The sequence below is a fragment of the Collinsella sp. wc0583 genome (assembly GCF_046116915.1).
Classification (GTDB): domain Bacteria; phylum Actinomycetota; class Coriobacteriia; order Coriobacteriales; family Coriobacteriaceae; genus Collinsella.
Genome location: NZ_JBJXBN010000009.1, coordinates 1 through 57671 on the forward strand (window position 1 = coordinate 1; position 57671 = coordinate 57671).

The 57671-nt window shown below is 61.2% G+C and carries 52 protein-coding genes (1 of these 52 running past the window's edge); 13 read left to right on the plus strand and 39 right to left on the minus strand.

Annotated elements, in window-relative coordinates; genetic code table 11:
• Positions 1–152 precede the first annotated feature (152 nt).
• The 3 genes from ACKUUJ_RS08740 to ACKUUJ_RS08750 all read right to left on the minus strand — a co-directional run bounded on the left by ACKUUJ_RS08740 (position 153) and on the right by ACKUUJ_RS08750 (position 3055).
• Complete coding sequence (locus ACKUUJ_RS08740) at positions 153–1553, minus strand: phosphoglucomutase/phosphomannomutase family protein (protein WP_390399160.1); 1401 nt, start codon at positions 1551–1553, stop codon at positions 153–155.
• Positions 1554–1728: 175 nt separating this feature from the next.
• Entirely contained in the window at positions 1729–2622 is an 894-nt protein-coding gene (locus tag ACKUUJ_RS08745; RefSeq protein ID WP_373204965.1) for a homocysteine S-methyltransferase family protein, read from the minus strand.
• Positions 2623–2632: 10 nt separating this feature from the next.
• The gene (locus ACKUUJ_RS08750) at positions 2633–3055 is read right to left on the minus strand and encodes a metal-dependent transcriptional regulator (protein ID WP_118081609.1); all 423 of its coding nucleotides are present in this window, start codon (positions 3053–3055) and stop codon (positions 2633–2635) included.
• Between the two features lie 120 nt (positions 3056–3175).
• Between ACKUUJ_RS08750 and pepT the strand changes: the two genes are divergently transcribed.
• Positions 3176–4423, plus strand: a complete 1248-nt coding sequence (pepT, locus tag ACKUUJ_RS08755) for a peptidase T (RefSeq protein ID WP_409065315.1) — start codon at positions 3176–3178, stop codon at positions 4421–4423.
• A 252-nt stretch (positions 4424–4675) separates the two neighbouring features.
• Here the strand turns inward: pepT and ACKUUJ_RS08760 are convergent, their stop codons facing one another.
• From ACKUUJ_RS08760 to ACKUUJ_RS08875, 24 genes are all read right to left on the minus strand, one after another.
• Entirely contained in the window at positions 4676–5902 is a 1227-nt protein-coding gene (locus tag ACKUUJ_RS08760; RefSeq protein ID WP_390399166.1) for an LCP family protein, read from the minus strand.
• A 12-nt stretch (positions 5903–5914) separates the two neighbouring features.
• Positions 5915–7198, minus strand: a complete 1284-nt coding sequence (murA, locus tag ACKUUJ_RS08765) for a UDP-N-acetylglucosamine 1-carboxyvinyltransferase (protein WP_271743179.1) — start codon at positions 7196–7198, stop codon at positions 5915–5917.
• Between the two features lie 88 nt (positions 7199–7286).
• Positions 7287–7679 (minus strand): ATP synthase F1 subunit epsilon, encoded by a 393-nt coding sequence (atpC, locus tag ACKUUJ_RS08770; protein ID WP_055286336.1) that lies wholly within the window; start codon positions 7677–7679, stop codon positions 7287–7289.
• Between the two features lie 3 nt (positions 7680–7682).
• A complete protein-coding gene (gene atpD, locus ACKUUJ_RS08775) occupies positions 7683–9137 on the minus strand; it encodes a F0F1 ATP synthase subunit beta (RefSeq protein ID WP_118081617.1) in 1455 nt (484 codons plus the stop codon).
• Positions 9137–10045, minus strand: coding sequence for an ATP synthase F1 subunit gamma (gene atpG, locus ACKUUJ_RS08780; protein ID WP_195363616.1), 909 nt, complete (start codon positions 10043–10045; stop codon positions 9137–9139). Before atpG ends, atpD begins: the two co-directional genes overlap by 1 nt.
• 5 nt (positions 10046–10050) lie before the next feature.
• The gene (gene atpA / locus ACKUUJ_RS08785; RefSeq protein ID WP_195919133.1) at positions 10051–11649 is read right to left on the minus strand and encodes a F0F1 ATP synthase subunit alpha; all 1599 of its coding nucleotides are present in this window, start codon (positions 11647–11649) and stop codon (positions 10051–10053) included.
• Positions 11649–12125: a FoF1 ATP synthase subunit delta gene (locus ACKUUJ_RS08790; protein WP_099432315.1), complete on the minus strand. Its 477-nt coding sequence runs from the start codon at positions 12123–12125 to the stop codon at positions 11649–11651. The genes atpA and ACKUUJ_RS08790 overlap by 1 nt, the downstream gene beginning before the upstream one ends.
• Positions 12115–12717, minus strand: coding sequence for a F0F1 ATP synthase subunit B (atpF, locus tag ACKUUJ_RS08795; protein ID WP_118081621.1), 603 nt, complete (start codon positions 12715–12717; stop codon positions 12115–12117). The genes ACKUUJ_RS08790 and atpF overlap by 11 nt, the downstream gene beginning before the upstream one ends.
• A 15-nt stretch (positions 12718–12732) precedes the next feature.
• A complete protein-coding gene (locus ACKUUJ_RS08800) occupies positions 12733–12927 on the minus strand; it encodes an ATP synthase subunit C (protein WP_022094262.1) in 195 nt (64 codons plus the stop codon).
• A gap of 124 nt (positions 12928–13051) precedes the next feature.
• A complete protein-coding gene (gene atpB / locus ACKUUJ_RS08805) occupies positions 13052–13855 on the minus strand; it encodes a F0F1 ATP synthase subunit A (RefSeq protein ID WP_195363618.1) in 804 nt (267 codons plus the stop codon).
• Between the two features lie 3 nt (positions 13856–13858).
• The gene (locus tag ACKUUJ_RS08810) at positions 13859–14170 is read right to left on the minus strand and encodes a hypothetical protein (protein WP_117770551.1); all 312 of its coding nucleotides are present in this window, start codon (positions 14168–14170) and stop codon (positions 13859–13861) included.
• 283 nt (positions 14171–14453) lie between these two features.
• Entirely contained in the window at positions 14454–15101 is a 648-nt protein-coding gene (gene upp, locus ACKUUJ_RS08815) for a uracil phosphoribosyltransferase (protein WP_409065316.1), read from the minus strand.
• A 122-nt stretch (positions 15102–15223) separates the two neighbouring features.
• Positions 15224–16765: a glycerol kinase GlpK gene (gene glpK, locus ACKUUJ_RS08820; RefSeq protein WP_409065317.1), complete on the minus strand. Its 1542-nt coding sequence runs from the start codon at positions 16763–16765 to the stop codon at positions 15224–15226.
• A 13-nt stretch (positions 16766–16778) separates the two neighbouring features.
• Positions 16779–17522 (minus strand): L-threonylcarbamoyladenylate synthase, encoded by a 744-nt coding sequence (locus ACKUUJ_RS08825; protein ID WP_409065318.1) that lies wholly within the window; start codon positions 17520–17522, stop codon positions 16779–16781.
• A gap of 134 nt (positions 17523–17656) precedes the next feature.
• Positions 17657–18148 carry a type II toxin-antitoxin system HicB family antitoxin gene (locus ACKUUJ_RS08830; RefSeq protein ID WP_349125221.1) on the minus strand — a complete coding sequence of 164 codons (492 nt, stop codon included), beginning with the start codon at positions 18146–18148 and terminating at the stop codon, positions 17657–17659.
• On the minus strand, positions 18115–18300 hold the full coding sequence (locus ACKUUJ_RS08835; protein WP_089573106.1) for a type II toxin-antitoxin system HicA family toxin: 186 nt from the start codon (positions 18298–18300) through the stop codon (positions 18115–18117). Before ACKUUJ_RS08835 ends, ACKUUJ_RS08830 begins: the two co-directional genes overlap by 34 nt.
• 68 nt (positions 18301–18368) lie before the next feature.
• Positions 18369–19619, minus strand: a complete 1251-nt coding sequence (locus tag ACKUUJ_RS08840) for a N5-glutamine methyltransferase family protein (protein WP_409065319.1) — start codon at positions 19617–19619, stop codon at positions 18369–18371.
• A gap of 689 nt (positions 19620–20308) precedes the next feature.
• The gene (gene prfA, locus ACKUUJ_RS08845) at positions 20309–21376 is read right to left on the minus strand and encodes a peptide chain release factor 1 (RefSeq protein ID WP_055252487.1); all 1068 of its coding nucleotides are present in this window, start codon (positions 21374–21376) and stop codon (positions 20309–20311) included.
• A 249-nt stretch (positions 21377–21625) separates the two neighbouring features.
• Complete coding sequence (locus ACKUUJ_RS08850) at positions 21626–23053, minus strand: M20/M25/M40 family metallo-hydrolase (protein ID WP_409065320.1); 1428 nt, start codon at positions 23051–23053, stop codon at positions 21626–21628.
• 72 nt (positions 23054–23125) lie between these two features.
• A complete protein-coding gene (locus tag ACKUUJ_RS08855; RefSeq protein WP_409065321.1) occupies positions 23126–23911 on the minus strand; it encodes an amino acid ABC transporter ATP-binding protein in 786 nt (261 codons plus the stop codon).
• 22 nt (positions 23912–23933) lie between these two features.
• Positions 23934–25082 carry an amino acid ABC transporter permease gene (locus ACKUUJ_RS08860; RefSeq protein WP_409065322.1) on the minus strand — a complete coding sequence of 383 codons (1149 nt, stop codon included), beginning with the start codon at positions 25080–25082 and terminating at the stop codon, positions 23934–23936.
• A gap of 9 nt (positions 25083–25091) precedes the next feature.
• Complete coding sequence (locus tag ACKUUJ_RS08865; RefSeq protein WP_409065323.1) at positions 25092–26018, minus strand: transporter substrate-binding domain-containing protein; 927 nt, start codon at positions 26016–26018, stop codon at positions 25092–25094.
• A 208-nt stretch (positions 26019–26226) separates the two neighbouring features.
• Positions 26227–27120, minus strand: coding sequence for an aldose 1-epimerase family protein (locus ACKUUJ_RS08870; RefSeq protein ID WP_409065324.1), 894 nt, complete (start codon positions 27118–27120; stop codon positions 26227–26229).
• Between the two features lie 113 nt (positions 27121–27233).
• Positions 27234–28103 (minus strand): hypothetical protein, encoded by an 870-nt coding sequence (locus tag ACKUUJ_RS08875; RefSeq protein WP_409065325.1) that lies wholly within the window; start codon positions 28101–28103, stop codon positions 27234–27236.
• A 260-nt stretch (positions 28104–28363) separates the two neighbouring features.
• On the opposite strand from ACKUUJ_RS08875, the gene ACKUUJ_RS08880 reads away from it, so the two are divergent.
• The 3 genes from ACKUUJ_RS08880 to ACKUUJ_RS08890 are packed head-to-tail and all read left to right on the plus strand — an operon-like array spanning position 28364 to position 30096.
• Entirely contained in the window at positions 28364–29092 is a 729-nt protein-coding gene (locus ACKUUJ_RS08880) for an MFS transporter (RefSeq protein WP_409065326.1), read from the plus strand.
• Positions 29093–29118: 26 nt separating this feature from the next.
• The gene (locus tag ACKUUJ_RS08885) at positions 29119–29604 is read left to right on the plus strand and encodes a hypothetical protein (RefSeq protein WP_409065327.1); all 486 of its coding nucleotides are present in this window, start codon (positions 29119–29121) and stop codon (positions 29602–29604) included.
• 45 nt (positions 29605–29649) lie between these two features.
• Positions 29650–30096 (plus strand): low molecular weight protein-tyrosine-phosphatase, encoded by a 447-nt coding sequence (locus ACKUUJ_RS08890; RefSeq protein ID WP_035138777.1) that lies wholly within the window; start codon positions 29650–29652, stop codon positions 30094–30096.
• A 186-nt stretch (positions 30097–30282) separates the two neighbouring features.
• On the opposite strand, the gene ACKUUJ_RS08895 is transcribed toward ACKUUJ_RS08890, so the two are convergent.
• From ACKUUJ_RS08895 to ACKUUJ_RS08905, 3 genes are all read right to left on the minus strand, one after another.
• Complete coding sequence (locus ACKUUJ_RS08895) at positions 30283–31644, minus strand: ATP-binding protein (RefSeq protein WP_409065328.1); 1362 nt, start codon at positions 31642–31644, stop codon at positions 30283–30285.
• Positions 31645–31828: 184 nt separating this feature from the next.
• The gene (locus tag ACKUUJ_RS08900; protein ID WP_409065329.1) at positions 31829–32158 is read right to left on the minus strand and encodes a TIGR04076 family protein; all 330 of its coding nucleotides are present in this window, start codon (positions 32156–32158) and stop codon (positions 31829–31831) included.
• The gene (locus ACKUUJ_RS08905; RefSeq protein ID WP_035138774.1) at positions 32151–32975 is read right to left on the minus strand and encodes a PfkB family carbohydrate kinase; all 825 of its coding nucleotides are present in this window, start codon (positions 32973–32975) and stop codon (positions 32151–32153) included. The genes ACKUUJ_RS08900 and ACKUUJ_RS08905 overlap by 8 nt, the downstream gene beginning before the upstream one ends.
• A gap of 532 nt (positions 32976–33507) precedes the next feature.
• On the opposite strand from ACKUUJ_RS08905, the gene ACKUUJ_RS08910 reads away from it, so the two are divergent.
• From ACKUUJ_RS08910 to ACKUUJ_RS08920, 3 genes are read left to right on the plus strand one after another with little or no spacing between them, the layout of a single operon-like run.
• A complete protein-coding gene (locus ACKUUJ_RS08910) occupies positions 33508–34014 on the plus strand; it encodes a MarR family winged helix-turn-helix transcriptional regulator (protein WP_409065330.1) in 507 nt (168 codons plus the stop codon).
• Complete coding sequence (locus ACKUUJ_RS08915; RefSeq protein WP_409065331.1) at positions 34007–35821, plus strand: ABC transporter ATP-binding protein; 1815 nt, start codon at positions 34007–34009, stop codon at positions 35819–35821. Before ACKUUJ_RS08910 ends, ACKUUJ_RS08915 begins: the two co-directional genes overlap by 8 nt.
• The gene (locus ACKUUJ_RS08920; protein WP_409065332.1) at positions 35814–37733 is read left to right on the plus strand and encodes an ABC transporter ATP-binding protein; all 1920 of its coding nucleotides are present in this window, start codon (positions 35814–35816) and stop codon (positions 37731–37733) included. The genes ACKUUJ_RS08915 and ACKUUJ_RS08920 overlap by 8 nt, the downstream gene beginning before the upstream one ends.
• Positions 37734–37914: 181 nt before the next feature.
• Here ACKUUJ_RS08920 and ACKUUJ_RS08925 read toward each other — a convergent pair whose 3' ends face one another.
• The gene (locus ACKUUJ_RS08925) at positions 37915–39006 is read right to left on the minus strand and encodes a GGDEF domain-containing protein (RefSeq protein WP_409065333.1); all 1092 of its coding nucleotides are present in this window, start codon (positions 39004–39006) and stop codon (positions 37915–37917) included.
• A gap of 120 nt (positions 39007–39126) precedes the next feature.
• Positions 39127–40005, minus strand: a complete 879-nt coding sequence (locus tag ACKUUJ_RS08930; protein ID WP_409065334.1) for a LysR family transcriptional regulator — start codon at positions 40003–40005, stop codon at positions 39127–39129.
• A 233-nt stretch (positions 40006–40238) separates the two neighbouring features.
• Here ACKUUJ_RS08930 and ACKUUJ_RS08935 point away from each other — a divergent pair, with 233 nt between their 5' ends.
• The 4 genes from ACKUUJ_RS08935 (at position 40239) to ACKUUJ_RS08950 (ending at position 46118) form a co-directional block, all read left to right on the plus strand.
• Positions 40239–41120: an SDR family NAD(P)-dependent oxidoreductase gene (locus tag ACKUUJ_RS08935; RefSeq protein ID WP_409065335.1), complete on the plus strand. Its 882-nt coding sequence runs from the start codon at positions 40239–40241 to the stop codon at positions 41118–41120.
• A 65-nt stretch (positions 41121–41185) separates the two neighbouring features.
• A complete protein-coding gene (locus ACKUUJ_RS08940; protein ID WP_117770400.1) occupies positions 41186–42442 on the plus strand; it encodes an MFS transporter in 1257 nt (418 codons plus the stop codon).
• 74 nt (positions 42443–42516) lie between these two features.
• Complete coding sequence (locus tag ACKUUJ_RS08945) at positions 42517–43557, plus strand: Gfo/Idh/MocA family protein (RefSeq protein WP_409065336.1); 1041 nt, start codon at positions 42517–42519, stop codon at positions 43555–43557.
• A 413-nt stretch (positions 43558–43970) separates the two neighbouring features.
• Positions 43971–46118 carry a Tex family protein gene (locus ACKUUJ_RS08950; protein ID WP_409065337.1) on the plus strand — a complete coding sequence of 716 codons (2148 nt, stop codon included), beginning with the start codon at positions 43971–43973 and terminating at the stop codon, positions 46116–46118.
• A 380-nt stretch (positions 46119–46498) separates the two neighbouring features.
• Here ACKUUJ_RS08950 and ACKUUJ_RS08955 read toward each other — a convergent pair whose 3' ends face one another.
• Both ACKUUJ_RS08955 and ACKUUJ_RS08960 read right to left on the minus strand, forming a co-directional pair.
• On the minus strand, positions 46499–47203 hold the full coding sequence (locus tag ACKUUJ_RS08955; protein ID WP_409065338.1) for a transaldolase: 705 nt from the start codon (positions 47201–47203) through the stop codon (positions 46499–46501).
• A gap of 211 nt (positions 47204–47414) precedes the next feature.
• The gene (locus ACKUUJ_RS08960) at positions 47415–48242 is read right to left on the minus strand and encodes an HAD-IIB family hydrolase (RefSeq protein ID WP_409065339.1); all 828 of its coding nucleotides are present in this window, start codon (positions 48240–48242) and stop codon (positions 47415–47417) included.
• Positions 48243–48317: 75 nt separating this feature from the next.
• On the opposite strand from ACKUUJ_RS08960, the gene rlmKL reads away from it, so the two are divergent.
• A complete protein-coding gene (rlmKL, locus tag ACKUUJ_RS08965) occupies positions 48318–50876 on the plus strand; it encodes a bifunctional 23S rRNA (guanine(2069)-N(7))-methyltransferase RlmK/23S rRNA (guanine(2445)-N(2))-methyltransferase RlmL (protein WP_409065340.1) in 2559 nt (852 codons plus the stop codon).
• Between the two features lie 95 nt (positions 50877–50971).
• Here rlmKL and ACKUUJ_RS08970 read toward each other — a convergent pair whose 3' ends face one another.
• From ACKUUJ_RS08970 to ACKUUJ_RS08990, 5 genes are all read right to left on the minus strand, one after another.
• On the minus strand, positions 50972–51685 hold the full coding sequence (locus ACKUUJ_RS08970) for a response regulator (RefSeq protein WP_368135192.1): 714 nt from the start codon (positions 51683–51685) through the stop codon (positions 50972–50974).
• A 4-nt stretch (positions 51686–51689) separates the two neighbouring features.
• Entirely contained in the window at positions 51690–53315 is a 1626-nt protein-coding gene (locus ACKUUJ_RS08975) for an ATP-binding protein (RefSeq protein ID WP_409065341.1), read from the minus strand.
• Between the two features lie 113 nt (positions 53316–53428).
• Complete coding sequence (locus ACKUUJ_RS08980) at positions 53429–53623, minus strand: hypothetical protein (protein ID WP_409065342.1); 195 nt, start codon at positions 53621–53623, stop codon at positions 53429–53431.
• Positions 53624–53682: 59 nt separating this feature from the next.
• Positions 53683–55710 (minus strand): KUP/HAK/KT family potassium transporter, encoded by a 2028-nt coding sequence (locus ACKUUJ_RS08985; RefSeq protein ID WP_373204993.1) that lies wholly within the window; start codon positions 55708–55710, stop codon positions 53683–53685.
• A gap of 158 nt (positions 55711–55868) precedes the next feature.
• The gene (locus ACKUUJ_RS08990; protein ID WP_409065343.1) at positions 55869–56717 is read right to left on the minus strand and encodes a nitroreductase family protein; all 849 of its coding nucleotides are present in this window, start codon (positions 56715–56717) and stop codon (positions 55869–55871) included.
• A 214-nt stretch (positions 56718–56931) separates the two neighbouring features.
• On the opposite strand from ACKUUJ_RS08990, the gene ACKUUJ_RS08995 reads away from it, so the two are divergent.
• Positions 56932–57671, plus strand: partial view of an LTA synthase family protein gene (locus tag ACKUUJ_RS08995; protein ID WP_409065344.1) — the start only. It continues 1561 nt past the right edge of the window; only the first 740 of its 2301 coding nucleotides appear in the window; it begins with the start codon at positions 56932–56934; the stop codon falls past the right edge of the window.

Below are 57671 nucleotides of genomic sequence, written 5' to 3' on the forward strand. Positions count from 1 at the left end.
GCGCGGCAAGGAGATATATTGCCAGACCGGAGGGGCCCCGGGGGCGGGAATCTGGGCGCACACATTTCCTACACAACTGTGCCCTCAACTGACGCTTGCCAGTTGATAGCTACCGCTCGCCGAGCACATCTTTATATAGAGTGGCCCCTTGGCTAGAGCCGATATGCGCCCCTGGCCAAAGCGCAGCCGGCATCTAGCAGTTCATCGCGCTCCTCCACCGAAAAGCCCTCGGCGTACACGCGCACCACCGGTTCGGTCCCGCTGGGACGGATCAGCAGCCAGGTGTCATCCTCAAATGCCAGACGTAAGCCGTCCATATGGCTTACGCTCTGCGGCGCCTTGCCGCATATCGACTTGGGATTCACGCCGGGAAGCAGCGTGCGCAACGTCTCGGCATCCTCGGCCTCAAGGCGCAAATCTCGACGTCCGTAACTCGTCTTGCCAAAGCTCGCCTCGAGCTGATCGATAAGCACGCCCAAGGGCGCGCCGGTCTTGGCCATGAGCTCGCACAAAATCAGGCAGGCAAGGATGCCGTCGCGCTCGGGCATGTGCGCGGCGATACCGATACCACCGGCCTCTTCACCGCCCACGAGAACGCCGCCCTTCTTCATCTCGGCGGCTATATATTTAAAACCGACGGGCTTGATGACCACGCGGCAACCGAGCGCCTCGGCAATGCGACGCACAAGCGTGGAGCATGAAAGGTTGACGACGACGCGTCCCTTTAGATTGCGATACTGGACCAAATCGCCCAAAACGAGCGCCATGATCTGATGTGGATGTATATATCTGCCGCGCTCATCAACCGCGCCGATACGATCGGCGTCGCCATCAGTCACCAGACCGGCGCACGCCCCGTCTTCGACAACTGCGCGCTCACAAGCATCCACCCACGGCTCGACCGGGTCGGGGCAGATATCTCCCCTATCGGTCGTCTCGTCGGCGTGAATCTCATGGACTTCGACGCCAAGCTCTCGAAGCAAGTCGGCAAGATATCCCTGCGCAGCTCCGCCCATGGGGTCAACCACCACACGCATATGCGCGGCGCGAATGGCATCCGCGTCGACAAACGATGCCACCGCTCGCATATAGTCGGGAATGATATCTGCCGTGCGGTATTGCCCCTCAAGCCCCAGCGGCTCGGCGGCCATCGTCTCCTCGAGCTCTTCGATGACATCCTGGTTGGCCGTCGAGCCATCACCCATCCGCAGCTTGAGGCATAGATAGCCCTGCGGATGATGTGAGCCCGTCACCATAAGCGCGCCGCATGCCTCGCCGTCATACGCAGCCGCCCACGTAAGAGCGGGAGTCGGCACCGGTCGAGACACGAGCACGGCATCGAGCCCGTGGGCGGCAATCACGCCCGCCGCGAGCTCGGCGAACTCGCGCGCTTGCGGCCGAGTATCAAATCCTACATATACCGTTTTACCGGGATTCGTCTTTTGCCATAGCCTGCCGATAGCATCAGTGACACGAGCGACGTTGTTGATAGTAAAGTCTCCGTCGACGCGAGCTCGCCAACCGTCAGTTCCAAAGTGAATTATCGCGCACACGCGCAGACACCTCGCAGTGTTTGGATCATGGTACGCATGAGGTATACCCGCAACGGGCATCCGGCAAGCCGCCGGCACGCTCGTTCACCGTTTAGGCAAAAGCGTCGAGGTGCGCACCGCCAACAAAAAAACCGCCCCAGCGGGGGCGGTGATTCGATACTCCCATTTTCGGGTTCTATATATTGAGCGCATCTGCCATAGCGGCTGTCGTAACCGCCGTGGTTCCGCAGCAGCTGCCTACCATTGCGGCGCCCGCCCGCTTCCACTCGACGCATGCGCGAGCGAAGGCTTCGGGGTCCTCATGCCACACGGGACCATCCTGTGTCTGAACCGGATTTCCCGCGTTGGGACGCACCGTGACGGGAGTAGTCGCCGATGCAACCATCCTGGGCACCGCCGCGTTCGCGGCCGCAAGCGAACAGCAATTAACACCAACCGAGTTTGCGCCGTGTTTTTCGGCGTACAAAACGGCTGCCTCGATGTTGAGGCCATCGCCCAACAGGTCGCCTTTATCGTCAACGACAAAACTCACCAGGACAGGCATACCGTCGGCGGCATCTCGGGCGCCGGCAAGCATGGGCTGCAAATTACGGATAGACGTCACCGTCTCGATCAGCAGACCGTCAACACCAGCATTGAGCAAGGCGTGCGCTTGTTCGCGCGCAATGCCTCGGATTTCACGATACTCGGCAGAGTCCTCGGCAAACCACTCAATACAAATCGGGCCCATCGAGCCCAGCAGCAGCTGTGGGTGCGCCTGGCGAGCATCGTCGACGGCCCCGCGATTGACCTCCGCCACGGACGGCGCAATCTGGTCGTGCTTGAGGGCATAGCTTGATGCCTGAAAGGTGTTGGTAATGAGCACCTGCGCGCCGGCGGCGACATACAAGCGATGGATACGAGAAACGGTCTGCGGCTCTGCCAGATTCCAAAACGCCGGTGGAATGTCGGCGGCATCGTACTCACTCAACAGAACACTGCCCATGGGGCCCTGCGCCAACAAGGTCTCGCTCGACAAGCGGCGCGTAAGTTCCTCGGCACCAAAGCGGTTGTAATAACTCGTATCCATATATATCCCGCTATTCCTCGACGCTGATTCCCTGCTTTTCGAGATAGGCGAGCCAGCGGTTCATCGTGTCCTCGGATAGAGCATGCTCCATCATGCAGGCCTCGGAATCGGCTCGCTCAAATTCGACACCGAGCTCCTGAACCAAAAACGTGCGGACCAGACGATGGCGATACCAGATAGCCGAGCCGACCTCGCGCCCACGGTCAGTCAGGATAACTTTGCCGTAGTGAGACTGTTCGACAAGTTCAGATGCCTTGAGAGCCGAAACCGCCTTGTTGACCGATGCCTTCGAGACGCCAAGGCGCTGTGCGATATCGACCGACCGCACGCCGCCGGTCTCCCCATCTTCACTTTCGATGCGAACCATGCACTCCAAGTAGTCTTCGTTCGCCACCGTTAGGTGTAGCTCGCGCGAGCTATTTGTCGTATCCATGAACATCCGTCCCTTCTGCACTCAATGGCTGATTCTACCCCATCCAAGCGTCGCGGTATGCCGCGGCATACCGTGCTAGAGTTCTTGTTGCACACGACGACCAAGATTGGAGCGATCTTTATGGAAAACACCACCACGGACCCCGACGTCCTCGAGCGTTTTTTGCGCTATGTCCAGATCAACACGCAGTCCGAGGATGCCAACTGCGACCAGGTGCCGTCGAGCACCGTACAGTTTGACCTTGCCAACGTGCTTGCCGAAGAACTGCGCGAGCTGGGTGCAACCGATGCCCATGTAACCGAAAACGCCTATGTCTGCGCGCACATTCCCGCTAGCGCCGGCTCCGAGAATAAGCCCGCCCTGGGCCTGATCGCGCACCTCGATACCACCGAGGTCGCGCCGATCGCCGGCGTAGCGCCGCACATCGTGCACTACGAGGGCGGCGATCTGGTTTGCGGCATCGTCGACGGCAAGCCCGTGTCCATGAGCACCGCCAAACTTCCTGCCCTCAACAACCTGGTGGGTGAGGACCTTGTCTGCACCGACGGAACCACGCTGCTGGGCGCCGACGACAAGGCGGGTGTCGCCGAAATCATGGCGCTTGTCGCACGCATCGCGCAGGATCCCTCCCTGCCCCATCCCGCGCTCGGCATTTGCTTCTGCCCGGACGAGGAAATCGGTCACGGTGCCGAGCTGTTGGATATCGAGGCCTTCGGCTGCAAGTACGCTTACACGGTCGACGGCGGTCCGGTTGGCGAGCTTGAGTGGGAGTGCTTCAACGCCGCCGAGGCAACCGTTCGCTTTGAGGGCCAGTCCATTCACCCCGGCGACGCCAAGGGGCGCATGGTCAACGCGGGCAACCTGTTCTGCGACTTCAACGCCCTGCTCCCCTACGAGCAGCGCCCGGAATACACCGAGGGCTACGAGGGCTTCTATCACCTTGAGGGCGTCTCGGCAACGGTCGACCATGCCACGGCGCGCTATATCGTCCGTGATCACGATGCCGCCAAGTTCCAGCAGAAACTCGAGCTGATGAATGCCGCCGCCGCACTGCTCAACCAGCGACTGGGCGAGGAGCGCGTAACGGTCGAGATTAAGCAGCAGTATCGAAATATGGCCGAGATCGTTCGTGACTATCCCGAGCTTATTGATGTTGCCAAGGAAGCCTACCTTGCCTGCGGCGTTGAGCCCCAAGTACTGCCGATTCGCGGCGGCACCGACGGCGCACAGCTGTCGTTCCGCGGCCTGCCCTGCCCCAACCTCTCGACAGGCGGCTACTGTTACCACGGCGTCAACGAGTTTGTCCCGGTCAGCTCGCTCGTCAAGATGACCGACGTCCTGCAGGAGCTCGTCGCCCGTTTCGCATAAGACTGGCTGCATAAGCCCAAAAGACGAATCGCCCCGTCCTCAACAGAGAACGGGGCGATTTTTGGTGCAAGAAAAGTAGTCGGCATCGCAGGTTGAGCCAACGTCAGCGAGCGACGTCCAAGGCGAACAAGTTGGCATGAAAAAGGCAGGGCATTGACCTTCTGGTCATGCCCTGCCTTTTGAATGACAAATTGTCGCCTTGGGCGGCGCGCAGCGTCGAGCCGTTACGCGGGCTGGTAAGCCCGCGTAACTCTAATAGTTGGCTTCGTAGCCGTTGCCGTCACCGGTGGGCTCTTCGTAGTAATCGGAGCCGTCGCTCGAATCGTCGGAATCGTCCGAGCCACCCGACGAGGTCGCGGTGCCATATGCGTAGTCCTCGGACGTATTGTTGTTGAGGTCACCGATCGTGGAGCTGGAGCCGTCTGAAAGGCCCATGGTGTTGGGGCCCTTGGGATCCTCACCAGCGTCGACGCGGGCCATCATTTCCTTAAGCTCGTCTTCGTAAACAAAGACATAGCTCACGCCGTCGATCATAGTGCTGTCGTCGGCGTACGAGGGCAGGTTGGCCGAGTAGATGCCCTCGACATCCATGCCGCGCATGGCGTTGACCGTGGACACGATATCCTGAACGCTCATATCGGTTACGAGCATATCGGACAGCGAATTAACCAGGCCAAAGATCTTCGTGGCATCGAAGTTATTGAGAATCTGGTTGGCAAGGGCGCCAAGCACCTGACGCTGATGGCGCATGCGCGTGTAATCGCCGTCGGCATAGGTGTAGCGGCAGCGGGCATAGGTAAGGGCAGTAGCGCCGTCCATATGCTGCTGACCAGCGGTAATCTTAATATCCAGGTGCTCGGGATCGTCGACGTCGTCGGTCGCGTTGATGTCGATACCGCCAACCGAATCAATAAGCGACTGCATGCCGTCAAAGCTGACCTCGGCATAGTGAGAAATCTGCACGCCGCACAGCTCGTTGACCGCCTGGACCATGGCCTCGGCGCCGCCAACGGTGTGGCAGGCGTTAATCTTCATGGTCTCGCCCTTGTACACGACCTTGGTGTCGCGCGGAACGGAAATGAGCGTCGCCTGCTTTTGCGTGGGGTCGATGCGTGCCAGGATAATCGAGTCGGCACGATACGTATCTTCGCCCGGACGACCGTCGGTACCAAGAAGCAACACGTAGAACGGATCTTTTGCCTCATCGGTATCGACCAGAATCTGGCGCAGGTTGTTGGTAATGACATTGGAGTCACCAAGCTTGCCCATGATAGTGGCAAACCACAGACCTGCAGCGGTCGTGGCGCTCAGCAACACACCGAGCACGGCGATGAGCGCGACACGGCGAACCGTGCGGCCGCGACGGCGCTGACGGGCGCGCTCGGAATAGCGTGCGACATTGTCGCGACTGTAGATCTTGGCCTGCGCACCAGTCGAGGGTCTTCGGGTGTTATCCGCTAGGGGCTTCTTGTTAAACATAGGCAACCTGCATTAGTAGATGACGGGATCGGGAACGGTGGCATGTTCGACATGCGCGCCAAGCGCCTGCAGCTTTTCGACAAACTGCTCGTAGCCACGTTTGATGTGATGGATGGCCGAGACCTCGGTAACGCCATCGGCGATAAGACCGGCAACCACAAGAGCCGCACCGCCACGCAGGTCGGGTGAGGTGACCTGTGCGCCCGAGAAGCCCTTGACGCCGTGAATCATGGCGTGATGGCTCTCGATACGAATATCGGCACCCATACGCACGAGCTCGGAGGCGAACATGAAGCGGTTCTCGAAGATGTTCTCGGTAATTACGGAGCTTCCGTCGGCAAGGGCCGAAAGCACCATGATCTGCGCCTGCATGTCGGTCGGGAAACCCGGGAACGGAAGCGTCTGGATATCGACCGGCCTGATGCGCTCGACGCGATTGACGTGGACGCCGTTCTCGATACGCTCGCACTCGATGCCCATAAGTTCCATCTTTTTGAGCACCATTCCCAGGTGGATGGGGCAGAAGCCCGTAACATCGACGCCGCGCTCATCGGCCATGAGGGCGCCGGCGACGATAAAGGTACCGGCCTCGATACGGTCTCCCACCACGCAATGGGTAACGGGATGCAGCTCCTCCACGCCCTCGATGGTCACGACGGGCGTGCCTGCGCCGACGATCTTGGCACCCATCTCGTTGAGCATGTTGGCAAGGTCGACGATCTCGGGCTCGCGGGCAGCGTTGTCGATAACCGTGGTGCCCTGTGCGCGCACGGCAGCCATGATGAGGTTCTCGGTGGCGCCCACGCTCGCGAATTCGAGCGTGACGGTGGTGCCGTGCAGACCCTGGGGAGCACTGGCGTTGATGTAGCCGTGGGCGGTGTCGAACTCGACGCCCAGAGCCTCGAGACCCAAGATATGCATATCGATCTTGCGAGCACCCAGGTTGCAGCCGCCCGGCATGGCGATCTTGGCGCGATGGAAACGACCCAGCAGGGGGCCCATGACGGCGGTGGAAGCACGCATCTTAGCGACGAGCTCGTAGGGGGCCTCCCAAGAATCGACCTGGGAGGTATCGATCTCGAGCGTGTGCTCGTCGAGAACATCGATCGTAGCGCCCATGCCCTTGAGCACCTTGCCCATCACGTGGACATCGGAAATATCGGGCACGTTCCGCAGCGTCGTCTTGCCCGGCGCCAGAAGCGTTGCCGCCATAAGTTTGAGCGCGGAGTTCTTAGCACCCGAAACAGGCACGGAACCTCCGATGGCGTGGCCACCCTCAACGCGGATAATATCCAAGGTCTACCCTTTCAAAAAGCATGCCCGGGGTGGCTGGGCCATCCCGGGCATGATGTGTTCGCAAATGGTCGAACGCTAAAACGTTTGACTATTGGGCAAGCTTGAGCTTACACCATGCGATTTCATTATAGAGGTAGGCGCGGCGTGCATCATCCTCCGACAAATTACCCAGCTTCTCTTCAAAACCTTGAATATCAGCTTTAACCTTGTCGGCGTCGACGGTCGCCAAATCGCAAGCGCGCTCGGCGAGGACGGTCACGACATCTTCCGCAACCTGGGCATAGCCGCCGGCCACGGCAAACGTGTGGTCGACAGTGCCCATGGCCTTATCGGAAACGCGAACGTAACCGCGGTCGATCGTGCAGATTTCGCTGGAGTGAGCAGGTAAAACGCCAAACTCGCCATCCGTAGACGGAATCGACACAAACGCAGCGTCACCCTCATAGGCGAGGCTCACGGGGCACACGATGCGGATACGCATAACCTACTTCTCCTCCATCTTGCGGGCGCGCTCACGCACGTCCTCAATCGTGGAGGCATAGCGGAATGCCTGCTCGGGCAGGTCATCGGCCTTGCCGTCGACAATCTCGGCGAAGGAGCGGACGGTATCCTCGACACGAACGTAGACGCCGGGGTTGCCTGTGAACTTCTCGGCGACATGGAAGGACTGCGAGAGGAACTGCTGAATCTTACGGGCACGGTTGACCGTAAGGCGCTGCTCCTCGGACAGCTCGTCCATACCCAGAATGGCAATGATGTCCTGAAGGTCGGAGTACTCCTGCAGGAGCTCCTGGACCTTGACGGCGACACGGTAGTGCTCCTCGCCGACGATCGAGGGATCGAGAGCGTCCGAAGAAGACGCGAGCGGGTCGATAGCCGGGAACAGGCCGAGCGACGAGATACTACGCGAAAGAACCGTGGTGGCGTCGAGGTGCGTAAACGTCGTGGCAGGCGCCGGGTCGGTCAGGTCGTCTGCAGGGACGTAGACGGCCTGGACGGAGGTAATGGAACCCGTCTTAGTCGAGGTAATGCGCTCCTGGAGGTCGCCCATCTCGGTAGCCAGCGTAGGCTGGTAACCGACGGCGGACGGCATACGACCCAGCAGTGCGGAAACCTCGGAACCGGCCTGGGAGAAGCGGAAGATGTTGTCGATGAACAGCAGAACGTCCTGGCCACGATCGCGGAAATACTCAGCAGTGGTAAGGCCGGCCAGACCGATGCGCAGACGCGCTCCGGGCGGCTCGTTCATCTGACCATAGACCAAGCAGGTCTTGTCGATAACGCCAGACTCGCTCATCTCGAGATAAAGGTCGGTACCCTCACGGGTACGCTCGCCGACGCCGGTGAACACCGAAGTGCCGCCATGCTCCTGGGCGAGGTTGTTGATGAGCTCCTGAATCAGAACGGTCTTGCCGACGCCGGCGCCGCCGAACAGGCCTGTCTTGCCGCCACGGATGTAGGGCTCAAGCAGGTCGACGGCCTTGATGCCGGTCTCGAAGATCTCGGTCTTGGTGGTGAGCTCGTCAAAACGAGGTGCCGCATGGTGGATGGGATAGAACTCCTCCACCTCGGGCATAGGCTTGCCGTCGACGGGCTTGCCCATGACGTTCCAAATGCGGCCGAGTGTCTTGGGGCCAACGGGCATCTTCATGGGCTCACCGGTATCGGTGGCAATGAGACCACGCTGCAGACCGTCGGTCGAGGACATGGCGACCGTGCGGACGACGCCGCCCGGAAGCTGGCTCTCAACCTCGAGGATCGTGCTCAGGTGACCGATCGGGGTCTCGGCCTCGACCGTGAGCGCGTTGTAGATCGGGGGCACCGCACCGTCAAACTTGACGTCGACGACAGGGCCGATGATTCGCACGATGCGACCATCACCGGCAGTCGTCTTCTTGGTGGCTTCCTCGACCGCAAGCTTTACGGTGTTATTAGCCATTACTGTTCCTCCAATGCTGAGGCTCCGCCGACGATCTCGTTAATCTCGGTCGTGATCGAAGCCTGGCGCACGCGACTATACGTGCGGGTAAGGGTCGAGATGATCGCGGTGGCGTTTTCCGTCGCGGAGTGCATGGCCTTGCGGCGTGCACCCTGCTCAGCAGCCGCCGAATCGATCAGGGCCTGGTAGATGACCGTCAGGATATAAGACGGCACAAGCTTGCCGAGAACATGCTCGGGAGAGGGCACGAACTCGAACGTGGACGAGATGCGCTTAGGGGCGTCGGTCTCGTTCTTACGCGGACCGTGGGCCATAGCGATCATCTCGGGGTCGAGCGGCAACAGATGCTCGACGCGAAGCTCCTGATCCACGCGGTTCTTAGCGTGGTGGTAGACAAGCTCGACACGGTCAAGCTCACCGACACGATACGCATCGCAGATATGAGAGGAGATCATGCGGGCCTGATTGAAATCGGGCTCGGAGGAATTGCCCTCAAAGTGCATGACGACGTTTGCACGGTCGCGGAAATACGTGGCCGGCTTGCGCCCACACGCGATGATCTCGCACTCGATGCCGTCGTTCGCCCAAGAAGCGGCGAGCTTTTCGGCCGTGCGCTCCACCGTCGTATTGAAACCGCCGGCAAGGCCGCGGTCCGAGGCAATAACGACAATCAGGCCATGCTTGACGCTCTCATGCTTCTGCAGCATGGGATCGGTGCCCGAGCAGGAGGCGTCACCGGCGACCGTCAACATGACGTCGGTCAGCGCCTCCTTATAAGGCTCGGCCTGCTTGGAGCGATCGAGGGCACGACGGATCTTGGCCGTAGAGACCATCTCCATCGTGCGCGTGATCTGCTTGGTCGTGGTAACCGAGGAGATTCGCTTCTTAATGTCGCGAAGGTTGGCCATAGGGCTTAGTTCTCCTCTGATCCAGTCGTATCGGCATGGTGCTTGGCCATGAACTGCTGCTTGAAGTCACCGATAACGCGCAGAAGCTCAGCCTTGGTGTCATCGTCGATCTTCTTGGCGCGAACCTTGTCGAGCAGCGAGCCAAAGCCGTTGTCCAGGTACTCGATAAGCTCAGCGCGGAAAGGCAGCACGTCGGCGATCTCCAGGTCGTCCAGGAAGCCCTCGTTGCCTGCAAACAGAACTGCAATCTGCTCGCCAACCTCAAACGGCTTGTAGCGCGGCTGCTTAAGGAGCTCAGTCATGCGAGCGCCGTGGGTAAGCTGCTTTTGCGTGGCCTCGTCGAGGTCGGAGCCGAACTGCGTAAAGCCGGCGAGCTCCTGGTACGAAGCGAGGTCCAGACGAAGGTTGCCGGCAACCTGCTTCATGGCCTTGGTCTGAGCGTCGCCACCGACGCGGGACACGGAGATGCCCACGTCGACTGCCGGGCGCTGACCCTGGAAGAAGAGCTCGGACTGCAGGTAGATCTGACCATCGGTAATGGAAATGACGTTGGTCGGAATGTAGGCCGAGACGTCGCCGTCCTGGGTCTCGATGATCGGCAGAGCCGTCATGGAGCCGTAACCGTTCTTCTTGGACATCTTGACGGCACGCTCGAGCAGACGAGAGTGCAGGTAGAAGATGTCGCCAGGATAGGCCTCGCGTCCGGGCGGACGATGCAGCGTCAGCGACATCTGACGGTAGGCCACAGCCTGCTTGGACAGGTCGTCGTAGATGACGAGCACGTGGCCGCCGGGGTTGGTCTCGCTGGCGGGCTTGCCGTCCTCGCCGTTGTACATGAAGAACTCGCCGATAGCGGCACCGGCCATAGGCGCGATGTACTGCATAGGGGCGGAATCGGCAGCGGTGGCCGAAACGATAATGGTGTAGTCGAGCGCACCGTGCTGAGCGAGGGTCTCGCGGATGTTGGCAACCGTGGAAGCCTTCTGGCCGATGGCGACATAGATGCAGACCATGCCCTTGCCGCGCTGATTGAGGATAGCGTCGATGGCAATGGCGGTCTTACCGGTCTTACGGTCGCCGATGATAAGCTCGCGCTGGCCGCGGCCGATAGGCACCATGGAGTCGATGGCGAGCAGACCGGTCTGAACCGGCTCGCACACCGGGGTACGGTCGATGACGCCGGGGGCCTTGAACTCGATAGGGCGGCGGTGCGTGGCGACAATGTCACCCAAACCGTCGATGGGCTGGCCGAGCGGATTGACGACGCGGCCGAGCATGGCACGGCTCACGGGGATATCCATAATGCGGCCAGTGGTGCGGCACTCGTCGCCTTCCTTGATGGAGTCGACGGCACCAAACAGAACGGCGCCGACCTCGTCACGGTCAAGGTTCTGGGCAAGGCCGAAGACGGTCTCACCGGTATCGGAGCTCTTGAACTCCAGAAGCTCGCCTGCCATGGCGCTCTTGAGGCCGGTGACGCGCGCGATGCCGTCGCCTACCTCGTCGACCGTTGAAACCTCATGCGTATCGACCGTCGCGGAGAGGCTCGTGAGCTGCTCCTGCAGTTTCTTGGCGATATCCTGGGCATTGAGGGTTTCGGACATTAGGCTTCACCTCCGTACGAATTAGCAGAGTTTGCGAGGGTCTCCTGCGCGACGCGCAGCTGCGTCTTGACGGAAATGTCACGACGCTCGCCGCGGGCCTCGAGCACCAGGCCGCCCACGATAGACGGGTCGACCTGCTCGATAAGGAATACCTTGCGACCGAAGTCCTGCTCGCATTTCTTAGTGATGGTTTGACGCAGCTCGTCGTCGAGCGGGATCGCCGTGGTGACGGTCACGCCCACTACATCCTCGTCTTCCTCGGCAACATACTTAAAGGCAGCTGCCACCTTGGGAAGAAGGTCGAGCTGGTCGCGCTTGGACATGGTGTCGAGCACGGCGATGATCTCGGGGCTGGCAGAAGCCAGGCGCTCGATCATCTCGAGGTCCTCGAACACATGGTTCTCGGCCTTAGCGGCTTCCAGAAGGGAGCGCGCGTATGTCTCGAGCACCTTGTCCTGATAGCGGCTAGTCGGCATTCAGGCTACCTGCTTCCTGGATGTAGCGCTCGATGAGCTTCTTCTGCCCGGCCTCGTCCTCGAGTGCCTCGCCCACGATCTTGGTGGCGACGGCAACGGACAGGTCGGCGATGGAGCTCGCGGCACCGGCGTAGATGGACTTGCGCTCGTCCTCGACGGTCGTATGGGCCTTGGCGATGATCTCCTCGGCCTCCTTGTGAGCAGCCTCGATGATACGGGCGCGCTCGGACTCGGCGTCCTTACGGGCCTCGAGAACGATGTCGGCAGCCTGACGACGGGCGTCGGTGACGATCGAGTCGGACTCGGCGCGCTTGGCGATAGCCTCCTGCTTGGTCTTCTCGGCCTCGTCGAGGCTCTCCTCGATCTTCTTGCCGCGCTCCTCCATGGTTTTCATGATGCCCGGCAGGGCGACCTTGGCCAGCACGATCCAGATGATCAGGAAGGCGATAAGCGCCGGGATGAACTCCGCCATCTTAGGGATGAGGATGTCCGCACCGGCGGCGCCGTCCTCGGCGAACGCGGAAACCGGCATGAGCAGCGCGGCCGCGGACGCGGAGAGTGCGATCGCGCTCTTCTGGGATGAAAGATTCATACTTGACGCTCCGTGCTATTTAACGATCAGCGCGACAACGAAGCCGATCAGAGCCAGAGCCTCGCCGAAGGCGGAGCCCATGATGAAGACGGTGAACACGCGGCCCTGGACCTCAGGCTGACGGGCCATAGCACCCGTAGCACCCAGAGCAGACAGGCCGATAGCAAGACCAGCGCCGATAACACCGAGACCGTAACCGATAACTCCCACGATTCCTCCTTTGTCGTGCGTGTCTTATTTCACGCAGGATAACCTTTTTATAACTGCCGGGCTCCATGGGTACGGGCACCGGCGGTTTAACGAATTGCCTTACCTTTAAGGCGCGAACGGAAGACTACTCCTCCTCCGCAACCTCCTCTGCCTCGGAGACATACACGGCGGTAAGGACCGTGAAGACGTAAGCCTGGATGGCGCCGACCACAAGCTCGATCGTATAAATCAGGATGAGGATGGCAAGCCAGGCCAGCGAAGGCAGGGCGCCGACGGCGTGGGCCGCGGAAACCTGCTGAAGCAGCGGCTGCATGAACATGCTCGCCATGATGGCGAACGAGCCCATGACCACGTGTCCTGCGAACATGTTGCAGAACAGACGGACGGCGAGCGTGATGAGGCGCAGGAAGGTCGAGAAAAGCTCGACGACCCACACAAGCACGTTCATCGGGAAGCTCACGCCCTGCGGGGCGAGGCTCTTGATGTAGCCGATCACGCCGTGAGCCTTGCATCCGTAGTAGATGAAGTACACGAAGGCGAAGATGGCGAGCGCGGCGGTGGAGCCGATTGCGCCGGTGCCGGGCTTCATTCCCGGGATCAGGCCGATCATGTTGTTGATCAGGATGAACAGGAAAAGCGAGCACAGGAACGGGAAGTGCTTCTTCCAGTTCTCACCCACGACGCCCTTGCCGATATCGTTCTCGACGTACTCGATGATGTACTCGAAACCGTTGACGAAGAAGCCCTTGGGGACCAGGGTCTGCTTCTTCTTGAACACGGCCAGGACGATCAGGAGCACGATCGTGGAGACGATCAGCCAAAACGAGTACTGCGTGATGCCGCAGCTCAGATCGCCCACGACAGGGGTGGAGCTGAACTCGCTGACCAGATGATTAATCTCATCAGGCAGCTTTTCAAAAATTTCCACGACTTACCTTTCGACCTCATGAGGATCTCGCAGCGCCTTGGCGACGCGAACCGTGCAGGCGGCCATAAAGGCCACAAAGCCGATCGCCTCGCCCAAGAGGAACATGCGGAACGCCTCTCCGAACAACGCGAACACGACCAGGGTAAAGACGAGCAGCGCGATCGCCGAGACCGCCAGGCTCACCATGCCCTTGAGCATGTCCGCATTCTGCTTATCGTCAAGAACCGGCTTGAGCGTAAAGACAAAGGGAAGAAAGGCGACCGCGCCCGCGATGGCGCCTGCAACGATAGCGAGCAGATCGGCTATCTGAAACACTGGCGTCCTCACTTTCCTCTTTTAACGCTTCCCAGAACAGTTCCCGCCAAACATTGGTGACTATTGTACGAGCCAATCGCTAAAGTACAACCGAAAAAGCATCGGTTAATACGCACCTGTTCGTTTTCTTAAGACCTTCTTTATGCCGCAGGTACGGTAATACGTTTTTTCGCGAACCCATCTGGGCTAAACGTCCGTTAACAGGAGTGCGCGTGGACGTCTTTTACTCGCCGGCGCGCACCATTTCTTCGTATTTGTGACCGTAGCCGACAAGGCCCGACAACTACAGCGTGCCGTAGATGCGGTCGCCGGCATCGCCCAGGCCGGGGACGATGTAGGCGGCCTCGTTGAGATGGTCGTCGATGGCGCAGGTATAGATATGCACATCGGGATCTTTCTCGGTCAGCGACTTGAGGCCCTCGGGGGCCGCGACGATGCACAGCATGCGGATGTCCTTGACACCGCGCTCGCGCAGATAGCCGATAGCCATCTCGGCAGAACCGCCCGTGGCGAGCATGGGATCGACGACCAGGCAGATACGCTGGTCGATATCCTTGGGCATCTTGCAGTAATACTCATGCGGCTCGTGGGTGACCTCGTCGCGCTCCATGCCAATGTGGCCCACGCGGGCAGAAGGCACCAGGTCGAGGATGCCGTCGACCATGCCAAGGCCCGCGCGCAGAATGGGGACGATGGCGAGCTTCTTGCCGGCAAGCTGCTTGAACGTGGCGGTCGTGATGGGGGTTTCGACCTCGACGTCTTCCATAGGCAGGTCGCGCATGGCCTCGTAGCCGTCAAAAAGCGCGAGCTCGCGCACGAGCTGACGGAACTGGTTGGTGCCGGTCTCCTTGTCGCGCAGGATCGACAGTTTGTGCTGGACGAGCGGGTGATCGACAAGGGTCACACGGGACGTATCGTAGGTGACGGTCATGGGTTGATGCCCCTTTCGTTGCGGCCGGAAGATGGCCTTGCTGACAAGGCGCATGGCGACGTTGTTGCCTCGCGCCGTGCATAAGTTTAACGGTTTGTTGTATCGAGCGCCCCGTCGCAGCCCTATTGAGCGGTGCTAAGCGAACGCCTGACCGCATCGTGCCAACCGTCCAGGTTGTGCTCGCGACGCTCAACGGACATATGGGGATGGAATGTCTTGACGATCTGGGTGTTTTGCTCCAGCTCCTCCAGATCCTCCCAATACCCAACCGCGAGGCCCGCCAGATACGCGGCACCGATCGCCGTTGTCTCCACCGACTCACATTGCAGTACGGGGATATCCAGCAAGTCTGCCTGGAACTGCATGATGAACTCGTTGCGCGAGGCGCCACCATCGACGGACAGGCGCTCGATCGAAAGACCCACGTCCTGCTCCATGGCACGCAGCACGTCATAGCTCTGATAGGCCATGGACTCGCAAGCGGCACGCACGATGGTCGCGCGACTCGAGGCGCCGGTCAGACCGCATACGATGCCGCGGGCGTGCGCGTCCCACCATGGTGCACCCAAGCCCGCAAAAGCGGGGACAAAGTAGCATCCCTCGTTATCGCCGATCGAAGAGGCGAGCTGTGCCGATTCGGATACGTTGGAGATAACGCCCATGTTGTCGCGCAGCCAGTTCATCGTTGAGCCGGCGGCAAAAATAGAGCCCTCGAGCGCATAGCTGACCTTGCCGTTCGCAGCGATACCGATGGTGGAGACCAGGCCATTCTTGGATTCGACGATCTCGTCGCCGGTGTTCATGAGCATAAAGCAGCCCGTGCCATAGGTGTTTTTGGTCTGGCCGGGATGGAAGCAGCAGTGACCGAACAGCGATGCCTGCTGGTCGCCCGCCACACCCATGATGGGCGGCATGTTGGTCATGATGTCGCTCGCGACGCGGCCGTAGTCACCGGCGCTCCAACGGACCTCGGGCATCATGGCACGCGGGATGTCGAAGAGAGCCAGCAGGTCATCGTCCCAGTCCAGCGTATGAATATTGAAGAGCGCCGTGCGGCTGGCATTGGTGTAGTCGGTGGCAAAGGTTTGGCCGCCGGTGAGGTTGTAGATGAGCCAGGTATCGATGGTGCCAAACATGAGGTCGCCCGCCGCCGCGCTCTCGCGTGCGCCGTCAACGTTGTCGAGAATCCACTGCACCTTGGAGGCCGAGAAATACGGGTCGAGCGTGAGTCCCGTGCGGGAGCGAACCAGCCCTTCTGCGCCCTGCTCGACCAGCTCGTCGATCAGAGGTGCGGTGCGACGGCATTGCCACACGATGGCGTTATAGATGGGTTGGCCGCTTATGCGGTCCCACACCACCGTGGTCTCGCGCTGGTTGGAGATACCGATGGCGGCGATGCGATCGGAATGGATGCCGCTCTTAAACTGGACCTCCATCATCACGCCGATCTGGCTGGCAAGCACCTCCGTGGGATCCTGCTCCACCCAGCCGGGGCACGGGAAGCTGGTTTTGACGCTACGACGCGCCTGGGCGACAATGCAGCCGTACTCGTCGACGATGGTCGCGAGTACCGAGGTGGTGCCGCAGTCGAGCGCCATGATGTAGGAACCGCCAAAGCTAAACGAGGCGTCTTCCATACCCAGGCTACCTAGATTCAACGACATCGCTTACACCTTTCTATTGCATCGGGTCGGACAGGACCCGCTCGATCTCTGATGCGGGAAGTGCGCCTTGGCGCAGGATCTGGAGCTCGCCATGCTTAAACGTCACGATGGTCGAAGCATCGCGGCACGGCGTCTCGCCCGCGTCGACGGCCACATCGACCCCCTCCAGAATACGGTCCTCAACGGCGGCAAAGCTTGCCGGCGCGGGCGCGCCGTGCGTGTTGGCGCTGGTGCAGGCAAGCGGACCGCCACAAGTACGGATGAGCGCCTGCACCACGGGCGAGGCCGACGCGCGAAGGGCCACCGTATCGTCGGCGGCGCGCATAAAGGTCGGCACGCAGGGCGCCGCCTTGACCACGATAGTCAGGGCACCCGGCCAGCATCGTCGGGCGAGCACGCGGGCCTCTTCCGGAATATCCACGCCGTAGCGGTCGAGGGCCTCGGCATCATCGACCAGCCAGGCGACCGTTTGGGTGAGTTCACGTTGCTTGAGGGTAAAGATGCGACGGTAGCCGGTACCGAGCGCAGGGACTGCGGCGCCGTTGACGGCAGCCTGCGGATCGCGCGGCCACGATGGGAATTCGCTTGTATCTTGGGGCACGGCGTCCGAGAAGGCATTGACTGCCACGGCGACACCATAGACGGTCTCGGTCGGGATCAGGGCCAAGCCACCACAGTTGAGTACCTCGGCCGTACGCTCGACGGCGAGCCGATGCGGCTCGCGCGCTCCCTCGAATACCCGATAGACCGTCTGCATGTGTATGCCAGCCCCTTACGCTCTGGTGAAAGTTTGTTTACTGAGGGGCATTCTCGCACGAAACGTTCAACCTATTTGCCCAGAGCGCATGTTGGTTTGGTGAGCGGCTCTAGTAGTCGGTGAAAGTGAGGGGGTTATTGGACTGCGACGAACTTCTTTGGCCTGCCGGCGTGGCGTTCTTGGGCGGCGTAGCGCTCGATGCTGTCTATCGTTATCATCCGACGGCCGTCGACGAGTTCAACATCGAGCTTTCCGGCTTTGACCAGCGCGGTAATCCGCGGAGCGGAGACTTTGAGGTCCAGCGCTGCGTCTTTAAATGTTCGGCACGCCGCTTCCCGAGCGTCATCGTGGTCGATTTCGACTGAAAGGGCCACGACCTCGGCCGAGCGTTCGTACCCTGCCGGAGTCAAACCGTTGTTGAGGTCGTCGGCCAAAAACGCCATCAGTGCCTCGGTGGCATGGGCAATCGCTTCTTCGCGCGTATCGCCATCGGCAAAGGCGCCGGGAATCTGCGGGAAGCTAGCGCAGTAACCGTCGTCTTCTTTTATGAGAACGCAGTCATAGGTAAATCGCTGCCTCATTTTGCCTCCAACTACCATCCAGCTTGGCGACGAATACTTGCCCACGTGCCCTTCTTTGGTCGATCACCACCAGAACCGTTCACGGTGACAACGCGGTCACCAGAAACATACTTAGCATGACTACCGACTTGCGCGACCTTCACGAATCCATCGTGCTTGAGTAGGGCAATGATTTCCCGAAAGGTAGGAGGTTGCATGGGCCGACCTCTTTCAGCCGTCCTAATTATAAACTACTTTATAATTTTTGCTAACCAGTTAATAAATGTTACTGGCGCTGTTTGGGCTCGGTGACGATGGCTCGAACGATGCGGGGACGATCGGTAAGGTCGCGGACGATGCGCACGTCCGAGAGACCCGCCTGGCGGCAGAGCTCGGCGGCGGCGTCGAGGGCGCCCTCGTAGAGCTCGCAGGCAAACAGGCCGCCGGCGCGCAGCATATAGGGCGCCGCATTGAGCAGGCGGCGGAAGATATCGAGGCCGTCGGCACCGCCCTCGAGCGCCAAATCGGGCTCGAAGTCCTTGACCTCGTGCGGTAGCGAGCGCATGACGTCAGTCGGAATGTAGGGCGGGTTGGAGACGAGCACGTCGAAGGTGCCCCATTCCTCGCGGGGGATAGAGCTCACCAGGTTTGTGAGGTTGAAGGCGACCTCATCGGACGTAAGCCCGAGCGCGTCGCGGTTTTTGGTGGCCAGGTCGATGGCACGCGGCTCGATATCGGTAGCGGTGCAGACGACATGGCCGCGGCGCTCCCAGGCAAGGGAAAGCGAGATGCAGCCCGTGCCGCAGCCGACCTCGAGAACGCGGGCGATACGGGGCTCGACCGGAGCGGGCGCGGCGGCATCCTCCGTCAGAGACGCCTCGTGGTCGGCGCCTTCGATGGCGATGCCGTATTCGTCGAGCTCGGGCTCGGCGGCCTCCTCGGCCTCGGCATCTGCTGCCTGCGCGGCGGCTTCCTCGGCCTCGCGGTCGGCCAGTTCCTCGGCATAGGCACGGCTGCCCAGTACGTCGCTGCCTAGCGCCGCCTCATCGGCAGCTGTGAGGTTAGCGGCACGGCGCTCGGCCGTCGCTCGCTCGTCGGCCAACGCGGCTTCGGCTTTGCGCGCTTGCTCGACCTCGTCGTTCCAGGGCAGCTCAACGCGCTGACGGGCGGCAGCCTCGGGGCTCAGCACCTCGGCATCCAGATAATTGAGAACTTCCTCGACGAGCATCTCGGTCTCGGGACGCGGAATGAGTACGCCGGGGGCGCACGCGACGTCGATCATGCGGAACTGCGTGCTGCCGGTGATGTACTGCAGCGGCTCGCCCTTGGCGCGGCGGACGACCGCCGCGTGCATGGTCTCGAGCTGCGCCGCATCGAGCGTCTCGTCCATACGCATATATAAGTCGATGCGCGCCAGACCCGTGGCAGCGCAGAGCAGCCACTCGGCAGAAAGTCGGGGGTGTTCCTCGCCGCGCTCGGCCAGGTACTCCTTGGTCCACTCGAGACAACGTTTGATGGTCCAGATCTCGTTTGCCATGGGGTCCTCCCCTCTTAAGCGCCAGGCGGCGCGCGAATGTCGGAGCAGATTGTACGCGAGGCCAGCGCATGGCAAGGGGCGATTGAAGGCGATTATCGAGAATCAGCCCAGAATTTTGCTTGGAACCTGCCTAAAATGTTCATTCGTCGACGTCTAAATCTGCATTCGTCAAGCTTTTGGCAAGGTTGCCCAAAACTGACCAATATCTAACCAAGAACTTGCCACATCGCTTGACGCACGACCCATCAAAAATCGCCCCGCGACTTCTCGGACGCTTTTTCGAGCATTATTTTTAAAAATGATAAGTAACTTTAAGCAGGTAAACAACTTAATTGTTATTAAAGAAGATTGAATAAACTCACAAAGCAATGTGCCTAACCTAGTCATTGGGGACGTTCTTATTTGACTAGTCGTTTAAGAACGTCCAATGACTACTAAGCCAGGAGTGTCCCAAACTGCCGGCAGAAAAGGAACGTCCCTAAGTGCCAACTAACCAATTGCCGTCTTCGGCAGCGATGGCAACGCTGCAGGTAGAGGACGGACAGCGAGCGACGTCCAGAGCGAACAAGTTGGCATGAAAAAGGCAAGGTATAGACCTTCTGGTCATGCCTTGCCTTTTGAATGACAAATTGTCGCTCTGGGCGGCGCGCAGCGTCGAGCAGTTACGGCGTTTGGTAAAACGCCGTAACTTAAACGGCCTGCGCCAGCTTCTCGGCTCGCTCGGCGGCGGCGAGTGCCTCGATCACGGTGCCGAGCTGGTCGCCCAGAAGGACACCGTTGTAGGTGGAGTTGAAACCGATGCGGTGATCGGTCACGCGGTCCTGGGGCTGATTGTAGGTGCGGATCTTCTCGGAACGGTTACCGTGGCCGATCTGGCTTTGGCGCTCGGCACCAAGCTCTGCCTGCTGCTTCTCAAGCTCCATCTCGTACAGACGGGCGCGCAGCATCTGCATGCAGACCTCGCGGTTCTGGATCTGGGAGCGCTGCTCCTGCGACTGCACCACGGTGTTGGTGGGCAGGTGGGTGATGCGCACGGCGGAGTAGGTGGTGTTAACGCACTGACCGCCAGGGCCCGAAGCGCAGTAAGTATCGATGCGCAGGTCGGACTGGTTGATCTGGACGTCAATCTCCTCGGCCTCGGGAAGCACGGCGACGGTTGCCGTGGAGGTCTGGATGCGGCCCTGGGACTCGGTCTTGGGAACGCGCTGGACACGGTGCACGCCGGACTCGAACTTCATGACGGAGTAGACGCGGTCACCCTCGACCTTGAACTCGATGGACTTAAAGCCGCCGGCCTCGCTGGGACTGGAATCGAGCACGGTGGTCTTCCAGCCGCGAGACTCGCAAAAGCGCTGGTACATCTTGTACAGGTCGCCGGCGAAGATGGCCGCCTCGTCGCCACCGGCGGCGGAGCGGATCTCGACGATGGTGTTCTTGTCGTCGTTGGGGTCGCTCGGGATGAGCATGTACTTGATATCTTCCTCGAGCTGGGGAAGCTTAGCCTCGTTTTCGGAGATGTCCATCTGGAGCATCTCCTTCTCATCGGCGTCGGTGGTATCGTGGAGCATTTCCTTGGCAGCCTCGATGTCGTCGAGCGCGCCGATGTACTCGCGCGAGGCAGCAATGAGGTCGGACTGGTGCGCGTACTCCTTGTTGAGACGCGTGAACTCCTTGATGTCGGAGGCGACGGCCGGGTCGGACAGCTTCTTCTCGAGCTCCTCGTAGGCCTTGATGATCTTTTCGAGCTTGTCGCGCATGGCAGGACTCCTTTATATGCGTGAAGATGAAAATCGGCAGAGTTGATGGGGCGCATGGCGCCACTGCGGGGGTAAGCCCAGCTAGAACATGTCGATCTTCAGATACATGCGCATCCCTTCGCGTGTGGGGTACATAGTTGCGGTCTAACCCATACATGATAGCGTGCGCAGACAAACCTGCATATAACCCGCACGGAATGATTGGTGCAAACAAACCTGACCCCATTGCACCAAGGGCTTGCTTTTTGGCTAGAGCGTTTGGAGTAGAGCGACGAGGAAGCGAATGCCCTGGAGGTAGGCGCGACGGGTGATGCGCTCGTTGGTGCCGTGGACGCCGCGGTCGCATTCGTCATCGTCGACCACAAAGGCGGAGAAGCGGATGCACTCGTGGCAAATGCGCTGGTAGTTGGCGGCATCGGTTGCACCAATCACGGTCGAGGGCACGATGCTCATCGGCTCTTGGCCCACCGCAGACGATCCGTTTTCCTCCGTCGGCTTGGGATCACGGAAATAGCGGGCGGCGATGGCGCGGACGGCCTCGAGGCCGGGACCACCGACACGCGGGGACGGCGAGGGCTCGGAGCTGCCGGGGCCAAGTTCGACCTCCACACGTCCGGCAAGGCCCGCCCCGGCAACCGCCTCACGGCAGCGCGCCACAACGTCAGCCACGCTCGTGCCCTCGAGCATGCGGAAGTTGATGTTGGCCCACATATCCTGCGGCATCACGTTGGCGCCGGTGCTGCCGCCCTCGATCTGCGTGGGCGCACAGGTGGTCGTCACGAGCGGGTAGAGCTTTTTGCTGGCGAGGCAGTCGCGGACAATGGCATCCCCGTTGGCGGCAATCTCATCCGCCGTGTAGAGCCCCAGCTCGACAAGCTGTGCGGCAAGCAGATCGGTCACACGCGTCGGCCACTCGATATCGCAGATTGCGGCGATAGCGCGGCTCAGCACCTCGAGCGATGTGCCACCGTAGGGGTTGGAGGAATGCCCGCCCTCGCTCTTCGTCTTGAGCATGATATCGGCATAGCCCTTCTCGGCAAGGTCGGCATGCATAAGCCAGCCCTCGCCCGCGCCGTACTCGGCAGCCGAAACAATACGGTAGTCGCCCTCGTCGATCAGGTATTCAAGTTCAACGCCGCGTTCCTCGAGCACGCGGCCGATTGCTCCCGCGCCGTGCTGCGTAGTTTCCTCGTCCTGGCCAAAGGCGAGCAGCAGCGTGCGCTCGTGCTCCCAGCCGTGCGTCAGCGCATACTCAACCGCCTCGAGAATGCCTGCGACCTGGTCCTTCATGTCGATAGCGCCGCGACCCCAAATGTAGGTGTCGTCCACGTGGCCACTAAAGGGGGCATGCGTCCAGTCAGCCTCGGTGCCGGGCACCACGGGGACCACGTCCATGTGGCCCATGAGCATGATGGGTTTGAGGGCGGGGTCGGAACCGCTAAGCGTCACCAATAGCGAATGGTCGATAAGCTCGACCTCGCCCGCCGCAAACACGCGCGGCCAGGCCTGCTGCATATACGCGCGCAGGTCGTCGAACGGCTGCCAGTTCACCGCCTCGGCATCCATACTCGAGATGGTCGGAAACGACAGCACGCGGCCCAGGCGCTCGCACGCACCAGCTTCGTCCAAATCGGCAAAATCATCCTCATGCGCAAAGAAGCGCCAAACCTCGGCCATGACATCCTTTCGATTGTGATGACGAGGGCCGCCCCACGGGAGCGGCCCTGTCATGCAAACATTTGCGGTCGGTTACTTGTCCTCGAGATAACGCGAGAGGAACTCGCGGGTACGCTGGTGCTTGGGGTTGCCGAAGAGCTCCGCCGGCGCGGCGTCCTCGAGCACCACGCCCTTGTCCATAAAGACCACGCGGTCGGACACGGTTCGGGCAAAGGCCATCTCGTGCGTGACGACGACCATGGTCATGCCGTCGGCAGCGAGCTTGCGCATGACCTCGAGCACCTCTCCCACAATCTCGGGGTCGAGTGCGGAGGTCGGCTCGTCGAACAGCATGATCTGCGGATTCATGCACAGGGCACGAGCGATGGCCACGCGCTGCTTTTGGCCACCGGACAGGCGGCCCACGGCGGCGTGCGCGAACTTTTCGAGTCCCACGCTGGTCAGATGCTCCAGCGCGACCTTTTCGGCCTCGGCCTTGCTCATCTTTTTGAGCGTGACGGGCGCGAGCGTGCAGTTGTCGAGCACGTCCATGTTGTTGAACAGGTTAAAGCCCTGGAACACCATGCCGATGTCCTCACGCAGCTTGTTAATGTTGCAGCGCTCGGCCGTAAGGTCCTGGCCGTGAAACCAGATGTGGCCTGCGTCCGGGGTCTCGAGCAGGTTGAGGCAGCGCAGGAAGGTCGACTTGCCCGAGCCCGAGGCGCCGATAATGGTGACGACCTCGCCTGATTTGACGGACAGGTCGATGCCTTTGAGTACCTCGAGCGAGCCGAAGCTCTTGCGCAGGCCCTCGACGCGGATGAGCGGCTCATTGGTCTGTGCGGCGGCCGCAACGCCGGTAGTGGCGGTATCTGCCATGATGATTCTCCTCGTCTTGAGCCTAGTTGGAGCTGGGCAGCGTTGCCGGAGCCCCGGCGCCGAGCTTTTTGCCAAAGGCCTCGAGCAGGCGGCTCGCCACGAGCGTCAGGATCAGGTAGACCACGAGCGCCACGCAGTAGACCTCCATCTGGCGGTAGTACACGCCGGCGACAGTGGTGGTGGCGTACATGAGGTCGAACACGCCGATGACCGAGAGCACCGACGAGTCCTTGATGTTGATGATGAGCTCGTTGGTGAGCGCCGGAATCGCGTTTTTAATGCCCTGGGGGAACACGACCTTGCGCATAGCCTGCCACTGCGACAGGCCCAGCGAGCGCGCCGCCTCGGCCTGGCCGGGGTCGATGGACTCGATGCCGCCGCGCAGGACCTCCATCATGTAGGCGGTAGAGTTGAGCGAGATGGTGACGAGGCCGGCGGTGAAGGTACTCCAAATCTGGTTGGCCTGAGCGGTCTCGAAGCCCATGCCGCGCAAAACGGTGAAGCCCGCGTAATAGATGAGCAGACCCTGGACCATCATGGGCGTGCCGCGCACGATGGTAGAGTAGACGGTCGCAAAGCCGCGGCCAATGCTCTTAAAGAAGCGCACCAGGTCGTTATCCACGCGATCGAAGGTCTGAATACGCAGAAACACAAAGAGCAGCGCCAGGAAGAATGCGATGACGGTACCGAAGGTCGCAAGCGCGATGGTGATCTCGATGCCGCGGATAAAGAAGTCCCCGCTCTTGTAGGTCATGTAGACCAGGCTCGACAAAAAGTCGCTGGGGTTGGAGTCCGAGACAATGCTCACCTGCACCAGGTCGATAAATGACATGACGCAGCGGTCGACAAAGAAGATCGCCGCGATGGCGACCACGACGTAGCTGCCCAGGCGCGCGCCGCGACGGAAGCGCTCGGAAGCAAACGGCGACGTTTCGCGATAGTCGTTCCAGTGCATGAGTTTGGTGACCAGCGCCGCCGCCGATACGACGAGCCAGGCCCAAAGGATTGCCCAGAGGCAGTCTTGGAACGCGCCCGTAGGCGCCAAGAAGCTCAGCGGCGTGGGGTTGCGCTGGCTAAACGCCAGGCCGAGCGCCGCGATAACGCTCGTGCCCAGATACACATAACGGTGGTCGGCCTTGATGAAGGAGGCCAGACGATTGATGGTTTTCATGCTGCCTCCCTATGCCGGCTGACGGTCGAGGCACGCGTCCCACATTTGGTCGCGCTCCTCTTGGCTGACGCCCCTGAGCGTCTTGTCGATGAGCTTAAGCAGCTTATCCGAGCCCTTGCGGCAGCCGACGTTTGCCGTGACCTCCTGCTTAAAGCCCTCGCCTTCGGCAAATTGAATCGGCACGATACCCGGGTTTTGGGCCATATAGCCCTTCTCGTTCTCGGTGTTGTAGGTCACGGCGTCGCACGTGCCCTGCAGCAGGTTCGAAAACACCGTGGGAACCGAATCGACCGGGTTCTTGTGCACAACGCCCGGGATCTCGTCGATGACGGTGTCGAGCATGGTGTCCTTTTGGCCGAGTACCGTGGCACCGCTAAAGTCGCTGAGCTTGGTGGCGTTTTGGTAGGGGGAACCCTCTTTTACGAACAGGCCAAAGTAGCCAATGAAGTACGGGTCAGAGAAGCCGACCGACTCCTCGCGCTCGGGCGTGGCGCTCATACCGGCGATGATGAGGTCGATCTGGCCGTTGTTGAGCGAATCGATAAGGCCCGAGAAGCTCTGCTTGACGGCAACGGCCTCGCCACCGAGGGCCTTGCAGACGATCTTGGCGATCTGCACGTCGTAGCCATCGGCATAGGCGCCCTGCACGTTGTCGATGGGGATGGTGTACTCATTGGCCTCGGAAACCTGCCAGTTGTACGGGGCGTAGGCCGCCTCCATGCCAATGCGGATCTTGTCCTTGCCGATCACGGAGTCGGACAGGTCGTCGCGACCGCCGCCCGTCGTGGGCTGAACCACCTTGAGCGTGGACGGACGCTGACAGCCGGCGAGCGCGCCGGCGACGACGGAAGCGCTCGCTGCGAGAGCGCTACCCAAAAAGATGCGACGGCTGCATACCGGCTGGGTCTGCATGCCGCGCTGTTGCCGAGGTTGCATCTGGTGCCTTCCCTATTTTGCGTTACTGACAATAAGACAGGATATACGCCCGCAACCAGCAGCGCGGCATGTGCGCGAAAAATTAATAGACACACAGTAGTCGTTTAAGAACGTCCCCAATGACTACCTACCAAAAAGCCTCCCTGCCGGATGTGGCAGGGAGGCTTAGCGGGTGGGAAGGGACAAAGGGGCTGTCCCTTTGTCCCATCTAGAGCAAGGTGACGCTAAAGCTACGTTTATCGGTAGCGCCGGGAGCCAAGGTGATGGTGTTGACCTTGTGCTCAAAGACGTCGTCCTCGGTGTCCATGGTGGTGTGACCGGTCCAGGGCTCGAGCGCCACAAACGGGGCGTCGTTGGCGGCAGACCACACGCCGATGTACTTAAAGCCCTCAAAGTCGATCTTGACGCCGTGGCCCGACTTGCGGCCGCGCAGCGTGAGCGTGAAGCCCGGGGTATCGGTGAACATGATGGCATCGTTATCGAAGCTGCGGTGCGTGATGGGCAGCACGTCCGAGTTATCGGGAGCCTTGTAGCTGCCCTCGAACGTCATGAGACCATCGGGCGTGATGATGGGGGCCTCGTTGGTCCAAGCCTCGGTAAATGCCAGCTCGTAATCCTCGAACGTCTCGTCCTCGGCACCGGGAGCCGGCACGTTAAATGCAGGGTGGCCGCCCACCGAGAACGGCAGGTCCACGTCGCCGGTATTGGTGACGGCAAAGGTCTGGGTAAGTGTGGCGTCACCAGTCAGGGCATAGGTCATGTTGAGCTTAAAGTGGAACGGGAACGCCTTGAGCGACTCGGGCGTGTCGGTGATCTCGTACGTTACCGAGGAGCCGTCCTCCGAAACCTCGACCAGCTTGTGTTCGACGATGCGCGCGAGTCCGTGGCGCGGCATCTTGCAGGTGCCGGCCGCAGACGTCGCCGTGTTGTTGCGCAGCGAGCCCACAATAGGGAACAGGATGGGCGCGTGCTTGCCCCAAAAGGCCGGGTCGCCCTGCCACAGATACTCGTTGCCGTTGAGGGCAAGGCTCGTGAGCTGGGCGCCCATGGAATCGATGGCCGCGGTGAGGCCGCCGCGCTTGATGGTAGTGACGGTAGACATGCTACTTCCTCCAAAAATAAACAATAGTGTCGAGGGCTATTGTCCCACTCTTGGCGGCGGGACGGGACAGCAGGCGATTATTGAGTAGTCATAGCGGAATGAGCGGCGAGCACCTACTGGGTATCCACGTAAAGGTCGAACCCGCCCTGCGGTGTGGTGTCGACCGTGTCGGGCGCCTGTGAGTTAAAACTCACGGGGACCATGCGCTTTGAGGCACGGAAGCGCGTGCCGTCGGTGGCGACGGGCGGTTCATCGACGGTGAGCTCGTAGTCGCCGGGCTTAAGTTCGATGCCGTCACCAGCGGAATTGACGTATTGATACTCGTCAATCGTCTGCCCTTTGAGCGTGCGCCCCACGATGTGGATGAGCATTTGGCTGTCGCCGCGCGCGGTGTCCCACGGCGCGCCGTCCTTGACCTCGACCGACACATGTACCGAGCGCGTGCGGCCGAGCGATTGCTCGATAGACATCTCGACCTTGGCGGCGTCTTTTCGCTGTTGTTCAACATGGCTCCAGACGTTTCCAATTACCGAGCATGCGATAACGCCGGCCATGAAGGCGATAAGGATGGGGCCGAGCGGAGAGCGACGTCCTGCATCTTCCTCGCGAGACAGATTGGGACGACGTGTGGGCGCGGGCGCCTGAGCACCCTGCGAGGGCACGTCGAGAATACTGAAGGATGCCGTGCTGTCGGGGTCGATGTTATGGCGCGGCTGCGGGGTCTTGGCCGGCAAGATGGACATGTCCGCCGGCTCACCGAGTGTGGCCGTGGCATCGGCCTTAGCCTCATCGGCCTCGGCTTGGGCCCAAGCCTGCTCAAAGGTCAGGGGCTCGGCGGCATCGGAGGCGGCATCAGGCTCGACAGCGGCATCGTTGCCGGTCTCGTCCTCGTCGCTCGACACGTCACGCGACGCGGGCTCGTCCCACTCCTCGTCCGGAGCCTCGCCCTCGCTATACCACCATTCAAAGTTATCGATATCCATACGGGGCGCCCCTTAGGCCTCGCAAATAAACACTCGCTAGTCTTATACCCCCAGACGGCACCGAAGCTCACCCGCGCCGGACACGAAAACCGTCACAACATTCGACGTTTTTCCTCGTTTTCGAGATTTTCATCGAATGTTGTGACGGTTTAGGCGGCAGCCACGCCGCGAATGTGACAAAGAGACTGTCCCTTTGTCACATTCTGTTAGAGTTGCAGGGATTGAATCCCGCTTATTCACGCGACATTGGAGTGACAACCTTGACCGCCGCAACCACGCCAAAAAGTAAGTCAACCGCCGCCGCGCTCTCCCCCGCGCGCACCAATCTTTGCCTGGCGCTGCTCGTGCTGTTGGGATTCTCGCTCGGCTGCTCCGAGTTCGTGGTCATCGGCATCGAAAGCGACCTAGCGACGGAACTCGGCGTATCGCTTGCCACCGCAGGCCAACTTATTAGCGTGTTCGCACTGATCTACGCTATCTCGACGCCGGTGCTCGCGCTCAGTACGGGGCGTTTTCGCCGCTACCAGCTGCTCGTGTGCTACAGCATCGTCTTTGTGCTCGGCAACCTGGTCATGGCGTTGGCGCCCAACTTCCAGGTGCTGTTCATCTCGCGCATCATCCTGGGCTCCGTCTCGGGCGCACTGCTCGCCGTGGGCGTGACGTACATCCCCGAGCTTCTGTCTCCGCAGCAAACTTCGCTTGCCATCTCGGTGGTATATGGTGCGTTTTCCGTGGCAATGGTCTTTGTCACTTCGATCGGCAAGTTTGTGGCCGACACGCTCGATTGGCACGTGGCCATGTACGGCACGCTGGCCTTTGCCGTTCTGATCTGCGGAGCGCTCGTGGCGTTTATGCCGCGCGCTGGGCAAACCGACGAGCCCGCCACTTTTCGCGAGCAGGCGGGTCTGCTACGCGAGCCGAGCATCATCACCGGCATGCTCATCTTTTGTTTGGCGTGGGGTCGGTCTACGTTTTCTACGGCTACGTGACGCCTTATCTTGAGCAGGTGCTGGGCATGGGCACGGTCGAAGCCAGTACCACGCTCATGGCCTACGGCGTGTTCTGCCTGATCTCGAACATCCTGGGCGGATGGATCGATGCGCGCTTTGGCATGAAGGCGCTACTCGTGACGTTTGTGCTGCAGGCTGCAGCGTTACTCGGACTGTTTGCTGTGGGCGGCACCATGCCGCTCGCGCTGGTCTTTGTCTTTAGCCTGGCGCTGCTCATGTACCTGTTCTCGGTGTCGTGCATCACGCACTTTATGGACGTGGCACGCAGCCGCCATCCCAAGTCGATGGTACTCGCAAGTTCGGTTGAGCCCATGGCGTTTAACGTCGGCATCTCGTTTGGCACCGCAGTGGGCGGCACCGTGGTAAGCAGCGTTGGCATTGCATATGTAGGCGCAGTGGGTGCCGCGTTCTCGCTTGTGGCCTGGGTGCTTACGCTGGTGACGATTAAGTTGGCTCGCTGGGAACGCAAGAGGGCGATGGCGCAGGCGTAGATGCGATACTCGAGCTCGATGATGGCGATCGAAAGGAAACCGCATATGCAACGTGTACTGTTCATCTGCTATGGAAACATCTGCCGCTCGACGATGGCCGAGTCGGTGTTTACCGAGCTCGTGCGCCGCGCTGGGCGCGAGGCGGAGTTTGCCATCGATTCCGCGGCGACCTCGACCGAGGAGATCGGCAACCCGCCACACCACGGTACCGTTGCCAAGCTACGCGAGGTCGGGATTCCCGTCGTCGCACATCGCGCACGTCAGGTGCGTCGCGCGGAGTATGGCGACTGGGACCACATTGTCTATATGGACGACGAGAACGCCCGCGCCCTGTACCGAATTTTTGGGAAGGACCCCGATGGCAAGATCTCGCGCCTGCTCGATTGGACCGATCGCCCCGGCGACGTGGCCGACCCCTGGTACACCGGCAATTTCGACGCCACCTACCGCGATGTACTCGCCGGTTGCACCGCCATGCTCGAGCAGCTGTAGGCGCTCGGGCGGCGCGGGCACACGGGCCACGCCATCGGCATAAAACGAGCGTGGATTTTCTCCCACTTTGAGCGTTCGAGTGCGCTCTAAACGGGAGAAAATCCACGCTCGTTATCTCGGTGGGAGAAAATCCACGCTCATGAATGTGACAAAGGGACTACCCCTTTGCCACATCCGGGACTGGCCCTAGACCGGCTTGACCTCCAGCTTTATCCCTTCGGCGCAGGAGTCGCCCAAAACATCCGAAAGGGCCCAGGTCGCATATAGCGGCAAATAGAGAACCGCTCCGTTGCGCTCAACGTTGCCTCTCGAGAAAACAATCCCGAGCCTTACGCCATATTCAGCCGTATCAAGCACATGACCGAGCGCAGCGTGCGCGTGGTAATAGGAGCCCGATTTAACCTCGATCGGAACAGCCGTCCCATCCGGTCCATCGACCACAAAGTCCACTTCACCGCGCTTTTTTGTCTGATAGTAGTAAAGCTGGCGATTTTGGGCAGCCAGCTGCTGGGCCACCACGTTTTCGTAAATGCCGCCCAGATTGGGCTCCTTGCTATCAAGATACGCCGCTTGGGCGACTCCAACGGGGTAGCGCGCCATCAACATGCCCGTATCCGATTGATATAGCTTGAACTGCGATGGCCGTGCCGTCTTGAGCAGGGGCGATTTTGGCTCGGTTACGATATCGGCTTTGAGAGCAACGCCGGCATCGACAAGCCATACAAAATCTCGCTGATACTTCTCGTAGTGAGCCTTGGGGTCAATGGAATTGAGCACGAAGCGCTTGTTTTCGCCCTCGAGCATAATAGGGAGCTGATCGTAGATGCTCTGCACCTGCAGGGCTCGCCCGCTTGCATACTTGGAGATATCCCGCCGGTACTGTTCGTTGAGCTCTGACTGCAGCTGACGAACAGAGGCAAGGTCGCCTTGCGTGTCAAGGAAACGCTGCACGACCTCCGGCATTCCGCCGACAACGGTATAGGTCCTGAAGTTTGCCATCATCGCGTCATGAATGTAATCAGGAATGGGCCTCTCGCTGATACACGCGTCACGTATCGTTTGGAGAGCCCCCTCGCTCACCCCGGTTGCCCAGCAAAACTCCTCAAAATCGAGCGGGAACATCCTAAGCTCGTGGACATACCCCACGGGATAGGACCTGACGCCCTTGAACTGAGTCCCGAGCATTGACCCCGAAAACGCCCAGCGGCACCTCCCGTCCTCAACAAGGAACTTTGCCATCGTCATGATGTCGGGGGCCTCTTGGACCTCATCGATAAACACGAGCGTTTTGCCTGGTGCAATCGACTTTCCCGAAAGAAGCGTCACCCTGCTGATGAAATCATCGGCATCCCGCGCCTCGAGAAGAGCATCTTTTGCCTGGCGATTTTCCATGAGGTTAAGCTCGATGTAGGTTGCATGGTTGGCTTTGCCAAATGCGCGAATCGAATAGCTTTTGCCAATCTGGCGAGAACCCGTAATGAATAAGGCCTTTTGCTCGGCAGACTTCAGCCAGCGCTCCAGCTCTGCAGCTATTTTCCTGCGCAGCATAGGCTCTCCCCTCAGTGTCATCAAATGAAATACAAAGTTTTATACGCTTGATTATCGATGAAACGCAAAATTTTTAGAACCTAAAATCGGATGAAATGCAGAGATTTGAGATTACAAGCATAATAGAAGGGGCACCACCGGCGAATGTGACAAAAGAACTGTCCCTTTGTCACATTGCGCTCGACTACTCGTCGACGATCTCGGCAAGCCAGACGTTCAGCGTATCGACCTCGGGACAGCAGAACTTTGCCGTACCAGGCTCGTTGCCGGGCACGGTTCCGCCATAGCGCAGGATATCGATATAGGGAAAGCCCACATGGCAGGCCATGGCACACATCTTGCCGCGGTCGCGGTCAAAGTCGAAGACGTCGCCCGGCTTGTGACCATGGTGGCAGCGGCACGCACCCAGCTGGTCCACGCAGCTCACGCGGATACGCGGACGCTTGCCACGCGGCGCGCCGAGCGGCTTGCCCCCGCCCGCAGGCTTGACGCCGCCCTCATCAGCATTACTCATGGTCAATCACATCCAGGCAGGCCTCGATGGGAAGGCCGGCGGACTTATCCTCCTGGTCGGCATTGCGCTCGATAAGCTCAGCCACCACGCGCATGGCATCGGACGTCGCGCGCTGCAGACTCCAACCTGCCATAACGCGGCCGACGAGCACCGCCGAGAACGTGTCGCCCGTGCCCGGGAAATAGACCGGGATCAGGTCGAAGGGAATCGTGAAGTACTCCCCCGCCACATGGTCGTAACCGATGACGACATTCGCACCGTCGACCACAGCGCTCGTAATGACCACCGACTTGGCGCCCAGGGCACGCACGGCATCCACAAGAGTGCGGCCCTCATCGGGCGTGATTTGCTCGGCAATGGGCGTATCGGTGAGCAGGCACGCCTCGGTGTAGTTTGGCACCGCATAGTCGGCGCACTCGAGCAGGCTGCGCATGAGACCGATCGTGGACTCGGGCACGCCGGCGTAGAGCTTGCCGTTGTCGCCCATGATGGGGTCGACGAACACCTTGGTACCCTTTTGCGCGCGACGGTGGCAGAAGTCCGAAATGATGCGCGTCTCTTCCTCGGTCACGATAAAGCCGGTGGAGATGGCGTCGAACTCAAAGCCGAGCTCCTCCCAGATGGCGAGGCTCTGGCGCACGTACTCGGTGGTGTCGTGGATGTAGAACTTGGGATAGTTGAGTGTATCGGACACCAACGCCGTCGGCAGATTGTGGATGCGATAGCCCATATGCGACAGCACCGGCAGCATGGCGGAAAGCGCGACCTTGCCGTAGCCGCACATATCGTTGATCAGCAGCAGCTGAGTGTTCTTCATGAGGGTCTCCCTTGGTTCGGGCACGGCGCAGCAGCGCCACAGTGCGACTAAGTGTAGCGCAGGGGACGTTGTGAGCGGGCGCTACGGTCGCGAAGAGCGCATTGTTGCGAAAAGGTTACGAAAACGAGGTAGTCGTTGGGGACGTTCTTAAATGACTAGTCAAACAAGAACGTCCCCAACGACTATCCCGGCAATTAGCCCAAGGAGTGTCCCCAAGTGCCGGCACATAAGGAACGTCCCTAAGTGCCAAAACGACTGGTCGGGCAACGCCGATGTTTTGGCGAAGTCAGCGAAAACCCGCCAGAGTGAGCAAGGTGCCTTGAAACGAGGCGGTATTGACCTTCTGGTCATGCCGCCGAAATTGAAAGGCAGATTGCCGCTCTGGCGGGTTTGCAGCGTCGAGCCGTTGCGCGGTTTGGTAAAACCGCGCAACAACTACTTTGGTACCTTGACATTCATTTCTCATGCTCCTAGATTGGTTAGGCACAAAACAATTCCACTACCTAACTAAAGAAAGGAGCAACACTAATTCATGTGCGATGAACCTCTTAACCTTTGTTCGCACGAGCCCGACGGCGACCCGTCACAGCCGGCGGATGCACCCGAAGCGGTTAGCTCAGAAGACAAACTCGCCAAGCGCATCCTGAGCGGCCTGGGCTTTTGCGGCCATTACATGCATTTTCATGGCGGAGGCGTGTCCGGCAAGGCGCCCATCATCTGCCTGCTGGCCAAGCAGCCCGGCGGCGAGATGTCGCAGCAGGAACTCGGCATGCATTTTGACCTCAAGCCGGGGTCGCTTTCCGAGATCCTGTCCAAGCTCGAGGTCAACGGTCTCATCGAGCGCAGCCGTAACCCCAAGGATCGACGGCAACTCACCATTCGCCTGACCGAAACCGGCCGGGAAAACGCCCGCATCGACCAGGCGGCCCGCATCCGCTTTAGAGAACGGGCCTTTAGTGCCCTCACTCACGACGAGCGCGAGCAGCTCGCCGAAATGCTCGAGAAAATCCGTGTAACCTGGGAGGAACTGGATGATTAAAACCCTCATGGGCAGCATCCGCGACTATATGAAAGTCACTGTTGCCACGCCATTGCTCGTGCTTGGCGAGGTGCTCTGCGAGATGCTGATTCCATTTATCACCGCCAACCTGATCGACGCCATCAAAGACGGCACCACCGTAGCCGAGATGCTTCCCACCGCGGGCTTTTTGGTGCTCATCGCGCTGACATCGCTGGCTTTTGGCGCCGCTGCCGGCGTCACCTGCAGCCACGCGAGTTGCGGCTTCGCCAAGAACCTGCGTCACGACCTGTTCTACAAAATCCAGACGTTCAGCTTTGCCAACATCGATGAGTTCTCGAGCTCCTCGCTCGTCACGCGTCTGACCACCGACATCAACAACGTGCAGCAGGCCTTTATGATGATCATCCGTATCGCCGTGCGTGCGCCGCTGGTATTGATCTTCGCCTTTACCATGGCGTTTATCATGGGCGGCAGCGTTGCCATGGTCTACCTGGTCATCATTCCGCTGCTGAGCTTTGGACTGTTCTTTATCATCTTTAAGGTACGCCCCATCTTCTCGCGCGTGTTCCACAAGTACGACGCCCTTAACGAGTCCGTCGAGGAAAACGTCACCGGCATGCGCGTGGTCAAGAGCTACGTGCGCGAAGACTTTGAGAAGGAGAAGTTCGCCACCGCCGCGCGCGACGTCCAGATGGACTTCACCCGCGCCGAGAAGCTGCTCGCCTTTAACAACCCCATGATGAACATCTGCGTCAACGGCGCATTTGTCGTCATCATCTACCTGGGATCCAAGCTCATCATCACGAGCCAGGGCACGCTGTTCGACGTGGGCCAGCTCTCCTCGATCTTTACCTATGGCTTCCAGATCCTCATGAGCCTGATGCAGCTGTCGATGATCTTTGTCATGGTGACCATGGCCGACGAATCGGCGCACCGCATTACCGAGGTGCTGGCCGCCGAGCCCACGATCGCCGATCCCGCCGAGCCCGTGCTCGAGGTTGTCGACGGTTCCATCGACTTTGACCACGTGAGCTTTAAGTATTCCGCGCATGCGAAGCGCCAGGCGCTCGACGATATCGACCTGCACATTAAGAGCGGCGAGACCATCGGCATCATCGGCGGCACCGGCTCGGCCAAGTCCACGCTCGTAAACCTCATCGCCCGCCTGTACGACGCCACCGAGGGCACCGTGCGCGTGGGCGGCGTGGATGTACGTGACTACGACCTGGACGCCCTGCGCCACCAAGTGGCCATGGTGCTGCAGAAAAACGTGCTGTTTAGCGGCACCATCGCCGAGAACCTGCGCTGGGGCGACCCGAACGCCACCGACGAGGAAGTCCGCGAGGCGGCACATCTGGCCTGCGCCGACGAGTTTGTCGACGGCTTCCCCAAGGGCTACGACACCTGGATCGAGCAGGGCGGCTCCAATGTCTCCGGCGGCCAGAAGCAGCGCCTGTGCATTGCGCGTGCCCTGCTGCGTCGCCCCAAGATCTTGATCCTGGACGACTCCACCAGCGCCGTCGACACCAAGACCGACGCCAAGATTCGCGCAGGGTTGGCAAGCTATCTGCCCAACACGACCAAGCTCATCATCGCCCAGCGCATCAGCTCCGTGCAAGACGCAGACCGCATCATCGTCATGGAGGGTGGCCGTATCGCGCAGATCGGCAACCACGACGAGCTACTCAAGACGAGCGAGATCTACCGCGAGACCTTTACCTCGCAAAACAAGATGTCTGCCGAAGGCGAAGGGGCCATCGAAGCCGGCACCGAGGCATCCGTAACGCAAGCTCAGAACCAGGAAGGAGGCGAGGCACATGAGTAAGGCAACGACCGCCGAGCGCGCGCTCAACCGCAAGGGCGGCACCATGTCGCGCCTCATCAAGACGCTTTTTGGCTTCTACCCCGTGCTTTTGCCCCTCGTCGTCGCCGGCGTGGTGCTCTGCGCCATCATCAACTCCATCGGCGCGACCTTCCTTCAGAGCGCCCTGCAGATTATTAGCGAATCGTGGCAGTCGGGCGATTGGGAAGCTGCACAGCCCAAGATCGCACAGCTCGTGACCACCCTCGCCTGCATCTACGGCGTCGGCATCCTGTCTTCGCTCTTCTGGAACCGCGCCATGGCTATCGTCACGCAGGGCTCGCTCGAGAAGCTGCGCGAGAAGATGTTCAACCGCATGCAGGACCTGCCGATTCGCTACTTCGACACGCATCAGCGCGGCGACATCATGAGCCACTACACCAACGACATCGACACGCTGCGCCAGATGATCAGCCAGTCGCTGCCCAACCTGCTCATGACGACCATCGTCATCGTCACGGTGTTCTTCATCATGCTGTACTACAGCGTATGGATGTGCCTGGTCATTGTGGCCGGCGTCGCCTTTATGACCTTTATGACCAAGCTGCTCGGCTCCAACTCCGCGCGTTTCTTTATTGCACAGCAGACCGAACTCGGCGTGGTCGAGGGCCATATCGAGGAAGTCATGAACGGCCAGAAGGTCGTCAAGGCATTCTGCCACGAGTCTGCCGCCGAGGCCGATTTTGACGAGCGCAACGAAAAGCTCTTCGAGGTCTCGCAGAAGGCCAACATGTACGCCAACATCCTCATGCCCATCCTTATGAACCTGGGTAACCTGCTCTATGTGCTGGTCGCACTGGCCGGCGGCATTTTCCTGGCGCTGGGCGTGCCTAACCTGAGCATCTCGGGCATGGCGTTGTCCATCGCCGTCGTGGTGCCGTTCCTCAACATGACCAAGCAGTTCTGCGGACAGATCGGTCAGATCTCGCAGCAGATCAACGCCGTGGTCATGGGCCTCGCCGGCGCCGACCGCATCTTTGAGCTCATCGACGAGAAGCCCGAGACCGACGAAGGCTACGTGACGCTCGTCAACGCGCAGGTGAACCCCGATACCTGGCAGCTCGAGGAGGCCGACCACCACACCGGCATGTGGGCGTGGAAACACCCGCACCGCGCAACCGGCGAGATCGAGTACGTACCGCTGCGCGGCGACCTGGTCATGGACAACGTCGACTTTGGCTACACGCCCGACCACGAGGTGCTGCACGGCGTGTCCGTGTTTGCCAAGCCGGGCCAGAAGGTCGCGTTTGTCGGTGCCACCGGTGCCGGCAAGACGACCATCACCAACCTCATCAACCGCTTCTATGACATCGCCGACGGCAAGATCCGCTACGACGGCATCAACGTCAACAAGATCCGCAAGGCCGATCTGCGCCGCTCGCTGGGCGTGGTGCTGCAGGACGTGAACCTGTTCACCGGCACCGTGATGGATAACATCCGCTACGGCAACCTGGACGCCACCGACGAGGAGTGCATCGCGGCGGCCAAGCTCGCGGGCGCGGACGACTTTATCACCCGCCTGCCCGACGGCTACGACACGATGCTCACCGGCAACGGCGCACAGCTGTCGCAGGGCCAGCGCCAGCTGATTTCGATCGCCCGCGCTGCCGTCGCCGATCCGCCGGCGATGATTCTGGACGAGGCCACAAGCTCCATCGACACCCGCACCGAGGCCATCGTGCAGGCGGGCATGGATAAGCTCATGGAGGGCCGCACGACGTTTGTCATCGCACACCGTCTGTCCACCGTGCGCAACTCCGACGCGATCATCTGCCTGGACCACGGCCGCATCATCGAGCGCGGCAACCACGACGAGCTGATCGCCAAGCGCGGATATTACTACCAGCTCTATACCGGAGCGTTTGAGCTGGAGTAGTTCGGCTCGCCGAGATGGCCGATTTGCCGCTCATTCGTCGGGCATGACCCTAAGGTCAATGCCCTCCTCTTTCGGGGCAAATCGACTCATCTCAGCGACCCAAGCACAATGCGCCGCAACGAATAAAGCCTCCGCAGCACACACGAGCTGCGGGGGCTTTTGTATGCCTTCTGTTACAAGCTTACCGCTCCTCGCGTTGCAGCCCGGCTGCCTCGGCTGTCTTTACGCGGTTCTTGTCGATGTACATGTTTTTGTCGGCCTGGGAAAAGAGTTCGCGCATGGTAGGCGGCTCGTCAAAATCGCTGGAAAGCGCGTAGCCCACCGCGTAGCTGATGGGCATATCGGGGTGGACTTCGGAATACTCGTTCACGTTCGCACGAACCCGAGCGAGACAGGACTCCGCGGCAGCTCGATCGGTATCCCGCAGCACCGCGATAAACTCATCGCCGCCGTCGCGGCCCACAAAGCACGTCTCGGACGCCACACTTCCCAGTTGTTGGGCAAAAGAGCGGATGTATTCGTCGCCCTTCTCGTGGCCGAAGTTGTTATTGACCGTATGCAGATTGTTAAGGTCGAAGACGCACACCGCAACGGGCGCCTCCGCGGAGACAGGCTGCTCCTGCCCCAAGATCTCCTCGCACTTGTTCTTGTTGGGCAGTCCCGTGGCTTCGTCGAGATAGACTTTGCTCTGCAGTTCGCGATTGAGCGCGGCAGTTCGCACCGCGCGAACAAGTTCGACCGCAAAGGTCGCCACCAAGCCCATGATGTCGATGATCACCAAGCCCTCGAGATAGTTGAGCGCCGACGCCTTCTCCTGAGAGTAGTCCTCTGCGAGTCGCGTAGCATCGTCGCAAATGCCAAAGAACTCCTCGCTCATGGAGATGATGTCGGTGTTCTCGTAGCCGACTTCGCGCACACGGATGATCTCGGCGCAAAGCTCATCAAAATAGTTTGCAAGCTCGGTCATCTTTGCCTGATACTCATCGTCGTCGAGACGGACGAGGTTGAGGTCGTCACTTCCGTAACGCAAACCGTTGATGTATGAATTCACGGCTTTGAGCAGGTCATCTTGAGGCTGGCCCGCATCCTCGAGCTTAACGATTCGCTGCGTGGTACCGCGCACCAGACCGGCGTAGTTGACCACGCGCACCGTGCCCTGGATATCGGAGACGAGCAGCATAACATTGATGAAGAAGAAAATGAGAACTGCCGTGAGCACCATCATGAGCAGGCGCACCGCCTGACTGGCCTTCTTAGCGACAGAAGTATTCACAAGTTCACTCCCCCAAATGACAAAAGTGCAGGTAGCACGCAGTGTGCTGAAATTCACGTGAGGTCAACTCTACCAGATGATTTTTCTAGGACGGGGATTAAAGAATCATCGACACGATAGCTACTTGAGAAGTTGAGCCATGGCGTTGACGAATTTTTGGACTTGAAGGGTGGGCTCAAGCGGGTAGTGCAGATAGACCGGCACCTCGCGGCCGCACAGGAACGGTACGCCCACAAAGGCCGGATGCACCCCCGACCACGCGCCGCAGGTGAGCACCGCGTCGCCCTTTTCCTCCGCCTCGTTAAAGAGCGCAAAGTCAAAGCTGTCCGCGTCGATCACGTCCACGCCGCCGTCTGCCAAAAGATCGATACGCAAGCTATCCATGGCATCGTTGCCGTGACGGAGCACGCGCAGGCGCATTCCCTCCAGGTCGGCGACCGTAATGCGACTCTTGCGCGCAAGCGGGCTTGTACGCGGTACGTCGATATAAAACGGCACGTTGACGATGCAGAGCTTTTGGCAGGTGTCGCCCCAGCGCGGGGTCGAAAAACTCGACTGCACCACATCTACCTCGCGACCAAGGCTGCGCATGACGGATTCGCGCTCGTCATAGAGATCGCTTACCGGCACGATCTCAAATCGCAGCGATGGCTCCAGCTCGTGCACACCCGTCCACATCGACAGCGTTTGGCGCCCCGGGCACATCATCGACACGCCCAGGCGCACGGCACCGCCATCGCCCGCCGCACGTCGGGCACGGCGCAGGGCGTCCTCGGACTGGCGCATGATCGAGCGCGCGTCGTCCACCAGCAGAGCACCCGCCGGCGTCACCTTGACGCCCGAGTGCGAGCGCTCGAACAGCGTAATACCGAACTCCGCCTCAAAACCCGATACCTGCTTGACGAGCGCCGGCGTCGACACGAGCAGCTTTGCCGCCGCACGCGAGAAGCTTCCCAGCTCCGCGGCGGCCGATATGGCCTCAAGTCGTCGATCGTACACGTCAATCTCCCGTTTTCGCACGCGCGGGCGCACAGCACCGCAGGGGGTCATTTTCGCAGGTCACGCGCTCAATTGAGAATAGCCTGCATCGCACAGTATAAACCTACAGTTAACGCCATGCTAACAAATATGCAATTCACCTGCGCAAACGCAAAGCATACGATAACCAGCGAAAACCACGTGGGTCGGTTAATGGGAGCGGCCCACCGGGAGGCACAAGAAGGGAAGTTCCTATGAGCAATTGGCTTAAGCTCGAGGGCGATGTCTGCGCCGTGACCGGCGCACTCGGCGGTATGGGCGTCGAGATCTGCCGCGAGTTCGCCCGCAATGGCGCCAACGTCGTCATGCTCGACCTGGACGAGGAAAAGGTCAAGGCCGCTGCCGCCGACCTCGCTGCCGAGTTTGGCATCCACGCCGAGGGTTACAAGATGAACGCCACCGACGAGGGCGAGGTTCAGGCTGCCGTCGACGCCACCATCGCCGACTTCGGCCACGTCGACGTCCTCGTCAACACCGCCGGTATCCTACGCTTCGCAGCCATGGAAGACCTGCCGTTGAGCGACTGGGAGCAGGTGCTCAACGTCAACCTCACTGGCTACTTCATCACCTCGCAGCGCTTTGGTCGCGAGATGATCAAGGCCGGCCAGGGCCGCCTGGTGCACATCTCGACCGTCGCCAGCCACTCTCCCGAGACCTTCTCGGGCGTGTACAGCTCCACCAAGGCCGGCGTCAACATGATGTCCAAGATGCTCGCCGCCGAGTGGGGCCCCTACGGTGTGCGCTCCAACTGCGTCGAGCCTTGCTTTGTTAAGACCCCGATGTCGGCCAACTTCTACGCCGACCCCGAGGTCGAAAAGAGCCGCAGCCGTCTGATTGCCACGCGCCGCATCGGCGAGGTCAGCGATATCGCCAACGCCGTCATGTTCCTGGCGTCCACGCGCTCGGACTTTACCACCGGCGACGCCATCAAGGTCGACGGCGGCTTCTCCAACATGATGGGCGACCTCACCGCCAAGCCCGGCGGCCGTCGCGCCTATGCCGACAACTACCTTAAGAACAAGGGTGTCGAGCTCTGGTCCGATGAGTCCGGCGTCGCAAAGCCGACTGACCAGTAAACCAACCTGGCAGGGAGGCCCGCAGACACGCCCGCTCCTCCCCCGTATCGATTAGAAAGAGTCCAATGGCTTCCACCAACTCCAACAAGGGTCGCGCCGTCGTGCTTTCCGCCGCGTGCGTCACCATGTTCTTCATTAGCTCCATCGCGCTGTATTCCGTCGTGAGCAAGAATCTGCTCGCCGTCTACCCCGAGTGGTCGAGTGCCCTTACCTGGGCTTTCCCCGTCTTTCAGACCATCATGGCCGTAACGGGCATCTTCGCCGGCCGCATCTCCGATAAGATCGGCCCGCGCAACGTCGTGATCGCCGCCGCCGTGTGCTACGGCCTGGGCTGGTTCATGTCCGGCACCGTCACCGAGCCGTGGCAGTTCTACCTGTGGTTCTCGCTCGTCGCCGCCATCGGCAACGGCCTGGGCTACAACCCGGCGCTCACCACCGGCCAAAAGTGGTTCATCGACAAGAAGGGCCTTGCCTCCGGCATCACCCTGGCCGCTTCGACCGCCGGCCCCGCCGTGCTGTCCCCGGTGCTCGCCTCGCTGCTCATCCCGAGCCTGGGCATCTTTGGCGCCCTCAAGGCACTCGGCGTCATCTTCTTTGTGACGATCGCCGCCTCCGCCCTGTTCCTGAAGGCCCCCGAGGCCGGTTGGCTGCCCGAGGGCTTCGAGGCCCCCAAGGGCGGTGCACATGCCGGCACCTTCGGCGACCTCACCCCGGGCGAGATGGTCAAGACCCCGCGCTTCTGGGTCCTCATCGTCACCTTCGCCTTTGCCGCCACCGCGGGCACCCTGCTCGTGGGCAAGGTTGCCTCCATCGCCGCCGTCCAGCTCTTCGCCGACCCCACGAGCGCCGCGGCCGTCGCCCTCGGCGGTGTGGTGGTCTCCGTCAACACCTGCGCCAACCTGGTTGGCCGTCTGTCCTTTGGCCAGATCATCGACAAGCTCGGCGCCTACAAGTCACTGCTCATCAGCCTTGTCGTCACCATCGTCGCGCTCGTCATCATGTCGATGAGCTTTACGCAGGCCATGTTCTTTGTGGCGCTCGCCCTGCTCGGCTTTAGCTTTGGCGCCCTGCTCGTCATCTACCCGCCGCTCACCGGTGGCGCCTTTGGTACCAGCAACATCGGCGTCAACTACGGCATCATGTTTTTGGGCTACGCCGCTTCCACCTGGATCAGCCAGCCCATCACCGCCGTGCTGTATCACGCCGAGGCCGGCAGCGCCGCCTATCAGCAGTCCTTCTACGGCGCCATTGTGATCGCCGCTATCGCCGTCGTGCTCACCGTCTACATGATGGTCTCCGACAGCAAGAAGAAGTCCGCCTAGTTTTGCCGATGTGACAAAGGGACTGTCCCTTTGTCACATTCCACCGCCACCCACACACATCGTAAGGAGTCGAAATGTCTGAGCTCAACCCCGTCCGCATTGCCGTTATCGGCGCCGGCGCCATGGGCCGCAACCACATCCGCTTTGTCACCGAGGAGCCCGAAGCCGAGCTCGTCGCCATCGCCGACGCCTTTGAGGGCGCCCGCGCCACGGCCGAGACCGCCGGCGTGCCGTTTTACACCGATCCCGCCCAGATGATGGACGAGGTCAAGCCCGAGGCCGTCATTATCGCCACCCCCAACGACCTGCACCTGGGCGTTGCTCGCGAGGCCATCAAGCGCAACATCGTGCCGCTGGTCGAAAAGCCGATCTCCAACGATCTCGAGGATGCCCAGGCCTTCGCCGCCGAGGCCGAGACCGCCGGCGTGCCCGTGCTCGTGGGTCAGCACCGTCGCCACAACCCCTTCGTCAACAAGGCCAAGGAGATCATCGAGTCCGGTGAGCTGGGCAAGCTCACCGTGTCGAGCTTCCACTACATGATCTATAAGAATGACGAGTACTTCGATGTCGAGTGGCGCCGCAAGAAGGGTGCCGGCCCGATCCTGGTCAACCTGGTGCACGACGTCGACCTGCTCCGCTACCTGCTGGGCGAGCCCGTTGCCGTCCAGGGTATGCAGTCCAGCGCCGCCCGCGGTTTTGAGACCGAGGACTCCGCCGTGGTCAACGTCCGTTTTGCCGATGGCGCGCTCGCAAGCATGACCATCTCCGACGCCACCGCCAGCCCCTGGAACTGGGAGGCCACCGCTCGCGAGGATCCGCAGTACCGCCCCTTCGACGCCGACGCCTACTTTATCGGCGGCACCAAGGGTGCCCTTTCGCTGCCCCGCCTGCACCAGTTCTCCTACGACGGCGCCTCTAACTGGCACAAGCCGCTGCAGATGGAGATTCCGGCTGTCGACCCGGCGCTGCCGCACAAGATGCAGCTCAAGCACTTTGTGAAGGTCGTTCGCCGCGAGGTCGAGCCCGTCGTGACCCCCGCCGACAACGTCAAGACGCTCACGCTTCTCAACGCCATCAAGGAGGCCGCCGAGACCGGCCAGCTCGTCGAGCTGTAATGCTTTAAGAGCGGCCGCGGTAGAAACCCCATGCCGAACCCCTCGGTCCGCCACAAATAAGCCCCTCTTCTTTGCCCCGCGAGCAGCCTCCTGCCCGCGGGGCATTTTTGCTACCTTGCCGACAATCTTTCTGGGGCAGGGGGCTATTTTGTACCTCGGCTTGATTCGTGCGCCACGAAATGGGCCTATCTACTACGTTTAACCGACCACTCTCAACCATACCGAATTTCGCGAAATAAAAACCGCAGGTAAACGGCTTGCCGATTTTCGGAAAACCCAGGCATGGTCGGCCCCTACGGGTAAAACGTAGTAGATAGGCCGTTTTCGTGACGCGGCCCCAAAACAGCCTTTTGGGACGGGTGGTATCCTTGGTAGCCCTGTGCTGCAAACGCACCTTAAACGCAAGGAGTCCCATGGATCTTATCGCCCAGCTCGCTCGCGAGCTCAACCTTAAGGCCGCCAACATCGAAGCGGCCGTCAAGCTCATCGACGAGGGCAACACCATTCCCTTTATCTCGCGCTACCGCAAGGAAGCCACGGGCGGCATGGACGACGTCGCCCTGCGCGCGCTCGACGAGCGCCTGTCCTACCTGCGCAATCTTGAGCAGCGTAAAGAGGACGTCATTCTGCTCATCGACGCCCAGGGCAAGCTCACGCCCGAACTCGAGCAGCAGATTCGCGAGGCCACGCAGCTCCAGCGCGTCGAGGACCTCTACAAGCCCTACCGCAAAAAGCGCATGACCCGCGCGCAGAAGGCCCGCGAGGCAGGCCTGGAGCCGCTTGCCAATATGATCATCATGCAGGCCTCGGCCAAGGGCAGCGCACTCGACACCGCCGCGGCCTACGTCAACGAGGAAGCCGGCTTCGACACGCCCGAAAAGGCGCTCGCCGGCGCGGCGGACATCGTGGCCGAGACGGTGGCCGAAGACCCCGAGAACGTCGCCGACCTGCGCGCCTTTACGCAAAACACCGCCGATATCGTCGTCGAGGCCACCGACCCCGCGGAGAAGACTCCCTACGAGCCGTATTACAGCTATGATGAGCCGCTGCGCCGTATACCCAACCACCGCGTGCTGGCTATCGACCGCGGTGAGCGAGAGGGCAAGCTCCGCGTGCGCGTGAACGTCGACGGCGCCGCCGCCACGGCACGCCTCGGCAGCCGTTGGCCCCGACGCCAGGGCGTCTTCGCGCCCGTCTTTGACGCCGCCATCGCCGACGGCTACAAGCGCCTCATGGCCCCCTCGCTGGAGCGCGAGGCCCGCGCCAAACTCACCGTCCGTGCGCAGACCGAGGCCATCAATGTCTTTGCCAAGAATCTCGAGGGCCTGCTCTCGGCACGCCCCGTGCGCGGCGCCCGCGTGCTCGCGCTCGATCCGGGCTACCGCACCGGCTGCAAGGTCGCCGTCATGGACGAGACCGGCAAGCTGCTCGACCACGGCGTGGTCTATCCCACCAAGCCGCGCCACGACGTCGCCGGCACCAAGCGCGAGCTCGCCCGCCTCGTCAAAAAGGACAGCGTCAACACCATCGTCATCGGCAACGGCACCGCCAGCCGCGAGACCGAGGAAGTCGTCTCGGAGTTCATCGCCGAGCAGGCGCCTGAGCTGCGATACACCATCGTCAACGAGGCCGGCGCGTCGGTGTACTCCGCCTCCGAGCTCGCCAGCCAGGAGTATCCCAATCTGGACGTCACCGTGCGTGGCGCCATGAGCCTGGGCCGCCGCCTGCAGGACCCGCTGGCAGAGCTCGTCAAGATCCCGCCCCAGTCTATCGGCGTGGGCCAGTACCAGCACGACCTTGACCAGGCCGAGCTCTCGCGCACTCTGGGCCACGTGGTGGAGGACGTCGTCAACCGCGTGGGCGTCGACGTGAATACCGCGAGCGCAAGCCTGCTGGGATACGTATCGGGCATCACGCCGAGCGTGGCCAAAAACATCGTGGCCTACCGCGAGGAAAACGGCGCCTTTACCGATCGCCGTCAGCTTAAGAAGGTCCCCAAGCTGGGACCCAAGGCATATCTCAACGCCGCGGGCTTTTTGCGCATCAGCGGCGGCAAGAACCCACTCGACGCGACAAGCGTCCACCCCGAGAGCTACGAGGTGGCCACATCCGTCCTGAAGCGCGCCGGCGTTGGGGCCAGCGAGCTCAGCCGCGGCGGCGTGCCCGACATCGAGCGCCGTCTGGGCAGCATCTCGGCACTGGCCAGCGACCTAGACTGCGGTACCCTCACGCTCATCGACATCGTTAACGAGCTCAAGAAGCCCGGACGCGACCCGCGCGACGACGCGCCCGAGGTGGTCTTTAGCCGCTCGGCACTTTCCATCGACGACCTGGAGCCCGGCATGGAACTCAAGGGCACGGTGCGCAACGTCGTCGACTTTGGTGCCTTCGTCGACGTGGGTGTGCACCAGGACGGCCTCGTGCATATCTCCAAGCTGGCCAACCGCTTCGTCAAGCACCCGAGCGACGTGGTGCGCGTCGGCGATACGGTGAAGGTATGGGTCGAGAAAGTCGATCGCGACCGCAAGAAGATCTCCCTCACCATGGTGCAGGGGAAGTAAACCGCCAAAGCAAGGGTACCCCCTCTCGCGACGTGCAAAATCGCGAGTATTCTGCAAATTCCGCCGTTCCAGATGCCCCTCAGAGACGAAAAAGCACGGAACAGCCCCGTTTTAGCGTCGTCAGAGCCAAAACGGGGGCTGTTCCGTGCTTCAGTTAACTGGTAAAGACCTTTACCTTGCTGAATACTCTCAATTTTGCACGGCGCAGGTGGGGGTACCTTTGTCCACGGCAGGATATGGAAGCCGATTGCCAACCTACTGGTAAGTTCGTGTCGGCAGCCCCGGCCTTCCCTTTCCCTAGCGCGACTCTCGCAAAGCGCGTGAGCGATAGGGAGAGGGAAGGCCGGGGCGAGCAGCCCACGGCGCAGCCAGTGTTCGCCCTACGGCAGAATATGGAAGCCCAAAGCGGCGATATCCTTAGCGAAACCGCGCACGGTATCGAGCGAGACCTCGTACGGGTCGCGGCCAATGTTCTTGCGCTTGGCCAGGATGCTGTTGGGCACCGTGATGATTTGGCAACCGCAGGCCTCGGCCTGGTAAATGTTGATGAGCTCGCGCGTGGACGCCCACAGGACCTCGCAATTGGGCTTGGCGGCGGCCTTCTTGACCGACTCCGTCATAAACGGAATGGGGTCGACGCCGGTGTCGGCAATGCGGCCGGCAAAGAGCGAGATGATGGACGGCGTCTCGGCGTCAACGGCCTCGACCATCTCGTCGACCTGCTTAGGCGTAAAGATGGTAGTGACGTTGACCTTGATGCCGTCGGCCGAAAGCTTGCGGACCAGCTCGGCGGTGGACTCGCCCTTGGTGGTCACGCACGGGATCTTAACGTAGACGTTCTCGGCCCAGGTAGCGATCTCGCGCGCCTCGACCTCCATGGTCTCGACGTCGTCGGCAAAGACCTCAAACGACACGGATACATCGGTGATGTGGGCCAGGACCTCCTTGGCAAACGCGCGGTAATCCGTCACGCCGCCCTTCTTCATAAGGGACGGGTTGGTCGTGAAACCCTGAACGTTGCCGTTCTCGTGCATGTCGAGCATGCCCTCGAGGTTTGCACCGTCAGCGAACACCTTGATTGCCATCTGCCTGATTCCTTTCGTCTGCATACGGCCGGTAAGCTGCTAAACACTTTACCTATGTTTATCAAGGCGTGAGCTGCGGGTTTTTATCTTCTCGGCGAACGGTATAAACGCTTTAGCGTTTTTGAGCACACCCTCCAGCGGCAAAACGATTTTGCAGGGCGGGCCGATTTGAGCCGCCCGCCGCGGGTGAACGGTAATTGGGCGGTTCCCGCTAGATCAACCCAAAGTGGCGCATGGCGGTGACGGTGCCGTCGTGTGCGACATCGTCGGTCACGTAGTCGGCGACCGCCTTGACCTCGGGCATGGCATTGCCCATGGCGACAGCCGTCTCGACGGCAGCGAGCATGCCCAGGTCGTTGCCCGAGTCGCCAAAGCCAAAGGTGCGCGCGTTGCCGGTGCGGCCCAGGTACTCCAGCGCCCGCGCCACGCCCACGCCCTTGTCGATGCCTTTGGGGCTCAGCTCGCGATTCGAACCGCCAGTGTTGCACAGCTCAAACTCGCGATCGATAAAGCCGTCATCGTTGGCTACGCGAGCCAGGTCGCTCGCGACGATGCACACCTTGCCCACGCGCAGACGGCCGTCGACGCGCATTCCCTCGGCGCTGTGCACCACAGAAGTGCCGATCAGAGACGACTGCTCAACACCCGCGGGTTCCAGGGCAAAAGTAGCCACGTTGGTCTCGAAAAAGGCCTCAATCCCTGCCGCAGCCATACGGCGTACAAGCTCCTCGATAACGTCTTCGTCAAAGCAGTCCTCGTGTACCACGCGGCCCTCGACCTCGAGCGTCGCTCCCGCCATGGCAACGACACCCGCAGGCTCCAAAGCGCGCAGGCCATCGGCAATTAGCCACAGGGGACGACCCGTGCAGATAAATGCCTGGTGGCCCGCATTGCGCAGGCGACCAAATGCATCGACAACGGCCTTCGACGGATGGACTGCACCGAAGTCCTTGTCGGTCATGTTGTCGGGATCGAACGACGTTAGCGTGCCGTCCACGTCAAAAAAGAGCACAGCGGATTCGGGGCACGCATCAATCATATGGGTTCCTTTCGAGGATAAGGGCAAACGAAGCATCCATCATATAATGGAGCGACGCAATCAGAGAGGTCACCCATGGAATTTTACGCAAGCTGCCCCGAGGGCTTTGAGTCCGCACTCGCCGATGAGCTTAAACGCCTCGGGCTTTCGCATGTCCGCCGCCTGAAGGGCCGCGCTACGTTTGAGGGCGAGCTCGAAGAAGGCTACCGAGCATGCCTGTGGTCGCGCCTGGCGAGCCGCGTGTTCGTGGTACTCGGGCGCTTTGAGGCGCAGGATGCCGATGAACTGTACGATAGCGTTTACGACATCGCCTGGGAGAGCATCGTCCGCCCCGGCGCCACCATCGCCATTACCGCCCGCGGTGTGACCGAGCAGCTGCGCAACACGCGCTTCTCGGCCCTGCGCGCCAAGGACGCGCTGTGCGACCGCCTGGCCGAGACCACGGGCCGTCGCGCCGACGTCGATGCCGCCGACCCCGATGTTCACCTACTGCTTTCGCTGCGCCAGCGCCGCGCGAGCATAAGCCTGGACCTTTCGGGTGACCCGCTGTTCAAGCGCCTGCCGCCCGCGGCGACCCGTGCCGGCGAGGGCGCGCACGTGTTGCGCCCCGACTACGCCGCCCTGGTGCTGGCGCAGGTCGGCTGGACCGCGCTATGCGAGCGCGAGCTGACGGCCGACGATTACGAGAACGAAGCCCTGCCCACGCTGGTCGACGCCTCGTGCGCCGGCGGCGGTCTGCTGCTGGAAGCCGTGAACATTCTGACTGACCGCGCCCCGGGTTTTGCACGCGAGCACTGGGGTTTTGAGGGCTGGCAGCTGCATGATGCCGCCCTGTGGGAGCAGCTGCTTGCCGAGGCGCGCGAGCGCGAGGCGGCAGCGCGCGAGCGGCAGGCGCGCATCGTGGCCGTAGACATCGACCCCGCCGCCCGCAAGACTGCCGAGCACATGGTCAAGTGCGCCGGCTACAAGCGTTTTGTCGACTTTTGCGCCGCCAAGCCCGCCACCGTGCTGGATCATGCAGGCGCTGTCGCCGGCGCCGCCGTGGTCGCAGACACCACCGAGACCCCGCTTTCGCTCATGCACGACGCCATGACGTTGGTAGGCGAGCTGCGCCGCGCACCCGAACTCGCTTCGGCACCGGTCGCCGCGCTCACCCGCGATGGCCTTATGGCCCGCGCGCTCCATGCCGAGCCCGCGCGCTCCATCGCCGTCATGCCCAACAACGAGGAGGCGACCGTCGAAGTCTGGCCCTCGCTCGACCACGCCGCCGCGGCATTCGAAGCTGCGACCAGCGCAGATGCCGAGGAGCAGACCGCGGACGCCGAAGACGAAGCCGCCAGCACCCCCACACCCGAACCTGCCGCCACGCTCGACCTGGGCGACGGCAAGCCGCTGCCCGTGCTCATCCCCGAGTCCGAGCAGTTCGCCAACCGCCTGCGCAAGAACGCCCGTTTGCGTCGCAAGTGGGCAAAGCGTGAGGGCGTGAGCTGCTACCGCGTCTACGATGCCGACCTGCCCGACTACTCCGCCGCCATCGACCTGTACGAGGGCTGCCCGCAGACGCCGGGCCGCTGGCTCGTCATCGCCGAGTACGCCGCGCCCAAGACCATCGACCCCGCGCTGGCCCAGGCCCGCATGCTCGACATCTTGGCCATCGCGCCGCGCATCCTAGATGTTCCCGCCGAGCATGTGCACGCCAAGGCCCGCATGCGTTCGCGCGGCGGCTCGCAGTACGGCAAACAGGGCGCCGGCAAAGGCGCATCGGGCGAGCGCGCCAACATCGCGCGCCGTCGCCTGCCGCTCATCGAAGAGGGCGGACTCACCTTTGCCGTCAACTTTGACGACTACCTGGATGTGGGCATCTTCCTGGACCACCGCGTCACCCGCAACCTGGTGCGCGAGCACGCCAAACAGGCGCGCCGCTTCCTCAACCTGTTCGCCTACACCGGTACCGCCACCTGCTATGCGGCAGACGGCGGCGTCGAGGAAACCGTGACGGTCGACCTCTCGAACACCTACCTGGACTGGGCTGAGCGCAACATGCACCAGAACGGCTTTGTGGGCCCGCAGCATCACTTCGTGCGCGACGACGTGCTCGCCTGGATTCGCGACCAGCGCCAGACGCGCAACCGCTGGGACCTGATCTTTGTCGACCCGCCCACGTTTTCGAACTCGTCCAAGATGGGCCGTCGCACCTGGGATGTCCAGCGCGACCATGTTGAGCTTTTGGCCGGCGTATCTCGCCTGCTCGCACAGGGCGGCCACGCCATCTTTAGCTGCAACCTGCGCGGTTTCCGCCCCGAGACGCGCAAGCTCGCGCGCGCGGGCGTCGTGCTGGAGGACATTACGGCGCAGACCATCCCCGAGGATTTCGCGCGCAACCAGAAGGTGCATCATTGCTATATTGTGCGCCGACTTCCCATCGAGGACGCCATGGCCGAGGTCGGCTTTAGCGCCGAGGAGATTGCCGAGCGAACCGAGGAGCTGCGCAACCCCGGAGCCCGCAAGCCTCGCGCAACGGCGCCCGCGCACGCGCAGACCGGCGACCGAGGGCCGCGCGGCGACGGCAAACCCTCCCCCGCCGGCAAGCCGAAAAAGAAGAAGTTCTACGCCAGCAAGCCCAAGGGCAAATAAACATAGTTGCGGTGGAATAGTTCCTAAAAATGCCTGGTAAAGGCGCAAACAGGAACTATTTCACCGCAACTCATAGTGGGATGGCGGATGCCGGCCTATCCCTGGGTGACCAAGCGATAGCCGATACCCACGTGCGTTTGGATATAGCGCGGGTGCGCGGGGTCGGACTCGATCTTCTTGCGCAGCGTGCCCATAAAGACACGCAGGCTCGCCAGGTCGCTCTTGGTTGCCGTACCCCAAATCTCGTGCAGGATAAACTGGTGCGTCAGCACCTTGTCGGCGTTATGCGCCAGCAGGCACAGGAGCTTGTACTCGATCGGCGTCAGATGCAGCTCCTCGCCATCCATCGTGGCGATGCCGGCATCAAAATCGATATGCAGCTCACCGGCATCGAACGAGCCCTCGGAGGCAACACCGCCCGTTTGTGCATACGAAAGACGCCTGAGCGTCGTGCGAATGCGCGCGAGCAGCTCCTCGACCGAAAACGGCTTGGTCAGGTAGTCGTCGGCGCCGGCATCGAGCGCGCGAATCTTGTCCGCATCCTCGCTGCGCGCCGAAACCACAATAATCGGCATACCCGACCATGCGCGCACCGACTCCACCACCTTGACACCATCCATATCGGGCAGGCCTAGATCGAGCAGCACGATACTCGGTGCCTGCGATGAGGCGGCGGCGATGGCGGCATGGGCGGTCTCCACGGCCATATGGCGCAAGCCGTGCGCCTCGAGCGCAGCGACGATAAGATTGCGAACGGCGGGGTCGTCCTCAACGACCAAGATGAGCGGTTTTACGGCAGAGTTTGGCACAGCGCTACTCCTTATCAAACGAAACGTCGGCGGCGGGAAGCTCAATCGTAAAGACCGAGCCGTGCGGGTCCGCCGCGGCAACCTCTATGCTACCGCCATGCGCCAACGCAATGGAACGGCAGAGCGAAAGACCTAGGCCCACGCTGCGATGGCTGTCGGCAAGACCGTGGTTGGCGGTGTAGAACGACTCAAAGACCCGCTCGCGATCTTCGGGTGCGATGCCCGGACCATCATCGGCCACCGAGCACGCCACGCGTCCATCGTCGACGCTAATCGAAATCATGATATGCGAGCCTGCGGGCGTATAGGTGATGGCGTTGTTCACCAGATTGACCACCAGCTGCACCATCAGGCGCGCGTCGACGTTGACGAGTGCCGGCTCATCGCACGCCACCACCTTAAGGTCGTGCTCGCGCACGGCCGGATTTACGTGGCGCAGTGCCTCCTCGACGATATCATCCATGAGCTCGAGCGTAGTCGACAGATGCATGCCGCCACCCTCGAGCTTGGTGATGGCGAGCAGGTTCTCGACGGTAGCGTTGAGCCATTGCGCATCCGAGCGAATGGACAGGAGCAGGCCGCGGCGCGTCTGGGCATCGAGCACGGCCGTGCCAGTCGAGCCTTGGTCGAGCAGCACGTCGGCATTGCCCGAAATACTGGTGAGCGGCGTGCGCAGATCGTGCGAGATGGAGCGCAGCAGGTTGGCGCGCAGCTGCTCGTTTTTGGCAAGCACCGCCGCTTCTTCGCGGGCCTCCATGGCGCGGACGCGATCGAGCGCCAGCTCGCCTTCGCTCACGATGGCAACGGCAAGCGCCCGTTCCTCGTGCGTCAGCACGTCGGGCTCGGCAACGATAGCCAGCACGCCCACCACCGAGGCGGGGTCGCCCGAGCGCACGAAGCCGTCGCCCGTGCGAACCGTCAGGTAGATGCCATAAAACGCCGAGCCGCCAAACGTGGCATCGAGCGGGGTTCCCACGTAAGCCGACGCCGAGAGTCGCGGCGGCATCTGCGGCGCCAGCTCGTGCACCGGCGCGGCATCGCCCACGGCCGTGTACGTCGCACGCGGCAGCAGGTCCTCATCGTCGGCGTCGGCGCTGTACCATACGACCGGACAGCCCGAAAGACGCGCCAGCTGCGTTGCCATGGCATGCACAATCTGCTGCTGATCGGCACACCGCTGCAGCATGCGGTTGGTCTCGAGCACCATATGCGTGCGGCGGTCGCTAGCGGCAGCCTGTGCCAAGGCGCGGCGCAGGGCCAACGCAATCGAGCTCGACACAAGCGAGACCACGAACATGATGAAGAACATGCCGGGATAGCCGCGGTCGATAAGCGACAGCGAGTAGCGCGGGTCGACAAACAAGAAGTTGTAGAGCGCCACGGCGGCAGCCGAGCTCAGCAAGCAATACAGGCGACTCCAGGTAAAGAATGCGCACAGCTGAACGGCGAACACATAGACGATCATGATACTCGGCGCGAGACCCGGATGGTCGAGTAGCGCGCCCACAATCGTCGCCGCGACCAGCAGCCCCGCCGATACGCAGGCGTCATACAGAGGAGTGCGGCGCGTCAGCGTTGTGCGCCGCCACCAAAAGCTATCGGCAATATCGCCGTCCGTACGGACGTCCATCAGCGCCCCGCCCCTCTCTCAAAAACAAAAACCACCACAAAGGGACAGGCACCTTTGTGGTGGTCTTCCCTCGTGGTGGTTCTAAGTGTAAAGCCTTCTACGACCGGCAGCCGCTAGACAAACAGCACGTGCGCGAGCAGGGCACACACGCATACCACTCCAAATACCAGCGCCACGACCGAAATCACACGATCGGCCATGTCCATGTTGGCCCGATTCGTAAAGAACCGATCTTCGGCTGCGTCGACACGCGCCTCACGCATCATTTCGACCACCGCCTCACGGCCATCGAGCGCCTTTGTATCCATGTTTACCTCCCCGGCCTCATGCTTATCCATCAAAACCAACTCCGTGTAGCCGCCGACGTCTACGGCCGCTCGTTGGGAGCCAGACGTTGCATCTTGTTCACGGCCTTGAACTTGGTGAACAGCGGCACGTACTCAAAGCTCACGTTGGAGTTCTCCAGGCCATACCAGCGCGCGGGTGTGCCGGCGGCGCGGCGGATGATGTACTTGAGCGTGATGGCCGTGCGCTCGCTGGGCTCCACGTCGCTCTCGGGCGCCAGAAGCTTACGGATCAGGACGAACTTGAACGTGCCGATGTTACCCGGATCCTTGTAGACCGAGTAGTCATGCGTCTGCGGCGGCAGCTCGCCGGTGGCAGCCAGGTCCTGAACAACCTGACGCAGGTAGGCATTGACGCGCTGGTTGATCTTGTAGCCCAGGTACAGATGCACGCGGAACACGTAGTCGGTGCCGAACGTCTCGACCGAATAGGCAAAGGTGTGCGGTTCGTCCATGGTCTCGACATTCACAAACCACCAGGCGCGGGCGCGCTTGGGATGCTTGTCCAAGATCGAATAGACGATATCGCGGTCGATGTAGTCGGTATGGGTGTCCTTGGTCAGGTACACGATGTTGTCGCTTATGCGCTCGTAACGGTCGTCGTCGCGCAGGCGCTTGAGCTGCGGCAGGTAGCTGCGCAGCGGCAGCAGCGTAAACTGGCGCTGCTCGACCGCCGTGCCGTTGTACCAGCACACCATAATGCCCATGATGAGTGCAGCCATGAGGATGGTGAAGTAGCCGCCGTGGAAGAACTTGGTGAGCGAGCTCACGAAGAAGAAGCCTTCGAGCAAAAGGAAGAAGGCCGCGAAGATCCACGGAGCAACCTTGAGCTTGCGCTCCTCATGCAGGTAGAAGAAGAGCAGCAGCGTGGTGCACATCATAGTCAGCGTAATGGCAAGGCCGTAGGCGGCTTCCATATGCGCCGAGTTCTGGAACAGCAGCACCACGATGACGCAGCCGACAAGCATGACGTTGTTGACCATGGGGATGTAGAGCTGGCCTTTGGTCTCGGCAGGGTAGAAGACCTGCATGTGCGGCATGAGATCCAGACGGCTGGCCTCGGACACCAGCGAAAACGCGCCGGTGATGAGCGCCTGCGAGGCAATGATGGCCGCGACGGTGGAAAGGCCTACGGCAAACGGGCGCAGGCCCGGGGCGAGCATCTGGTAGAACGGGTTGAGGTCGGCAATGCCCATGAGCTCGGGGTTGGCAGCGTTGTTCATAAGCCAAGCGCCCTGGCCCATATAGGAAAGCAGCAGGCAGCACTTAACGAACGGCCAGGTGGCGTAGATATTGCCGCGGCCGACGTGGCCCATGTCGGAGTAGAGCGCCTCGGCACCGGTGGTGGCGAGGAAGCAGCTGCCCAGAATCATGATGCCCGCGTGGTTGTTGGGGCTCAGCAAAAAGGCGATGCCACGCACCGGGTTGAGGCACAGCAGCACGGCGGGGTGCTGGAAGACAAAGAACAGACCCGTGCCGCCCAGGAACAGGAACCACAGCGTCATGATGGGGCCAAAGGCGTGACCGATCTTGGCCGTACCGATGCGCTGTACCAAGAAGAGCACGATGATGATGGCGAGCGTAATGGCGACGACGCGGCCCTGGTCATCGCCCAGCACGGCATGGACCGCCGGGATGGTGCGCAGGCCCTCGATGGCCGTGGTAACGGTAACGGCCGGCGTCAGGATGCCGTCGGCGAGCAGCGCGGCGCCACCCAGCATGGCGGGGATGATAAGCCACTTGCCGCAGCGCTTGACCAGACTGTACAGGGCAAAGATGCCGCCCTCACCATGGTTATCGGCGCGCAGCGAGATGAGCACATACTTGATGGTGGTCAGCAGCGTGACCGTCCACACGACAAGGGAGAGCGCGCCGAGTACGAACTCCTCCGTCACGCTTCCGATACCGCCGTTGCCGGCAACGAGCGCCTTGGTTACATACATAGGGCTGGTGCCGATATCGCCGTACACCACGCCTAGCGTGACGAGCATCGCCGAGATGCTCACAGGAATCGCAGCGTGTGAGGCTGCCTCCTTGGCCTTCTGTTCCATAAGCCGGTTTCCTCCCAACTTTAACGTTCGAAGGGATTATAGGTAATCGGCCCATGTTTTAATGCACTGTTTTCCCAGCTAGATAAAGATTTATACAGTCTTTAGACTACCGCGGCGATATGGAATGTGACAAAGGGACCGTCCCCTTGTCACATTCGTCATTTTCCGAGCCAATTTTTGAACCACCACTCCATGGAGCGGCTCATCTCGGCCATAAAGGGGCTCGTGTGCTTGCGGGTGTAGATATCCACGACGCGCTCCCCCACCTCGCGGGCATGCGGACGGAACATCGCGTCCATCTCGGCCACCTGCGCGTCCATGGTCGCGGCATCCGCACGGCAGTAGCGCTCCTCGTGCACCAGGTTCACCACGGGGTGCGCGATTGCCGGACGCTCCTTACGGGGCGTGCCGATGATGAGCATCGATAGCGGCATGGTATAGGGCGGCAGATCGAGCAGCTCGGCAACTTCCTCGGCATTCTCGACGATATCACCGATGTAGCAGCTCCCCAGCCCCAGGGCCTCGGCGGCAACCACGGCGTTTTGCGCGGCGATCACGGCGTCCTGAGCCGCGATGGCAAAGTCGCCCAAACCCGGCGCGCGGCGGGGCGCCTTACCCGTACGCTCGACAAACTCGGGCTCAAAGCAGCCCACGTGCTCAAACAGATCGATCCACTTGGCATAATCGACCACAAATATTAGTGCCCAGGGCGCCTTGGCGATCATGGGCTGGTGGTCGCACAGGTCGGCCAGGCGATCGAGCGTAGCCTGCTCGCGGATGCTCACGATGGAATACATCATCATGGCGCCTGCCGACGGCGCACGGCTCGCCGCATGCAAAATCGCCGCCCGCTGCTCGTCGGTCACCGCCACGGGACGGTCGTCGTCATCACGCGCAAAGGCACGCGTAGACGAGCGATGCTCCAACGTGTCCAGCACCGCGTTGCCCGTGGTCTCGACCGGATAGCCGTACGTATCCACAGCCTTGGTGCAAACCTGCTCGCTCATAGCCCCATCCCTGCCATTTCTTTAAGAAGCCTTTACGTTTCCGTGTAATTCCCGTCCATTATCGCGCAGGTCGCCACTACATTGCGCCACACCGCCACACGCGCGCGTTAATATGGCTGGTTGTTGTGCGCAGTCACCAATTGCAGCGCATATCTTGGTAACAATCGGGTAAACCCCCGCTTTCGTAGGTTTTAAGTTTGTGAGGAGTCTCAGCATGTTCGCTGCCGCCATCTCGCTCGTCGGTCTTGCGGCGACCGTCTACCTTGTCTTGCGCGAGGCCAAGGCCATTCGCGCTCAGTCGGGCACCGTTACCAAAAGCGCTCTTGGGTGGAGCGTCGCCTTCGGTCTGTTCCAGCTCTTTTTGACCATTTGGGGCGCCATTGGCCTCGTCGCCCAAAACGAGCCGCTCGCCTTTGTGATGCTCATTCTGACCAACGCCATCCTCACCGGATGCGCTTGGACCAGCATCGCCCGCGACCGCATCGCCCCGCGCGTCTTTGCGTTCGCTGCTACCGATGCCCCCGCCCCCACCGGCAAGCTTGCCCGCCTGCGCGGCGCCTTCGTGGGCAAACCGCTCGTCGCCGCCGTCTTGTGCTTGCTGCTCGCCGGCGTCTTTGCGCTGCTGGGCATGGAGGTCTCGTCCAACCACGACTTTACCTGGGTCTACCCCCTGTGCATCCTGCTTGAGTGGGCCATCATCACCGCGCTCATGAGCGGCCTGTTCTTCCTGTTCCAGCGCCACGGTGCAGCTCCCGCGGTCCTGGCCTTTGCCCTCTTTGTCCTGGGCATTGCCGAGTTCTTCGTCATTACGTTTAAATCCATGCCCATCCAGCCGGGCGACCTTTCGGCCATTTCCACCGCCGCCGCGGTCGCCGGCAACGGCTACACCTTCTCGATCTCGCTGTTCTGCGTGCTGTCCATGGGCTTTACCGCCATCTCGATGCTGCTGTGCGA

Excerpts from the sequence above, each read along its gene's own strand:
- ACKUUJ_RS08745 (WP_373204965.1), bottom strand. The coding sequence starts at position 2,622 with ATGGATACGAGTTATTACAACCGCTTTGGTGCCGAGGAACTTACGCGC.
- ACKUUJ_RS08750 (WP_118081609.1), bottom strand. The coding sequence starts at position 3,055 with ATGGATACGACAAATAGCTCGCGCGAGCTACACCTAACGGTGGCGAAC.
- pepT (WP_409065315.1), top strand. The coding sequence starts at position 3,176 with ATGGAAAACACCACCACGGACCCCGACGTCCTCGAGCGTTTTTTGCGC.
- ACKUUJ_RS08760 (WP_390399166.1), bottom strand. The coding sequence starts at position 5,902 with ATGTTTAACAAGAAGCCCCTAGCGGATAACACCCGAAGACCCTCGACT.
- atpC (WP_055286336.1), bottom strand. The coding sequence starts at position 7,679 with ATGCGTATCCGCATCGTGTGCCCCGTGAGCCTCGCCTATGAGGGTGAC.
- atpD (WP_118081617.1), bottom strand. The coding sequence starts at position 9,137 with ATGGCTAATAACACCGTAAAGCTTGCGGTCGAGGAAGCCACCAAGAAG.
- atpG (WP_195363616.1), bottom strand. The coding sequence starts at position 10,045 with ATGGCCAACCTTCGCGACATTAAGAAGCGAATCTCCTCGGTTACCACG.
- atpA (WP_195919133.1), bottom strand. The coding sequence starts at position 11,649 with ATGTCCGAAACCCTCAATGCCCAGGATATCGCCAAGAAACTGCAGGAG.
- ACKUUJ_RS08790 (WP_099432315.1), bottom strand. The coding sequence starts at position 12,125 with ATGCCGACTAGCCGCTATCAGGACAAGGTGCTCGAGACATACGCGCGC.
- atpF (WP_118081621.1), bottom strand. The coding sequence starts at position 12,717 with ATGAATCTTTCATCCCAGAAGAGCGCGATCGCACTCTCCGCGTCCGCG.
- upp (WP_409065316.1), bottom strand. The coding sequence starts at position 15,101 with ATGACCGTCACCTACGATACGTCCCGTGTGACCCTTGTCGATCACCCG.
- glpK (WP_409065317.1), bottom strand. The coding sequence starts at position 16,765 with ATGTCGTTGAATCTAGGTAGCCTGGGTATGGAAGACGCCTCGTTTAGC.
- ACKUUJ_RS08825 (WP_409065318.1), bottom strand. The coding sequence starts at position 17,522 with ATGCAGACGGTCTATCGGGTATTCGAGGGAGCGCGCGAGCCGCATCGG.
- ACKUUJ_RS08835 (WP_089573106.1), bottom strand. The coding sequence starts at position 18,300 with ATGCAACCTCCTACCTTTCGGGAAATCATTGCCCTACTCAAGCACGAT.
- ACKUUJ_RS08840 (WP_409065319.1), bottom strand. The coding sequence starts at position 19,619 with ATGGCAAACGAGATCTGGACCATCAAACGTTGTCTCGAGTGGACCAAG.
- prfA (WP_055252487.1), bottom strand. The coding sequence starts at position 21,376 with ATGCGCGACAAGCTCGAAAAGATCATCAAGGCCTACGAGGAGCTCGAG.
- ACKUUJ_RS08850 (WP_409065320.1), bottom strand. The coding sequence starts at position 23,053 with ATGGCCGAGGTTTGGCGCTTCTTTGCGCATGAGGATGATTTTGCCGAT.
- ACKUUJ_RS08855 (WP_409065321.1), bottom strand. The coding sequence starts at position 23,911 with ATGGCAGATACCGCCACTACCGGCGTTGCGGCCGCCGCACAGACCAAT.
- ACKUUJ_RS08860 (WP_409065322.1), bottom strand. The coding sequence starts at position 25,082 with ATGAAAACCATCAATCGTCTGGCCTCCTTCATCAAGGCCGACCACCGT.
- ACKUUJ_RS08865 (WP_409065323.1), bottom strand. The coding sequence starts at position 26,018 with ATGCAACCTCGGCAACAGCGCGGCATGCAGACCCAGCCGGTATGCAGC.
- ACKUUJ_RS08870 (WP_409065324.1), bottom strand. The coding sequence starts at position 27,120 with ATGTCTACCGTCACTACCATCAAGCGCGGCGGCCTCACCGCGGCCATC.
- ACKUUJ_RS08875 (WP_409065325.1), bottom strand. The coding sequence starts at position 28,103 with ATGGATATCGATAACTTTGAATGGTGGTATAGCGAGGGCGAGGCTCCG.
- ACKUUJ_RS08885 (WP_409065327.1), top strand. The coding sequence starts at position 29,119 with ATGGGCACGGTCGAAGCCAGTACCACGCTCATGGCCTACGGCGTGTTC.
- ACKUUJ_RS08890 (WP_035138777.1), top strand. The coding sequence starts at position 29,650 with ATGCAACGTGTACTGTTCATCTGCTATGGAAACATCTGCCGCTCGACG.
- ACKUUJ_RS08895 (WP_409065328.1), bottom strand. The coding sequence starts at position 31,644 with ATGCTGCGCAGGAAAATAGCTGCAGAGCTGGAGCGCTGGCTGAAGTCT.
- ACKUUJ_RS08900 (WP_409065329.1), bottom strand. The coding sequence starts at position 32,158 with ATGAGTAATGCTGATGAGGGCGGCGTCAAGCCTGCGGGCGGGGGCAAG.
- ACKUUJ_RS08905 (WP_035138774.1), bottom strand. The coding sequence starts at position 32,975 with ATGAAGAACACTCAGCTGCTGCTGATCAACGATATGTGCGGCTACGGC.
- ACKUUJ_RS08910 (WP_409065330.1), top strand. The coding sequence starts at position 33,508 with ATGTGCGATGAACCTCTTAACCTTTGTTCGCACGAGCCCGACGGCGAC.
- ACKUUJ_RS08915 (WP_409065331.1), top strand. The coding sequence starts at position 34,007 with ATGATTAAAACCCTCATGGGCAGCATCCGCGACTATATGAAAGTCACT.
- ACKUUJ_RS08920 (WP_409065332.1), top strand. The coding sequence starts at position 35,814 with ATGAGTAAGGCAACGACCGCCGAGCGCGCGCTCAACCGCAAGGGCGGC.
- ACKUUJ_RS08935 (WP_409065335.1), top strand. The coding sequence starts at position 40,239 with ATGAGCAATTGGCTTAAGCTCGAGGGCGATGTCTGCGCCGTGACCGGC.
- ACKUUJ_RS08940 (WP_117770400.1), top strand. The coding sequence starts at position 41,186 with ATGGCTTCCACCAACTCCAACAAGGGTCGCGCCGTCGTGCTTTCCGCC.
- ACKUUJ_RS08945 (WP_409065336.1), top strand. The coding sequence starts at position 42,517 with ATGTCTGAGCTCAACCCCGTCCGCATTGCCGTTATCGGCGCCGGCGCC.
- ACKUUJ_RS08950 (WP_409065337.1), top strand. The coding sequence starts at position 43,971 with ATGGATCTTATCGCCCAGCTCGCTCGCGAGCTCAACCTTAAGGCCGCC.
- ACKUUJ_RS08955 (WP_409065338.1), bottom strand. The coding sequence starts at position 47,203 with ATGGCAATCAAGGTGTTCGCTGACGGTGCAAACCTCGAGGGCATGCTC.
- ACKUUJ_RS08960 (WP_409065339.1), bottom strand. The coding sequence starts at position 48,242 with ATGATTGATGCGTGCCCCGAATCCGCTGTGCTCTTTTTTGACGTGGAC.
- rlmKL (WP_409065340.1), top strand. The coding sequence starts at position 48,318 with ATGGAATTTTACGCAAGCTGCCCCGAGGGCTTTGAGTCCGCACTCGCC.
- ACKUUJ_RS08975 (WP_409065341.1), bottom strand. The coding sequence starts at position 53,315 with ATGGACGTCCGTACGGACGGCGATATTGCCGATAGCTTTTGGTGGCGG.
- ACKUUJ_RS08980 (WP_409065342.1), bottom strand. The coding sequence starts at position 53,623 with ATGGATACAAAGGCGCTCGATGGCCGTGAGGCGGTGGTCGAAATGATG.
- ACKUUJ_RS08985 (WP_373204993.1), bottom strand. The coding sequence starts at position 55,710 with ATGGAACAGAAGGCCAAGGAGGCAGCCTCACACGCTGCGATTCCTGTG.
- ACKUUJ_RS08990 (WP_409065343.1), bottom strand. The coding sequence starts at position 56,717 with ATGAGCGAGCAGGTTTGCACCAAGGCTGTGGATACGTACGGCTATCCG.